We start from the raw sequence: 42,675 nt of genomic DNA on the forward strand, positions 1-42,675 counted from the left end.
CCCCCCCCCCCCCCCCCCCCCCCCCCCCCCCCCCCCCCCCCCCCCCCCCGCTCCCACAGGGATTGGGGCCGGCTCCTGGATTGCGAAGCATGCACGATCCCGGTGCACAACGGCAGTTCTGATTACTTCAGGCTGCCCGAGAGAAATTGCTGCAGGCGCTCGGACTGTGGATTGACCAGCACCTCGCGCGGGTTGCCGCTTTCTTCGACCACGCCTTTGTGCAGGAACACCAACTGATTCGACACTTCACGGGCAAAGCCCATTTCGTGGGTCACCACCACCATCGTCCGGCCTTCCAGGGCCAGGGCCTGCATCACCTTCAGCACGTCGCCGACCAGTTCCGGGTCGAGGGCCGAGGTCGGCTCGTCGAACAGCATCACCTCGGGTTCCATCGCCAACGCACGGGCGATCGCCACGCGTTGCTGCTCGCCGCCGGACATGTGGCCCGGGTAAGCGTCTTTACGATGGGCCACGCCGACCTTGTTCAGGTAGTGCTCGGCTTTCTCGCGGGCTTCAGCCTTGGACATGCCGAGCACATGGACCGGCGCTTCCATGATGTTTTCCAGCGCGGTCATGTGCGACCACAGGTTGAAATGCTGGAACACCATCGACAGGCGCGAACGCATGCGCTGCAGTTGTTTCGGGTCGGCGGCTTTCATCGCGCCGTCCTTGTTCGCCACCAGCTTCAACTCTTCGTTGTTCAGCAGGATGCGGCCGGCGTGCGGCTGTTCCAGCAGGTTGATGCAGCGCAGGAAGGTACTTTTGCCGGAGCCACTGGAGCCGATGATGCTGATCACATCGCCAGCCGCCGCTTTCAGGGACACGCCCTTGAGCACTTCGTGACTGCCATAGCGTTTATGCAGGTCTTGGACTTCAAGTTTGTACATGCGGTCGGTTCTCACAAAAACAGTCAGTCAGTCGTTGAGCAAGCGCCCGTGACGCAGCGCTTCGCGCCCCGCCACCTTGGCCAGCCAGAAACCGGGTTGGGCATAACGCAGCCGTTCAACGGCAAACAGCACCCCGGACGTACCCGCACACACCGTGCTCACACGATCCGATAATGGATCGATCACTTCAAAAATCTCGTCGCCGGCTTCGATCCACTCGCCGGGCTTGCGCAAAAAGCTGATCACGCCAGGGTGCGGCGCGAACAGCAATTCGGTGCCTTCGAACGGCATGCCTTCGCAGGCGTCCTGCGCAGGTGCAGGCCATTCGCCGCTGATCAAACCCTGCTCGGCGAGGAACGCGAGGATGCCTTCGGCGTGCGCCTGGGCATCGGCGCGCGTGGTGTCGGCCTGCCCGCCGAGTTCGATCGTGGTCGCCAGGCACGCCAGTGGAATCTGCGCGTCCGGGAACAGACGCGACAAACGCAACCACGGCAGCGAACACGCTTCGTCGAAGGAACTGCCACCGGAATCTTCCGCCAGCAGCCCCACCTTCACATCCAGGTGCGCGGCGAGGGAACGCCACTGCGGCCAGTGTTGCGGCAAGGCGTACATGTGCAGCGCGGCTTCGGCATCGCAATGCAAATCCAGCACGACGTCGGCGGTGCAGGCGTGGCTGAGCAGGATGCGCTGCATGCCTTGCAACTGGCTGCTCGCGCCTGGCAACGCTGCCAGGTGATCGCTCATGGCCTGACGGATCAAGCGGATGTTGGCGTGCGGATCATCGCCCAGTTTTCCATCGAGTTCGGCGGCCACTGGCGCGCTCAGCTCGACGAAATCGCGGTTGAAGTTCTTGCCGCTGCCCGCCTCGAAACGGCCTTGGTGATTGCCTTGCAGCAGCTGACCGAGACCCAGTGGATTGGCCACCGGCACCAGTTCGATGACACCGTTGAGCAAGCCTTGGGCTTCGAGTTCGGTCAGGCGCTTTTTCAGTTCCCAGGCCGTGCGCATGCCCGGCAGTTCATCGGCGTGCAGGCTGGCCTGGATGTAGGCCTTGCGCCCGCCGGTGCGCTCTCTATTCCCAAAGCTGAACACCGACAGCTGGCGCTCGCTGCCCAGGTGGCTCCACGGCAAAACGTGATCGATGCGTTCCATATCAGTGCTTCCGCGGGGCCAGGTAGCCCAGCCAGCGGCGCTCGGCCAGTTTGAACAGTTTCACCAGGATGAAGGTCAGGCACAGGTAGAACACGCCGGCCGTGATGTAGGCCTCGAACGGCAGGTAGAACTGGGCGTTGACCGTGCGCGCGGCGCCAGTGATGTCGATCAGAGTGACGATGGACGCCAGACTGGTGGTCTGCAGCATCATGATCACTTCGTTGCTGTACTGCGGCAGCGCCCGGCGCAGGGCCGACGGCAGCAGGATGCGCTTGTACATCTTGAAGCGCGACATGCCCATGGCCTTGGCCGCTTCGATCTCACCGTTCGGCGTGGCCCGCAGGCTGCCGGCAATGATTTCCGCGGTGTAGGCGCTGGTATTGATGGCGAAGGCCAGGCAGGCACAGAAGGTCGCGCTCGACAGCCATGGCCAGAAAATGCTTTCACGCACCGCTTCGAATTGCGCCAGGCCGTAGTAGATCAGAAACAGCTGCACCAGCATCGGCGTGCCGCGGATCACGTAGGTGTAGAGCCAGGCGCTCATGTTGACGACCGAGTTCTTCGACACGCGCATCAGGCCCAGGGGCAACGCGCACAGCAGGCCGAAGAACAGCGAGATGGCGAGCAATTTCAGGGTGGTCACCAAGCCGCCGAAGTACAGCGGCAAGGCCTCCCAAATGACGTTGTAGTCGAAGATCATAGCTCAGCCGCCCTTACGCCTACCGAGTAGCGCTTCTCGAGGTGACGCAATGCCAGCAACGAGACACTGGTGATCACCAGGTACATCGCCGCCACTGCGAGGAAGAAGGTGAAAGGCTCGCGGGTGGCGTCGGCCGCCTGCTTGGCCTTGAACATCATGTCTTGCAGGCCCACCACCGAAATCAGCGCGGTGGCCTTGGTCAACACCAGCCAGTTGTTGGTGAAACCCGGAATCGCCAGGCGAATCATCTGCGGCACCAGCACCCGGAAGAACACCTGGAAACTGCTCATGCCATAAGCCATGCCGGCTTCGGCCTGGCCTTTCGGGATCGCCATGAACGCGCCGCGGAAGGTTTCCGACAGGTACGCACCGAAGATGAAGCCCAGGGTGCCAATACCGGCGGCCAACGGGTTCAGGTCGATGTAGTCGTCATAGCCGAGCATCGGCGCCACGCGGTTGAGCAAGTCCTGGCCGCCGTAGAAGATCAGCAGGATCAGCACCAGGTCGGGAATCCCGCGGATGACCGTGGAATACAGGTCGCCCAGCCAGGCCAGCCAGCGCACCGGCGACAGACGCAGCGCCACGCCGATCAGCCCCAGGAGAATGGCCAGGGCCATGGACGACAAGGCGAGCTGAAGCGTCAGCCATGCGCCATCGAGGATGACAGCCCCGTAGCCTTTCAACATGATTCAGGTCCTCGAACGTTGGGATGAAAAAATGGCGCAAACCTCAGAGATCCTGTTGCTTGCGCCATTTCGGACTTGTCGCCTGGACGTATTACTTGCCGTAGATATCGAAGGCGAAGTATTTGTCCTGGATTTGCTTGTACTTGCCGTTCTCGCGAATGGCGGTGATCGCGCTATTGATCTTGTCTTTCAGCGCGTCGCCCTTGCGCACCGCGATACCCACGCCGTCGCCGAAGTATTTGACGTCGGTGAAGGCCGGGCCCACGAAGGCGAAACCTTTGCCGGCGTCGGTTTTCAGGAAACCGTCATCCAGCAGCGTAGCGTCTGCCACGGTGCCGTCGAGGCGACCGGCAGCGACGTCGAGGTAGATTTCGTTCTGCGAACCGTACGGCTTGATCTCGGCACCCAGCGGGGCCAGGACTTCGCGGGCGAAACGCTCGTGGATCGAACCACGTTGCACGCCGATGTTCTTGCCCTTCAGCTCGGTCAGGCCTTCGCTGACCTGGGTGCCGGCCTTCATGACCAGACGCGCCGGAGTGTTGTAGTACTTGTTGGTGAAGTCCACGGACTTCTTGCGGTCTTCAGTGATCGACATGGACGACAGGATCGCGTCGATCTTGCGCACTTTCAGTGCCGGGATCAGACCGTCGAACTCTTGCTCGACCCACACGCACTTGACCTTCATCTCTTCGCACAGGGCGTTGCCGATGTCGTAGTCGAAACCCACGATGCTGCCGTCCGGCGCTTTCGAAGCGAACGGAGGGTAGGCCGCTTCGATACCGATTTTCACAGGCTTGTCATCGGCAAAGGTTGGCAGGGACAGCACGGACAGTGCCAGGGCGCCAAGCAGCACGAGTTTCTTCATCTTGGGACTCCATCGGTAAAGGGCTGAAACGGCAGAGTGAGCGATAGCCCAATATGCGAATGAGTACTACGCAAAGCGATTGCTGCGTCCTACGAATCGCGCGCTGATTTCAACGCGGACGACGACGAGCGAGTGATCGGCATTCTAACGACAGGCCCGAAGTCGATATTTCTTCAATGCGACAACAAATTACAGAAGCACCGAGAAAGCCGAATGGGCACGTTGACAGCCCTGCAAATTCATGCAAGAGCAAAAGACAGTGAACCGATCTATGCTGCAAATTGCGGGCCTATTATTGGCAAAGCCTTCTAATCCGGCAAGCACGGCGTGGCTTCTTATTTTTTTCCGGGATTGGACAGGCACAGTGATGGGGATGGGCGTTTCCCATCGCCCCGCATCGGTGCGGGCGGTTACACATTCAGTTACTTGAAGGGGCGCGGGTAACAGCGGGAAATGGACGACGGATGAAGCCGATAATTATTGGTTGATGTCAGAGAGTGTCTGGGCGGGCGCGTTCGCGAGCAAGCCCGCTCCCACAGGTTTTTGGGTTGTTCGCCAATATTGTGTCCACTGAAGATTCCTGTGGGAGCGGGCTTGCCCGCGAAGAGGCCCGCCCTGCCCACACAAAATCCCCAGACACAAAAAAGCCCCATCCGGCAAACACCGGACAGGGCTTTCACTGACTCAGAACAGACGCTTAAGCCACATTCATCGTCTTATGCGTATCAATCAAATGCTGCACCACACCCGGATCGGCCAAGGTCGAAATATCCCCCAACCCTTCATACTCGGCGGTAGCAATCTTGCGCAGGATCCGGCGCATGATCTTGCCCGAACGGGTCTTCGGCAGCCCCGGCGCCCACTGGATCACATCCGGTGAAGCAATCGGGCCGATCTCTTTGCGCACCCAGTTCTTCAGTTCCAGGCGCAACTGCTCGCTCGGCTCTTCACCATTTTTAAGGGTGACATACACATAAATGCCCTGACCCTTGATGTCGTGCGGCACACCCACCACGGCAGCCTCTGCGACTTTCGGGTGCGCAACCATCGCGCTCTCGATCTCGGCGGTGCCCATGCGGTGGCCGGACACGTTGAGCACGTCGTCCACACGCCCGGTGATCCAGTAGTAACCGTCCTCGTCACGACGCGCACCGTCACCGGTGAAATACATGCCGCGGAAGGTCTTGAAGTAGGTGTCGACGAAACGGTCGTGGTCGCCATACAGCGTGCGCGCCTGGCCTGGCCAGGAATCGAGAATCACCAGGTTGCCCTCGGCCACGCCTTCAATGATGTTGCCCAGGTTGTCGACCAACGCCGGCACCACACCGAAGAACGGACGCGCCGCAGAACCCGGCTTGAGGGCGTGAGCGCCCGGCAGCGGGCTCATCATGTTGCCGCCGGTTTCGGTCTGCCACCAGGTGTCGACGATCGGGCAACGGGACTTGCCGACGTTCTTGTAGTACCAGTCCCACGCTTCCGGGTTGATCGGCTCGCCGACCGAACCGAGCAGGCGCAGGCTGCTGCCATCGGCGCCTTCAACGGCTGCCGTGCCCGCCGCCATCATCGCGCGGATTGCGGTCGGTGCGGTGTAGAGGATGTTGACCTTGTGCTTGTCGACGATCTTCGCCACCCGGGTGATGTCCGGGTAGTTCGGCACGCCTTCGAACAGCAAAGTGGTCGCGCCGTTAGCCAGCGGGCCGTAGACGATGTAACTGTGGCCGGTCACCCAGCCGACGTCGGCGGTGCACCAGTAGATTTCGCCCGGACGGTAATCGAACACGCGCTCGTGGGTCATCGCTGCGTAAAGCAGGTAACCGCCGGTGGTGTGCTGCACGCCCTTCGGCTTGCCGGTGGAACCGGAGGTGTAAAGGATGAACAGCGCTTCTTCAGCGCCCATTTCTTTCGGCGCGCAGACGGTGCCCGCTACTTTCATCAGGTCTTCGTACCAGATGTCGCGGTGCTGGTTCCACTTGATGTTGCCACCGGTACGCTTGCACACGATGACCTTCTGGATGCTGCTGGTTTCCGGGTTGGTCAGCGCGTCGTCGACATTGGCCTTGAGCGAGATCTTCTTGCCGGCACGGACGCCTTCGTCGGCAGTGATCACCACTTTCGAGCGGCAGTCGATGATGCGACCGGCCAGGGCTTCCGGCGAGAAACCACCGAACACCACCGAGTGAATCGCGCCGATCCGGGTGCAGGCCAGCATGGCGACCACGGCTTCGGGGATCATCGGCATGTAGATCGTCACTACGTCGCCGCGGTGCACATCCTGGCCGCGCAAGGCGTTGGCGAACTTGCAGACTTGTTCGTGGAGTTCGCGGTAGGTGATGTTGCGGCTTTCGGCCGGGTCATCGCCTTCCCAAATGATCGCGACTTGATCGCCGCGCTCGGCCAGATGACGGTCGAGGCAGTTGTAGGAAACGTTGAGGGTGCCGTCGGCGAACCATTTGATGTCGACATGGTGATCGTCGAAGGAAGTCTGTTTCACCGTGGTGAAAGGCTTGATCCAGTCGAGGCGCTTGGCTTGCTCGCGCCAGAAGCCGTCAGGGTTGACGACCGACTGCTGGTACATGGCTTTGTAGGTTGCCTCGTCGGTGAGCGTGTTGGCCGCTACCTCGGGACGAACGGGATACAGAGAAGCCGCACTCATCTTTCTTACCTCGGTGGAATAGTTGTTTTTGTATGGCGCCAGTTGTAGCCGGGCGGGGCTTATAGAACCATTCGACGATGGTAGTAACAAGTCCCTACAAATTGTCCGAATACACCGCAACCCCTGTAGGAGCGAGCACGCTCGCGATGGTCGTGAACGATGACGCGCAAATCCTGACACCCCGTGTCGCTCGCAGGTTTATCGCCAGCAAGCTGGCTCCTACAGGGTGATGATCGTTCCGCCTGCAGGTTATTTGGTGATTGTTACGAAATCTGTCAAAGGTGTTTATCAAAACCCCATCTATATGAATGCCACCCCCACGCCTAAAATCAATCCCGCCAACAAGGCAAACCCTGATTAACCCAGTTGCAGCCCCCACGAAGGCAGTTAATCAAACCCCCGGTAATCAAGTTCCACACGCAACCCCAAAAAGGTTGCGTGACCCCACTCGACCGCTAAAAGGTAGAACCGAAATGAAAGCTTTATTAGTTCTGGCCCTCTCCAGCCTCTGCGCAACCGCCATGGCAGACGAGAGCCCGACTGATGTCGCACAGCAAAAACCGGCCATCGAGGAATACACTTACTCAACCCACCTCGACATCGCCAAAGTTATCTCCATGAGCGAAATCCCCAACGTGTGTGAAGTGGTCCCGGCCAAAATGGAGTACGACGACTCCAACGGTCAACGCCACATCCTGCGCTACAGCGTCATGGGTAACGGCTGCACCAACGGCTGATCACCCACCTCCCCTCTTCACGATTCGACCCACCCGCCCGCCGTTCAAGGCTGATGAAGCGCCGGACCGTATATATCTATTTATACGATTGCTTTAAGCGTTTATTTGCGCTTTTTAATCAAATTAGTCGGCGTAGTATGAATTCCACACCAAGGCACAACGCCAACAACACTGGAGCCACTCTTATGAAAACCAAACTGATTCTCGCCCTTACCCTGTCCGTACTGGCCGCCAACACCTTTGCTGCCGACGGTTACGACCGTACTGGTTCGGCTGCTTTCACCACCGAAGCCTCTTACGCTGCTGACGGCGCTGATCATGTCGGCGCAAGCAAACTGGCCGCCGATGGCGCTGACCACGTAGGCGCAAACAAACTCGCTGCTGATGGTGCTGACCACGTCGGTGCAAACAAACTTGCTGCCGATGGTGCTGACCACGTTGGAGCAAACAAACTTGCTGCCGATGGTGCTGACCACGTCGGTGCAGCTCGCCTCAGCTGATCGCCGAGCGAGACTTTATAGCCCGACTTCGGTCGGGCCTAGTTGTGTCTGGGGTCGTCGAAAATCGACTCAAAACACAAGATGTAGTGAAAAACCCGTTTTTCTGGCTATTTTTTGAACAAAAAAGTAGCACGTCAAAATTTCAGAAAAAAAATCTTCGCCCGCGATATCCAGCCAAAGCCCTGTAAACCCTCGCTCCGACCGAAAAACCTCCCTTCCCGACCGCTCCATGCGCGGATTCGCCCCACCACGGCCGCGAAAATTTCCCTATAATGCCGGCTTAAACGGGCCTGCAATATTCCCTTACAGGGATGACAGCCAGTCTGAAGCCCACGCCGAAGTCCTCATCGATTTCTGCGCCCTCAGAGGCTCTCGGAACCCCGTACAAAATTATGTTTATTTGCCTGCGTGTACCGCTGCAAAAAACGCTATCCAACGCGGCCAGTACGGTCGTGTGAAAAACCAACCGATCAGTTTTCACACGGGCATCTGGCCCTCACGCAGGAGACGACACGTCATGCTGAGCTGGGACGAATTCGACAAAGAAGACAGCGGCGACACCGTGGTCAAAGGCGCCAACGCCGGCCACGCGACTGAAGCCAACATGGACCGCCTCGACACCGCCGGTGGCGTGGCCGCTCAAGAAGCTCGCGCCGTGACCGCGTCCGACTCCGCCGCCATCGCTCGCGCCAAGGCCGCCCTCGACAACCTCGACATCGCCGAAGGCCTCGCCGAACTCGAAGGCGCCTCCGCCCGCGTCGCCGTCGACGAAAAGCGCATGATCAACTGCCGCGCGGACCTCAACCAGCTCGTACCCTTCAAGTACGACTGGGCCTGGCAGAAATACCTGGACGGTTGTGCAAACCACTGGATGCCGCAAGAAGTCAACATGACCGCCGACATCGCCCTCTGGAAAGACCCGGAAGGCCTGACCGACGACGAGCGCCGCATCGTCATGCGCAACCTCGGCTTCTTCTCCACCGCCGACTCCCTGGTGGCCAACAACCTGGTCCTGGCCGTGTACCGCCTGATCACCAACCCGGAATGCCGCCAGTACATCCTGCGCCAAGCGTTCGAAGAAGCGATCCACACCCACGCCTACCAGTACTGCATCGAATCGTTGGCCATGGATGAAGGCGAGATCTTCAACATGTACCACGAGATCCCATCGGTCGCGAAAAAAGCCACCTGGGGCCTCAAATACACCCGTTCGATCTCCGATCCGAAGTTCGAAACCGGCACCGTCGAAACCGACAAAGAACTGCTGCGCAACCTGATCGCCTACTACTGCGTGCTGGAAGGCATCTTCTTCTACTGCGGCTTCACCCAGATCCTCTCCATGGGCCGCCGCAACAAAATGACCGGCGTCGCCGAGCAGTTCCAATACATCCTGCGCGACGAATCCATGCACCTGAACTTCGGCATCGACGTGATCAACCAGATCAAAATCGAAAACCCACACTTGTGGGATGCCGAGATGAAGGAAGAGGCTTCGCAGATGATTCTGCAGGGCACTCAGCTGGAGATCGAATATGCGCGGGATACCATGCCTCGCGGTGTACTCGGCATGAACGCGGCGATGATGGAGGACTACCTCAAGTTCATCGCTAACCGTCGTTTGTCGCAGATTGGGTTAAAGGAAGAGTATCCAGGGACGACTAACCCGTTCCCTTGGATGAGCGAGATTATGGACTTGAAGAAAGAGAAGAATTTCTTTGAGACGCGGGTTATTGAGTATCAGACTGGTGGGGCGTTGAGCTGGGATTAATCCCGGCTTCGCCGCGATTTAACGACTACTGTCCGAATCGATAAATCGAAAAAAGCAAAAGCCCCGATCTAATCGGGGCTTTTTATTGCGCGGCGTTTACCGGTTTCGGGCCGCTTCATTCTTCAGCGTAAATATGTTGTGTTAGCTGTGATTCCCGTTACCTGCTTAAAACTTTATTCATCCCTACGTTACGACGCTAGATCGGTCATGCTTGATCCATTCATCCCAACAGTATTCACCCGCCACAACCTTGCCCTGCACGCTCTCCTCCTGGATAACCAGTCATGGTTCTGCGCCCGCGGTCTAGGCCGGTTAATGGGCTTTCATCTGAGTGATCGCGTGGTCGGCAAACAGGACGAGAATCAGCGGCATATGCTGCTGATTGACTACCACGGCCAACCTGAAAAAAGACTGATGCTCAGCGAGTCAGGTGCGTATGCGTTGCTGGTGTATCACTACGCGCCGGGGAACCGGTTGTTACGTGAGTGGTTGACTCACCAGGTCGTCCCGGCGCTACGTGATGCGCGTCCATCGCAGTCAGTAGAACGGCCAACGTTGAGCGTGCTGGACTGGCCAAAGATGTCGCTCTGCATGCTGCACTGGCAGGATGAACCGTGGATTAGGTTGCGCGATATGCCTTGTGTACTGGCGGATGATCCTTTCAATCAGCGGGGGTCATGGTGGCGTAAGGCGTCACGAGTGTTGCGGGGCTTCTGATTGTTCATTGCTGTATAAAAAATCCGCTGCTTGAATCTCAGGCAGCGGATTTTTTTTGTGGCGTACTCACTGAAGCCTTCGCGAGCAAGCCCGCTCCCACAAGGGAATTGCTGCAAAGTCTGTTTCCGGAGCGATCACGTTGCGTGCCCCACCATTCAAGCGACCGCGAGGAGTTCACCGCTTCACTGTTTCAGAACGTGGAGCGGTTAAAGTTTGAGTGATTAGGGCATGGAAAACTTAATCGACACCTATGAATGAAGACTGCGCAGCCCTTCTGATAAAAAGAGAAAGCCCTTAGCGCCATTCAGGACTCGTCCTACAGCCACGATCAACCACGTTCGTTAACGTCGCGCAGCTCTGTTCTGGAGCTGCCGATGGATGGACGAAAGGGTGATCAGTGGCTGGCAATAAGGACATTCCGCAGGTTCAGAATCCCCCCTCAGGTGATGGGCATCACGTCACCTACCGCTACATGACGGCCACCGAATTGGCTGAACGGGACGCCAGGCAAAAGTCCTACGAGGCCATGCTGGCCAGGCAAGACGCCTTCGAACGCAGTCGTCAGGTGATAACGGAAAAGCAGACACCCGCTCGAGCCGGCTGTGTCTTCGCCAAGTCCTGCAAGCTGCCGGACGCCATCATTGATTATTCGAATCCCTCAGGGATGGTGCCGACCGATAGCCTCAAAGACTATGGCGACCTGATTCTGCTGGGTGCTCGCGAAGCGGATGAATCCGGTGCGGTGCCACTGAGGAAAATCAGTGGCACCGCGATTCCCATTGGTCTGGGCTCCCTCGCCTTGGCCGGCTCGGCATTCGCCGCTGTCCCCGTCGCAGCCGCAGGTACGGTCGCGGCGGCGTTGGTGGTCCTCGTCGCGTTGATCACACCCGCGAATCTGGGCGATAGCTCGCTTTACACCGAAGACCAACTCCGTGCGCTCAAACAGGCCCGCACCCGCGTTCGCCTGCGAGTCGAGCAACAGACTGACGGCAGCCTCAAGGGCTACGGTTTTTACACCGGCAAAAATCGCGATTGGGAAATGATTGATGTTGTGCAGTTCACATTGCGCGGCAGTCAGCAGGTGGCTGATCTGGGTGATGGCGTTGAACTGATCTGGACGCCGGCCGTTGATGGTTCCGACATTCTAGGCATTCCGGCGTTGGAGGCTGCGCCACAAGCGCCGCATATTTGGGTTTACCCACCGACGAAAGCGGCTGACAGCATCATCGTGAACCCGGTGTATCCGCCGGAGTACAAGGATTTCATTCTTGTGTTTCCGGCGGGATCGGGGGTAAGGCCGGTTTATATTGTGATGAGTGCCAGAGGCAAAGGCACAGCCGAAGCTAACCACACTTATCACCCAGCCCCCAACACAGAAGACATCACCGCATTTCCTGGATTGAGAAGAGCAAAAAAGAAAACCCCATACGCGGGAGGTTTTCGGGATCGCTGGATTGATACGAAAGGTAGAACAATCTACGAATGGGATTCTTCACATGGTGAACTTGAAGCCTATCGTTCAAGTGATGGCAGCCACCTAGGTTCTTTCGACTATGAGACTGGCGCACAACTGGACCCACCGAAGAAAAATCGAAGCATCAAAAAATATTTGTGAGGACGTTATGGGACTGAAAATCAGGCTGGAGTGGTATGACAAAAAAACCGAGATGGGCGAAGGGGAAGAATTGTCTAAAGACTTTGGCAATGATGGCTCCGTCATTGAAGCTCTGGGCATACCCATTGAGAAACATGTAAACAATGGCGGCTTAAATGTACCTCCCGACTGGCTTAGCACTCTTCAGCCCCATTTTCACCATATCATTCGGTTGCACTCTTATGACTATCAGGTGGCGTTCGTCTATCGGGACAAATGGCAATCTAAGTGACTCGCCATTTCGGAGACTATGGCCCTAATACTGACGAGCAAACCAAACCATAATTTACGTCATCGAAGCTTTTTAGAAACATAATGAACTGCTGGCATTCGAAGTGAAGTTACCGGCTGGGCAAGACCAGGAAATCAAAAACCTCATGGGTTGGACTGCTGAGCAGCAGGGATGGGAGGGATACAACCTTACGGACGAGCAACTGAGAGCCTTGGAGGCTTTGCTGGGAAAAAAAGTGTATGACGCCGCTTACCTCTTTCAACTTAGCTGCAATGTTTGAATCTATAAATCGGATTAAAAGAGTAATGCTGCGGAAGCATACGATAAATTCTGAATCCACTTAGGCTAATTCATCCACCTCACAGGCAAACAAAACCTGCGGAACCAGGCAGAAAAATCTCGATGGAGAAGTACAACGGGGGAGACACCTGGGCGAGTTCGACCACATTTCAGGAAGTCAGACAAAAACTGCAGCTGTGGATGCCTGCTTTAGCGCCCCGCTTCACGAACGAGCCGATACAACCCTTATCCCATATCGCGGAATAATCCCGTCAGCGGTAACCAATTCCAATCCTTCTGCCTGAGCTTGAGCGATTAGCATCCGATCAAACGGGTCGCGATGAATTTCTGGGAGCTTGCCCGCTTGTTGGCCGTGGAACAGCGAAATGGGTAGCTTCGTAAACCCTTCGTCCTCTACCAGCGCTTCAAGATCCTCCGGAACCTCCAGCATCCCTTTTGCCTGCTTGATCGATATTTCCCAAATCGAAGCGGCACTCACCAAAACCTGATTTCGTGGTTCACCTATGAGTAGTCGAGCCTCCGCACCCAGTGAGGGATTGTCGGATAACCACCAGAGAAAAGCGTGGGTATCCAATAGCAAGCGCCTCATAGCGGGCCCTCGAACGCATCGATGATGTCATCAGGGGTAGTGTCAAAATCTGGAGACATCCAAATTTTACCCTTCAGTCGACCCGGCTTGCGTGTACGCGGTGCGTCGACGTGGGGTAGCAGATCCAGATAAGGTTTACCGGCTTTGGCAATCACGACCTTATCGCCATCCCATACCCGCTCAGCGAGCTGCGATAATTGGGACTTGGCTTCGTGCATGTTCACCTGCACCCATTCGCTCATGTGACACCTCCATCAAGTTAGCTAACCTAGACTAAGTCTATCGTTCATGATCGGCAAGTTGGCAGGGTTACCGATCGTCACCGCTGTCTCGAGTGATGACCTTTCGCGATCCGTAGCCCGTACGCTCCAGACCACTCTCTCTCCAAAGTTGTACAAATACCCGCCAGCTGTCATATCACCTTAACATCACCCTGCCATCATCCCCCATTTACCCGGTGCGATGATTCAGTTATGAACGCAGAACACTTCACTTTCATGCATCCCAAGCTGCCCAAGGACCACAAGTGCGCCGGTGATTTATGTAATGAAGCGCCTGCGATCAGTCTGGATAGCACCAATAACCTGGTCATGGAAATGTTCACCGCGCAGCGCGATATCGTGTGTCTGGCGGTGGTTGAAGAGTCGCGCCCGGTGGGTCTGATCAACCGCAATATTTTCCTGTCGCAGATGAGCAAACCGTTCCACCGTGAACTGTACGACAAGAAAAGCTGCATGGCGTTTATGGACAAGGAACCGTTGATTGTCGATGCCGAGATGAGCATCGAGGCGTTGACGTTCAAGACGGTGGAGTATGGGGAGAAGGCGCTCGCCGACGGTTTTATCGTGACGAGAAACGGCCGGTTCGCCGGTTTGGGCAATGGTCTGGAGTTGATGGCGGTGGTTGCGGCCATGCAGGCCGAGAAGAACCGTCAGATGATGCAGAGCATCGAGTACGCGAGTGTGATTCAGCGGGCGATGCTTCGGGCCTCGCGTGATGCATTGGCGCTGACGCTGGATGACGCGACGTTGCTGTGGGAGCCGCGGGATGTGGTGGGTGGCGACTTTTATCATTTCTGCGCCTACCCGACCGGGTGGTTCGGGGCGATTGCCGACTGCACCGGTCACGGCGTGCCGGGCGCGTTCATGACGTTGATCGCCTCCTCTTCGTTAACCCAGGCGCTGACCCAGATAGGGCCGAGCGACCCTGGGCAGCTTTTGTCTGCGGTTAACCGGGGCGTTAAAGGTCTGCTCGGGCAGGTCAACGGACTGGATGGCACGCCGGAATCGGATGACGGCCTGGACGCGGCGTTTTTCTGGTTCGATTCGGCCACGCAGGTGTTGAGTTTTGCCGGGGCGCGGATGTCGCTGAATGTGTTGACCCCGCAGGCCGATCAGGTGGAAACCATTGCCGGTCAGCGCATCGGCGTCGGTTACGTGGACAGCGGGCTGGACTACGCGTGGACCGTGAGCACGGTGCACCTGCCGCCGGGCAGTCTGATTTTCATTGCCACGGATGGCCTTACGGACCAGATCGGTGGTCCGAAAAAAATCGCCTTCGGTAAACGCAAGGCGTTCGAAACGATAGTGGAACACCGTGATAAATCGTCATCGCAAATCTGCGAAGCGTTGCAGCGCACGTTTGCAGCCTGGCAGGGAGAACAAACCCGTCGTGACGATGTGACCCTTTTTTGTGCCCGCATTAGGAATTGATGATGCTTAATCCCGCGTCTGTGCATCACGACTGCACGTTTTTCGATTTGGCCCAACAACGGAATGTCATTTTTTATCACATGGGTTACTTCTCGCATCACATCATTTCGGCGATGGCGGAAGTGGTGAAACTGCAACTTGAAATCTCCGGGGTGAGTGGTCCGACACGCCGCAAGTTGTTCTCGTCGTTTGTCGAGCTGTCGCAGAACATCCTGCATTACTCCTCGGATTTGCTGCAAACCACGGTGACCGACGAGTCGGCATTGCGCCAGGGCGCGGTGTGTATCAGCAAAGACGGCGAACACCACTTGATGCTCTGCGCCAACCCTATCGCTTCCACGGATGTTGATCGTCTGCGTGAGAAGCTCGAACCGTTGCGCAACATGTCACTTGATGAGATCAAGCAGGCTTACAAGGTGAGCTTGCGCGCGGAAACGCCCGTGGACAGCAAGGGTGCCGGCCTGGGTTTTCTGACGATGGCGCGCGACGCATCCGCGCCCCTGGAGTTTGACTTTCATCCCCGAGCGGATGACCCGGACACTACCCTGTTTTGTCTTAAAGCCATCATTTGAGTCGAGAGCGTTATGGATAATTTCTACATTCACGCCACCGCAACATCGCCGGAAGTGGACTTTCGTTTCGATCAAAACCTGCTGTCGATAAAAGGCGAGTCTTACCCCGAAAACGCCGCAGCTTTTTATGCGCCGATACTCCAGCAACTGCGGAGCTTTCTGGAGAGCCGCAACGACGCGACGATCACGACCAATATCGCGTTGGCGTATTTCAATAGCTCCAGTACCAAAATGTTGTTCAGCTTTTTCGATGCGCTGGATCAATCGGCTCAGGCGGGCAACCGGATCGAAGTGAACTGGTACCACGATGAAGAAGACGAAACGATTTTTGAGTTTGGCGAGGAGCTGAAGGCGGACTTCGAAGCCATTATTTTCAATGACCACGCGATCACGACCTGAGGTAATGACCCACATGAACGCTCCAGTCGCATCCGTCGGGGATTTGGGTGACGCGGCGCCCGACCTGTTCAAAAGCGAGAACGATGCGCTCGAGCGCGCTCGCTCGACGTTGGCGCTAAGCGAGGCTGATGCCGAAACGTATCGGCGCTCGCTGGCCGACATGACGTCGCACTTCGGGCGTTTGATGCGCGAAACCCGCCGGTTGATTGGTCGCAGCGACCGGGCCGAGCGCGAGATGAATACCCTGAATGCGCAACTGCAGATATTGGCCCGCCAGCTCGAATACCGCGCGACGCACGATGGCCTGACGGGCGTGCTCAATCGCAGTGCCGTGATTGATCTGTCCGTGCAGACCCTGCAAAAAGTCGGGGCGGTGATGATCGTTTTGGACATCGATCACTTCAAGCAAGTGAACGACGAGTTCGGCCACCCTGCCGGGGATGCGGTCATTCAGGGCATCGTCGGCTGCCTGCGCCGGATCGTGGGCGACAGCGGGAAAATCGGCCGGGTAGGCGGTGAGGAATTTACCGTGCTGATCCCCGCTGGCGAGATCAGCGAAGGCTTGAGCCTGGCGGAAGCCATGCGCGAGGCGATTGCCGCGCATGTGTTTGGCAGCCCCGTGAATCGGCAGATCACCGCGAGTTTCGGTGTGAGCGCCAACGCAGTGGGAACGGATTTCGATACCGCCTACAGCCTGGCGGACAGCGCGCTGTACCAGGCAAAACGCTCAGGCAGGAATCGTGTAGCGGTGGCGGGCGAAGACGCGCTTTGAAGGTTGGCTGGCGAGCTGGCTGACCTGCGCAGCCTGCTGGTTCCAATGGACGTAAGCCCGCTAGGCAACAACCTCCACATAACTCGACTCACCACCCCCGGTCGCCCCGGACAGCCAGCCCCACACAAACGCCAGCGTGGTCCGCCCTGCCTGATCCACGCCTACCGTACCGCGTGACCAGCCGGCCAGAATCTCTCCCTCGGTAGTGATGCAATGATAAAGAAGCTCGATGGTATCGGCGCCGGTGACGCGGCCCGGTGGTGCTCTTGGTTTTCGCGAGCAAGCTCGCTCCTACAGGGGGGCAGGGTGTGCCTTGGGTTTTGCGGGGTTGAAAACAGTCAGTGCAACCTGGCGCGGCTCTCGCTATTAATACGCGTTCTACTCAAGAATCCGAGCCTTTCATGAAATTCGACCTCGCCTACTGCCTCAGTCTCGACGACAAGCTGTCGATCTATGACGTGCGCGATCTCAATTTCGACGAGACCATGGCCTTCGATTCCACCAAGGAACACTTCCAGTGCCCCAACGATGCCTGTCGATCGGCGTTCGATGCGGCAAATGTGTTGACGACGTTCAACGCAAAAAACGTCAATTACGTGCGCACCCCGCATTTCAAGAACACCCCTGGCACGCGGCATGTGGCGGATTGCCCTTACGTCAGTATCAAGACGCCGGCATTGGGTATGGACGGTGCGGAAACGGATGACAGCCGCGAAGAGCATTTTCCGTCGGAATTGTTGCTGACCCGGCGTCAGTATGTGCGTAAGCCATCAAATCCTGCGGCGACGGCGGACACCCTCCGAGACGCCCCGGGATCACCTTCGGCAGTGAGTACCCCAGAGCATCCGCCCCGCGAATCGGCACCGGACAAGACCAGTGTCTTCGCCCATCCGGTGGAGTGTTTCGTGTCGAACTTCGAGGACAAGGAGCTGCTCAAGCGTATGCCGCTGAAAATCGGCGAGCACACCGCACCTTATGGCTCGTTCTTCAAGAAGATCGAATACCTGACGGACAATAAGGGGCTGATTTACTGGGGCAAGATCAAGGAGATCAAGGATTACACCCAGAGCTTTCGCATCGATTTCGAGCAGAAGGTCTGGTTCAAGCAGGCGGATGAGGCGAAGAAGAAGCCATATTCGGTCAACGTTTACCTGAGCAAAAAACTGATCGAGAACTACCGCAAGCGCACGGCGTTTCTGCAAGAGATCAAGCACGCCGTCGACAGCGACGCTGAGTTGTTTTGTTTCTTTTATGGCGTGACGCCGGAGTTGAAACAGGTGCCAAGCAAGAAAAACCCCGAGCAGACGTTCGGGGTGTTCAGTGCGAATATCGAGAATCTGGATCACTTTGTTATTCGCGAGGCGCGGTTGCCCGGCTCAGGGTGACGTCCGAGACGCTGAATGTCGTGTAGCTACTGTTACTTCTGCAGTTTGTACGGCTCATTACATAACATTTGGCACGATCATGCTCGCCATCACCAGGCCCAATAAGCCGATGTAGACTTGTGCGTGCAGTCGGTCCGGGATCTTGCCGATCCACGGCGTGGCCAGTCTGACGCCGAGTAACGAACCCAGCGTCAACAGTGCAAAGGCCAGCAGATCCACGTAGCCGACAAACCATGCCCCCAGATCGAACTCGGTGACCCCCGCCATCGCCATGTAGGTCAGCGTGCCGGCTAGTGCAACGGGCAAGCTGAGCGGGTTGCCCATGGAGGTTGCCTGGGACATGCTCAAGCCGCAGCGGCGCAACAACGGCACGGTCATGACGCTGCCGCCCACGCCGAGAAATGTGGCGATGGCGCCGATGCCGACACCGCCCGCTGACACTTCCGCCGTGCCCAATGGCCGTGGGATTTCGTTACTGGTGTGCGTAAGAAATCCGCGCCTGAACAGGCAATCCGCGATGGTCGCGCCGAGGTAGGCGATGAAGGCATAGCGAATCACCTCGCCGCTCACCCACATGGCGGCCCCGGCGCCGACCACTGCGCCTGCTCCGATGTACCCGCCCAACGGCCACAGGTAATGACGAATCAGATTACCCGCGCGGTAGTGTTTTTCGCTGGCGATCAGGGCGTTGACGATCATTACGCAGGTCGAGGTGGCGACGGCAATGTGCATCGCCGATTGGCCGATCGGGTCGTCTGCACCGTGGCTGGCCAGGAGCATGCGGTACAGCAATGGCACGACGACGAAGCCGCCGCCAAAGCCAAACAGCACGGCGGTGACTCCAGTCATGCAGCCGAAGAATGTCAGCAAGAGATAGAACATTGCACGGGTTCCGTTGTGGGGAGCGGTCGACATTAGTGCGATGTGTCTTGGCCTGCCTCAGCAAGTCAGCCAATAATGTTTGTGTTTACGCCAACTGTTGGAAACCGCCTTATGCGCAATGTCTCGATTGACCTGCTGGATGACAGCCCACGGCCGGTGGTGGCGATCGGTACGGATTATTCCTACGGCCACGTGTTGCCCCGTCATACGCACAGGCGGGCGCAGTTGTTGTACGGCGCGACCGGCGTGATGCAAGTCAGCACGCAGGACGGCAATTGGGTGGTGCCGCCGCAGCGTGCGGTGTGGATTCCGCCGGGGGTCGCGCATGAGGTGTTGATGCTGGGGGTGAGCACGCGGAGCGTGTACATCGAGCCGGGGGCGGTGGACGTGGGCAGCCGTTGTCAGGTGATCAGCGTTTCGCCATTGATGCGACACCTCCTGATGGAAGCGGTGGAGATTCCGCTGGCGTATGACGAAAACGGGCGCGATGGGGCATTGATCGACCTGCTGCTGCACGAACTGGCGCTCAGTGCTCACTTGCCATTGCACATTCCGTTGCCGGTCGATCCGCGGCTGCTCGGGTTGTGTCAGGGCTTTCTGCAGCGGCCGGATGCGCACCAGTCGCCGCAGCAATGGGCGCAACAGTTACATGTCAGCTTGCGCACGTTCAACCGCCTGTTCCGCCAGCAGACCGACCTGAGCTTCAGCCAATGGCGCCAGCGCGCCTGCGTGGTGCTGGCCCTGGCGCGGTTGGCGGTGGGTGAACCTGTGACGCGGATTGCGCTGGATTTCGGTTATGACAGTCCGGGCGCCTTTTCGACGATGTTTCGCCGAGTGTTAGGCCAGGCGCCGTCCGTCTGGTTGGAGGGGGCGAAATAGCAAAAACTAAAAATTGAGTTTGATCCGGGCGCAAAACAACTGTACAAAAACACAGTATATTTTGGATCAGCACTCTTGAGCCCGGAGAACACCATGGCCTCTTATGCGATGAAAATCACCTTGGAACGTATCGCCCTCTTCCAATTCACCCCCGCCCATTGCGCCCAGGCCAGGGCGATGCTGGGTTGGAGCGTCGATGAGTTGTGTCGTGAGTCTGGTGTTTCGGTCGACGCGATTGAGCGGTTCGAAGCCAGGCGCGAGGTGCCGGATACGGATCGGCTGGCGTTGGCGTACCGGTTTGAATCCGAGGGGTTGGTGTTCTTTCCGGGGTTCGCACCGGGGCGTGGGATGAGTGTGAGAGGGTCGGCGGGGGATCCGGTGGGGCGGGCAGATTTTGCGATGGGTGAATGAACATAATCACTGATTGACGAATATTCCCATATAGGTATATTTCACATGAGTACAAGGAAGTCACTCTGGTGGATTTGTAGCAGTAAGAAAGACTTGAAACAGATGCCCACCGATGTACAGGACGTTTTTGGTTATGCACTGCTTTCAGAAGAAGTCGGCTTCGGGTATCAGAAAGAACCGCGCAAGCCGATATCGATTTGATCAGAAAGAGACTTTCAAGCGGCGCAGGATCACGCAAAAGGATCAGATCATGATTGAAATCGAAGAAAGCAGCGGAAACGTCTACGAAGACCTCTCGACACCCAACGCTAATGAAATGCGCGTCAAATCCCAGTTGGCGGCAAAAATTGGCGAGATCATCAAGGCTCGCCATTTAACTCAGGTTCAAGCATCCGAAATCCTCGGCCTGTCCCAACCCAAACTCTCTGAAATGTTGCGCGGAAAGTTTCGCGGTATCAGCGAAGCCAAGATGATGGAATGCCTTTCCCTACTTGGGCGAGACATACAAATCGTCGTCAAGTCAGCCCCTCGTTCGAGAAAAGAGGGGCTAATCGAGGTGGTGTTCACCTGAAAACGTCGGTCCGGGCGAAATCGCCGTGCGGGCCCCTACCAATCAACAACTAAGGCTTGAACGCAGGCGTTCGCCGCGCATGGGAAATCTGTTCATACCCGTAGGCCAAGGCCAGGAGATTGGCCTCACTCCAGCGCGGGCCGTAGAAGAAGATCGACGTTGGCAGGCCTTCTTCGTCAATGCCGCTCGGCACCATGATGCCGGGGTAGCCCGCCAGCGGCACGACGTTCATGGCCGGTGACGCGACGTCCGATACGAGCGCATCCAGTTGATGGGTGGTCAGCCAGTGGTCGATGGCGGCGGCGTTTTCGTCTTGGATTTTGCGCCATAGCGTGTTGTAGGTTTTCTCGTCGAATTCCACTTTGCTTGCCGCAATCAGGATGTCCTGGTTATGACCATCGGCGTTCGGCGCGTTGAGCAGCAGAAGATCTTCCAAGGTTCGAGCGGGAATGCCGGTGCGAGTGGCCAGGTAGCGAGGCAACTCACGTTTAAGCCCCATGTAAAACGCTTCGTCTACCCGCTTCGATAAGGGATCCTTGAGGTCCACTGGGATCAGCGTTGCGCCGGCTGCCTGCATGAGTTCCAGCGCTTGGGAGAACTGGGGATCGATGAGCAGTGGCAAGCCGCTGCGATCGAATTTGGCGGGGTAACCAATGCGCCGTCCGACCAGTGTGTTCGGCTGTAGCAACGCGGTGTAGTCGACCTTCTCCAGGCCGCGGGGCTTTTTGACCGGATCCGCGGGATCGGTGTCGGCCATGGCATTCAACAACTGCGCTGCGTCGCGAACCGTACGCGCCATTGGGCCTGGGGTATCGAGTTTGTGGGTCACGGGAATGAGGCCGCTGCGACTGAGCAAACCGACGGTAGGCTTGATGCCCACCACGCCATTAAGGGACGCCGGGCAAATGATCGAGCCAGAGGTTTCGGTGCCCACGGACAGCGGGGCAAAACCTGCGGCAACGGCCACTGCGGAGCCCGAACTGGACCCGCAGGCATCGCCACTCAGCACGTGCGGATTTTTGGTTTGCCCGCCGCGCTCGCTCCAGCCGCTGGGAAGGGCCGGGTCACGAAACGCCGCCCATTCACTGAGGTTGGTTTTGCCGAGAATGACCGCGCCCTCTTCCCTGAGGCGCTGCACGATGAAGGCATCCTTCGCGGCAGGCCGTCCCACCATGGCCAGTGAGCCGGCGCTGGTCTGCATCTGATCGGACGTGTCGATGTTGTCCTTGAGGAGCACCGGAATGCCGTGCAACGGCCCCCGGACATACCCCGCCCTGCGCTCCTGATCCAGCGACTCGGCCATGGCCAGCGCCTCGGGGTTGAGTTCGATAATCGCGTTGATCATCGGCCCTTGCTTGTCGAGCGCGGCGATCCTTTGCTGCAAGTGCTGGACAAGGCCTGCGGCACTCAACTGGTTTTGCTCCATCCGCTGACTGAGTTCATCAACGCTTAAATATTCCAGCCTCGACTCGCGTGGCGGAGTTTGCGCACAAGCGGTGCCGGCGAACGACAATAGAACAATTCGGGCCAGCCACACCACGCGGCGGCTTAACATGACTTCCATGTGAGAGATCCTTTTTGATGACTGATGGATGAGTGAAAAGTCTCACTCCCTTTCCAGCCTACAGAGGCGGCTGGAGAAGTCCGTCATCCCTTATCGCTAGATCTCGTATGAATATTCGCGCCTGCCCGTAGCCAGATTATCCAACGCTCTGCTGATACACCTGCTGCTCCACGGCATACCACCAGGCACTCCCCCGCTGCGGATGCATCACGTTAAACGCCTCGCCCATTTGCGGCGTGGTGATGGACACACTGCGCTCCCAGGCCAATGCCAGAATCCGGTCGAACGGTTCGTACCAGGCGTGCATCGACAGGTCGAAGGTGCCGTTGTGAATCGGCAGCAACCAGCGGCCTTTCAGGTCGATGTGCGCTTGCAGGGTTTGCTCGGGTTGCATGTGCACATGCGGCCATTCGACGTTGTAGGCACCGGTTTCCATCAGCGTCAAATCGAACGGACCGTATTGTTCGCCGATGCGTTTAAAACCGTTGAAATAGCCGCTGTCGCCACTGAAGAAGATCCGCGTGTCGCCGTCGATCATTACCCACGAGGCCCACAACGTGCTGTTGCCATCGAACAGGCCGCGGCCGGAAAAATGTTGCGACGGGGTCGCGATGAACTGAATGCCGGCGACGTCGGTGTCCTGCCACCAGTCCAGCTGGCGCACTTTGCTGGCATCGATGCCCCACTTGATCAGGGTGTCGCCAACGCCCAGCGGCGTGAGGAAATACCGGGTCTTCTCCGCCAGTTTCAACACAGCCTGATGATCGAGGTGGTCGTAATGATCGTGGGACAGGATCACCGCTTCAATCGGCGGCAATTCTTCAATGCTGATGGGCGGCTGGTGAAAACGTTTCGGCCCGGCCCATTGCACCGGCGACGCGCGCTCGGCAAAAACGGGATCGGTGATCCAGAATTTGTCTCGCAGTTTCAGCAGCACGGTGGAGTGACCGAGGCGATAAACGCTGTGATTCGGCGCGGCAATCAACGCATCGTGGGTCAGGCGTTGTACCGGCACCGCAGCGCTTGGCCGGGTGCTGCGCGGTTTGTGAAAAATCATGTTCCACATGATGCGCAGCATTTTGCGCAAGCCTTCTCGTTGCACGGGCGCATCGTTTCGAAAAAGCCCATCGGCCTGACGGGAAGCTTCAGGCGCAGAGGCGTGAGTGGAAGTGGCCATGTCTGAATGACTCCAGGACACCGCACGTTTCGCGGTGTCTGCGGTGGGACGATAAATGGCCAAGGCATGCACGCTTAGGCCGAACTCTCTATTTTTGACTGGGCAGGATTAACGAAACATTACACTGCACAGTGTAGTTTCTAGGTTGCATCAAAGCCGATGACAAGTAAACTGCCGAGTGTAATTCCTGACTTCTTCTGCCGAAGCGTACTTATGACAGCTCCACAGCGCCTGACCGACCGAAAACGCGATGCGATCATCCAAGCGGCGATTGTCGAATTCCGTGCCAATGGTTTCGACATCACCAGCATGGACAAGATCGCCGCCACCGCAGGCGTGTCGAAGCGCACGGTGTACAACCACTTCCCGAGCAAGGAAGAGTTGTTCGCCGAAATCCTCAATCAATTGTGGACACGGGTGACGGCAGAACTGGATACGTCCTACCGCCCTGAGCTGTCCCTGCGCGAGCAAATGCGCCGGATGCTGATGGCGAAAGTGCAGATGATCGGCGATGAAAATTTTCTCGACCTGGCGCGCGTGGCCATCGCGGCGACGATCCACTCCCAGGAGCGTGCGCAGGACATGATCGCCAGAATGGGTAAACGCGAAGAAGGCCTGACCGTGTGGATTCGCGCCGCTCAGGCCGATGGACGCTTGAAGCCGGTCGATCCGGAATTCGCCGCCCAACAGGTCCAGGGAATGCTCAAGTCGTTTGCCTTCTGGCCACAGATCTCGATGGGGCAACCCAGCCTTTCGCCCGAGATGCAGACCACCGTGGTGGAGTCCGCGCTGGACATGTTCCTGGCTTGCTATCAGCTCTAGGCCCAGCGTTCATTAAGCCTTGATAGCGTTAAATGGCTTCGAAGGACACTGATTATTCCCGCTGGAATAAATGACAATGTCCGCCGAATTACCGATGAACGGTAGCTCTGAAATAAACACGGCAGTGTGTTTCAGAATGAATCTGGCGCAGGACATTATGGAAAACCAACGCGGCAAGGGCTTGTCATTCGCCAGACGTATCTATTTGCCCAGAACTATTGGCATGAGCATCGGCAGCATCAGCGTGGCCGCCGGACTGTACCCGCTGAGCCTGCCGAGTTGGGTCTGGGTTCTGCTGCTATTCAATGGCCTGGTCTGGCCACATGTTGCTTATCAACTGTCGACTCGCTCGAGCTTTCCCTACAAGGCAGAACGCCGAAATCTGCTCTACGATTCGCTGTCAGGCGGTTTCTGGGTGGCGACCTTTCAGTTCAACCCACTCATCACTGTGACCATCCTTTCGATGATGGCGATGAACAATGTCGCGGCCGGTGGTCAGCGCCTGTTCATCCAAGGCAGCCTCGCCCAGGTGGCGGGAGGGGCCGTTTCGTTGCTGCTGCTCGGCGCAGCCTTTACTCCCTCTGCCACGCAGATGCAGGTATGGGCGTGCCTACCGATGCTCACGTTCTATCCGCTGGCATTGGGCATGGTTTGCTATCGCCTGGCGATCAAGCTGTCGGAACACAAGCGCGCCTTGAGTGCCCTGAGCCGTACGGACAGCCTGACCGGCCTGCTCAACCACGGCGCGTGGAAAGACTCGCTGCAAATGCAATTCCAGCAGTGTCGCGAACATCAACAGCCGGCTGCGATTGCTTTGATCGACATCGATCACTTCAAACCCATCAACGACACCTACGGGCACATCGTCGGTGACTCGGTGCTGCGCCAGTTGAGTGCCGAGCTCAAGCGCAACCTGCGCGAATGCGATCTGGCCGGGCGTTATGGCGGTGACGAGTTTTGCGTGATCCTGCCCGATATGCCGCTGCATAAGGCCCGGGATGTCATGGAACGCCTACGGGAAGTGCTGCATGACTACCGACATCACCAGGTGCCGGAATTGCGGGTCAGCCTGAGCATTGGCCTGGCCGCGTTCCATCCGTCGTTCACCGATGCGATTGCCTGGCTCGATGTCGCGGACAAGGCGCTCTACACCGCAAAAAATACCGGTCGCAACAAAATCAGCATTGCCACTGGCGAAACCCATCGCAACGCCGAGGTCACGTTGGCGATTTGAGCAAAGCTGCGCGGGGTGGCGGTGGGCAGCGCTATAGTGAGCGTCAGCCCCAAGCCCTAGCAGAGAGCATCATGACCACTGACAGCAAAGCCAAAGCGCCCGTCGATCACCTGCGCTTCCATCGGTCCCACGCCCACCTGGCACCGACCTTCGGCAACGACAAGTTTGCCCTGCGCGCCGAAGCCTTCGCGCGGTTCTTCGGCACGCCGACCTTTCTCGGGGCGCAGACGCTGATCGTGGTGTTATGGGTGTGCCTCAACCTGTTCGGCGTGGCGCACTTCGACCTGTACCCGTTCATCCTCCTGAACCTGGCGTTCAGCCTGCAATCGGCGTATGCCGCGCCGCTGATTTTGCTGGCCCAGACCCGCCAGGCAGCGCGGGACAAAGCCCAGTCCGACGCCGATGCGCAACACCGCGAAGCACTGGCCGTGGCCAACAGTGAGCGCCAGGCCCAGGCGGCGCAGAACACCGCGCAATTGCTCGAACTGCTCGAACAAAACACCCGGCTCACCGAAATGACCAAGACACTCACCGAACGCATCGAAAGCCTGACGTCGGAGATGCATCAGCACTTCGTGCGCAAGGATTCGCCGAACCACTGATCAACGGATTATCAATTTGTCGTCGGGCACTTGAAGCAGTGCGACTGCACGCTCCCGCCAGCGTTTTTTATAGCCGGGTGTCGAGGTTTCGTTGTTGCCGTCCAGCACAATCTGGATCACGCCCTTCTGGCAAATCGTGAACACCCGCTGAACACCGACCGCCCGTCCACCGTCCTCGATGATTGCCTGCGCCAACTGCGCTTGCGTGTCGCTGCCGAGAAACTTCCCGCCACAGGTGAACGGTTGCGCTACGGCCGGCCACACCCCCGCGCACAAACACAACACCCATAGCTTTCCTGCTGTTTTCTTCATGGTGATCCCTCTCCATTGCTTAAAGGTTCAGTCGAATGACTGACATGAAACTAGAGGTCAGCCGGGGTCTTCACAATCAGAAAAGTCGACACCTGCCCCAGGTTAAAAGCGCTCGACGTTGAAGGCTTTTTCCGGGGAAGCGGTCCCTCTATAGTGGGTTCAAGGAATCAACGAGCGTCGAGAGCACTTATGGAAAACCGTACCCTTCACATCGCCCTGATCGGCGATTACGACCCGCAAGTCACCGCGCACCAGGCCATCCCCGTTGCCCTCGGCATGGCGGCCGAACACGCAAAGCTGGATGTGCAATTCCAGTGGTTGGCCACTGATCACATCAGCGGCGATACAGCGTTGGAAGAATTCGACGGTTTCTGGTGCGTACCGGCCAGTCCCTACCGCGACATGGACGGCGCCCTGCGCGCGATCCGCTTTGCCCGCGTTCAGCAGCGACCGTTCCTCGGGACATGTGGCGGTTTTCAACATGCCGTCCTTGAATACGCTCGCAATGTGCTGGGCTGGGAAGATGCCGAGCACGGCGAGACATCACCGGAGGCGACGCGAGCGTTGCTGACGCCGCTGACCTGTTCGTTGGTGGAAGCCGTCGACAGCATTCATCTGGTTGAAGGCTCGTTGCTTGCCAAAGCGTACGAAAAGGCTGAGATTCGCGAAGGTTACCGCTGCCGTTACGGTGTGAATCCTGAGTTTGAACGGGCGTTATTGAGCCAACAGCTGTGCGCCGTCGGGCATGATTCTTCAGGGGATTTGCGGGCGGTGGAGTTGCGGGGGCATCCGTTTTTTGTCGCGACGCTGTTTCAACCGGAACGTGCTGCGTTAAACGGGGTGTTGCCACCGTTGGTGAGTGCGTTGGTCGAAGTGTGTGCAAGACTGAATGGGCCTGAGCGCTCCAACAGTGGGTGAATGCTGCGCTCTTCAGGCCGTCTTCGCGAGCAAGCCCGCTCCCACAGTGGAGTGGTATCGGGCCTGAATCCTAAGTCCACCCGAGTTCCCTGTGGGAGCTGGCCTGCCAGCGATGAGGCCATCACTTCAACATTGATGTTGACTGACCCACCGCCATCGCCGGCAAGCCGGCTCCCACAAGGATTTGCGGATGACCTCAGGGTATGAAAAGGCCCGCACAAACACTACACATCCATCACCCCGGCACCAGCCTGCGCACCGCCGAAATCTCCGGCACGTCCCTTCGATCCATGTAAACCCGCAACGGCTCGGTAATGTTGATCCGGTCATCGATGTTCTGATCCAGCAACAACTGAATCAACTCGCGCTTGAGGGTCATGATTTGTGCCGGTCCCGGTGCCCAGACGAATTCGCTGGTGGGGATGATGCCGTCATCCGCCACGTCCATGCCGAAGGAATCTTCGCTGAAACGCACGATGTACTGGCCGGTCTTGCGGTTGAGGCCGACGAAGCCTTTGAGTTGGTCGGCGGCCTGGCAGATGAGTTTGGACGTGATGCGCATATAAACCTCACAGAGTGATCGGTGGTTTACACGCAGGGCAAATGGGTGGGCTGTCCCTCTGCCGGGGACGCTGCCGTGGCCAAGAGTACTGCAAAGAGCCGCACCAAGGCGCTGGAAAAAGCTGCTTTAAACACGTTTATGTCGGTCTCGCGATAGCGCCAGAGGCGTTCAGTTGTTAAAAGGGGACGTCTTTGAAACTCTCTGCGAAAGGATCTCGACCATGCCTGTTACGTTCACCAAGAGTGCCCTGCTGCTTAGCCTGATGCTCGGTCTCGGCCAAGCGCAGGCCGCCAGCGAGCCCGGCCCCACTGCGCTGGCGGCCCGTTCCGGCATCCCGCATCCGGCGGTGATCGCCCACCGCGGCGCGTCCTTTGATGCGCCGGAATCCACCGCCGCGGCCTACACCGTGGCACGCGACCTGGGCGCCGATTACCTGGAACTTGACCTGCAACGCAGCAAGGACGGCGTGCTCTTCGCCCTGCACGACAACAACCTGCAACGCACCACCGACGTCGCCAGCAAATTCCCCGAGCGCAAGGACAGCCCGGCCAACGCGTTCACCATGGCCGAGCTGAAAACCCTCGATGCCGGCAGCTGGTTCAACACCGCTTACCCGGATCGCGCCCGTCCGTCCTTCGCCGGCCTGAAAATCCTGACCCTCGATGAAATCATCGACATCGCCCAAGGCAACCCGCTGCACAAGCCCGGCCTGTACATCGAAACCAAGGAGCCAAAGCAGTTTCCCGGCATCGAACGCGACCTCAAGGAAAAACTCCAGGATCGCGGCTGGTTGAGCCCTGTGGGTTCGAAACTGGCGAAAAGCGACCTGGCCGTCGGTCAGGGCAAAGGCAAAGTGGTGCTGCAGACGTTCGAGAAGAGCAGCCTCGAATTGCTGGAAAAAGAAATGCCGCAGGTGCCGAAGGTCCTGCTGCTGTGGGTGGGTGAAGGCAGTATCGAACCGAAGTCCAAGGTGACGTTCGCCGAGTCGGGCGACAAGGACAAAGCGACCTATTACGCCAAACAGGAACCGAAGGACAAAGCCGAATTCCAGCACTGGATCGACTACGCCAAGGCCGAGGGCGCGATCGGCACCGGTCCTTCCGCCGCGCTGACCAAGGGTGGCGATCAGAGTTACTCGGACCTGGTGAAACCATGGATGAATCAGTACACCCACGATCAGGGTCTGTTGGTGCACGTGTACACCGTCGATGATGCGGTGGATTACCAGAAGGTCATGGATGCGGGGGTTGACGGGATCTTCACCAATCGCGCGAGTGAGCTGTTGAAGTTCTACAAGCGGCCGGCGGCGGCGAGCGTTGCGCAGTTGTTGAGCAATAACGGGTATTGAGTCGGCACCGGGTCGAGCCCTTCGCGGGCAAGCCACGCTCCCACGGGTTCCACAACGACTCGGACCTGCAGGAGCCGGCTTGCTGGCGATGCCTTAGGGAATTAAGCCTGAATTAAGTTGCCACAGATAATCTGGACTCACTTAAACAGCACACCCAAGGAACGAACCTCATGAAGACTTTGACTGCCCTGTTCACCGCCGCTGCCCTGACCCTCTCCGCTGGCCTGGCCCAGGCAGACGATGTTCCCGTCGACCAGATCCCGCAGCTGGTCAAAGACAAAAAGATCAAGCCGCTGGAAGAGCTGAACCAGATCGTATTGAAGCTGCACCCAGGCGCCACGATCACCGACAGCGACCTGGACAACCATTTCAACGGCTACGAATACGAAGTCGAACTGAAAGACGCCAAAGGCGTTGAGTGGGACGTGGACCTGAACGCCGCCACCGGCGAAGTCCTGAAGAACAAGCAAGACGACTGATCCCCTGACAGCCAAGCCGCACGATTTTGCGATCGTGCGGCTTTTTTGCGTCGACGCTTCAAGCAATCAAATCGCGCCCTCCAGTCCTTAGAACGCTAGAATCCCACCACGGTATTTACGCAGAGATTGATTGACATGGCGCACACAGCGGCTGCAGACATCGCCACGATCGGTCGAATCAGCGCCGTGCCGGCCATTCTTCAAGTGATCCGCGAAATGACCGGCCTGCGTTTTACCGCCGTCGCGCGAGTGACCGAGGATTCGTGGACCGCTTGCGCCGTGCTGGATCAACTGGATTTCGGCCTCAAGGTCGGCGGCGAGCTGGATGTGGTCACCACGCTGTGCCACGAAATCCGCTCGGCCCACGTTTCGGTGGTGATCGACAAGGCCAGCGAAGATCCCCTGTACAGCAATCACCACACCCCGCGCCTGTACAAGTTCGAAAGCTATATCTCGGTGCCGGTGTTCCGCACGGACGGCAGTTTTTTCGGCACGATCTGCGCCCTCGACCCGAACCCCGCCCACCTCAAGGCCAGCGCGATCCAGTCGACCATGGAATCGTTCGCCAGGCTGCTGTCGCTGCAGATCGAGGCCGAAGAAAGCCTGCAACAGACCGAAGCCGCATTGCAGCAGGAACGGCAAACCGCCGAGCTGCGCGAGCAGTTCATCGCCGTGCTCGGTCATGACCTGCGCAACCCGCTGTTCGCCATCGGCGCCGCCGCGGAAATGCTCCAGCGCAAATTTCCCAACCCGGCCAGCGACAAACTGGTGCGGCACATCCTGACCAGCGCCGCACGCGCCACGCAATTGGTCGACGACGTACTGGACTTTGCCCGTGGGCGCCTGGGTAATGGCATCCCGGTCAACATCGCCGCGTGCCCGGACCTCAATGAAGCGCTGCTGCACGTGGTTTCGGAGATACAAAGCGTGCATCCCGACCGGATCATTCGAACGTCCATCGGTGATCTGCTCGGCCTCCAGTGTGATCGCGAGCGCGTCGCGCAATTGCTCTCCAACTTGCTGGCCAACGCAATTGCCCACGGCGATCCGCAAGGTGAAGTCGAGGTAATCGCGCAGGTCGAACGCGGCGCGTTGATGCTGGCCGTGAAGAACCAGGGGCAGATTCCCGACGCAGTGCTGCCACATCTGTTCCAGCCGTACTCGCGACCGACCAGCGACATGCCGCAGGCCGGGCTGGGACTGGGCCTCTACATCGCCAGCCAGATCGCCCAGTCCCACGGCGGCCGCCTGCACGTGGCGTCGACCGCGCAGAACGGCACGCTGTTTACCTTCAGCCTGCCGTCAGCGGTTTAGCGTTACGCACTCAGGCGCGCCGTTACCTCATTCAACTGCCCCGACAACCCGTGCAGGTTGTTGCTGGCCGCTTCGGTGCGCTGCACGTTGTCCAGGTTGGTGCTGGCGATGCTGGTGATCTCGGTGAGGTTGCGCGAGATGTCCTCGGCCACCGAAGTCGGTTTCCGGAAATCGGCGTGGAAGGCGCGTTCTTCAGCGGTTCCGACCGCCGGTAGAAGGCACTTGGCCACGCCTCGAAGCCGTCACAAAACTGTAAAGACACCTTGCGATGATGCGGCTCAAGTGAACCTGTGAAACCCGAGGCAGGCGCCTTCTCACAGCGCGATCCCATGACAGCGAGACCCCATGAACCACAGCATCGACCAAAGCCATCGCGATCCGGACCTGTTCGGTCTGCTGTACGGTTTCAGTTTTCGTCCCGGCGAACGTGGCCGGGAGATCGATTCGGGCATGGCCTTGCGCTGCCTGCAACAACCGGATGACAGCGACGAGTTCCTCTGGCTGCACCTGAACCTCGCCCACGCCGCGTGCGAGCGCTGGATGAAAAGTCATCTGGCGTTGCCCGACGAGTTTTTCGAGGCGTTGCACGAAGGCTCGCGCTCGACGCGCATCGAGCATGTCGATTCGGCGTTGCTGGCGGTGGTCAACGACGTGGTGTTCAACCTCAGCAGCATGGTTTCTTCCGACGTGTCGACGTTATGGGTGTGCGCCCGCAGCCGGCTGATCATCAGCGCGCGCCTGCAACCGCTGCACTCGGTGGATAAGTTGCGTTCATCGGTGAAGGCCGGTGAATGCTTTCGCTCGCCGCTGGAATTGCTCGTGCATCTGTTGCGCGACCAGGGGGAAGTGCTGACCCAGATCGTGCGCAAGACCAGCCTCAGCGTTGATCAGATCGAAGATGAATTGCTGTCCTCGCGGCTGTCGACCAACCGCGCGGAGCTGGGCGCCAATCGCCGGGTGCTGGTGCGCCTGCAACGGCTGCTGGCGCTGGAGCCGGGCTCATTGCTGCGCCTGCTCAACCGCCCGCCGCAGTGGTTGCAGAAAGAGGACGTGAAGGAGCTGCGCAAGTCCACCGAGGAGTTTGCGCTGATCATCAACGACCTCACCGCGCTGGGTGAGCGGATCAAGCTGTTGCAGGAAGAGATTGCCGCCAACCTCAACGAACAGAGCAACCGCACGCTGTTCACCCTAACGGTTGTGACGGTGCTGGCGCTGCCGATCAACATCATTGCCGGTTTTTTCGGCATGAACGTGGGCGGTGTGCCGCTGGCGGGTGACCCGGAGGGGTTCTGGATTCTGGTGGCGCTGGTGGCGACGTTTACGGTGATTGCGGGGCGTTGGGCGTTTAGAAAGCGCCAGGATTATTGAGCGCTGCTGAACTCCATTCGCGGGCAAGCCCGCTCCCACAGTGAACGCCCGTGTATTCACTGTGGGAGCGGGCTAGCCCGCGAAGGCGGCGCACTATTCACCGCATGGTTCACATGAGATCGGATCAACGGATCAGCAAAATCCCCCAAACACTGACCTGACGCAGTCTCTCTGTAACATTTGGCAACGATCATGACAGACACTCCATCCCTCCTCAGGATTGTCCGTCATGGCTACGCCTTCCTACACCGCCGCCCAGGCTCCCGCCAGCAGCGCCAGCCCGAAGTTCGACAAGAAACCCGGCCTGCTGACCCTGGTGATTTTCTTCGGCGTGCTGGCCAGTGGGCTGTTGTTTACCGCCTACAGCCTGATGCACGACATGCACGAACTCGGCACGGTGGTCACCACCTGGACGCCGTTCCTGTTGCTCGGCGTCGCGCTGCTGATCGCGCTGGGCTTCGAGTTCGTCAACGGTTTCCATGACACCGCCAACGCGGTCGCCACGGTCATCTACACCAATTCGATGCCGCCGAATTTCGCGGTGGCCTGGTCCGGGTTCTTCAACTTTCTTGGGGTGCTGCTGTCCAGCGGCGCGGTGGCGTTCGGCATCATAGCCCTGCTGCCGGTGGAGCTGATCCTGCAAGTTGGCTCGTCCGCCGGTTTCGCGATGATTTTCGCCCTGCTGATCGCGGCGATCCTGTGGAACCTCGGCACCTGGTGGCTGGGCTTGCCAGCGTCGTCTTCGCACACGCTGATCGGCTCGATCATCGGAGTCGGCGTGGCCAATGCCCTGATGCACGGCCGCGATGGCACCAGCGGTGTGGACTGGGCGCAGGCAACCAAGATCGGTTACGCGCTGTTGCTCTCGCCGCTGGTCGGTTTTGGTTTTGCCGCATTGTTGCTGCTGGCCCTGCGCGCCTTCGTCAAGAATCGCGCGTTGTACAAGGCCCCTGAAGGCAACACGCCACCACCGTGGTGGATTCGCGGCATGCTGATCCTGACCTGCACCGGCGTGTCCTTCGCCCACGGTTCCAATGATGGGCAGAAAGGCATGGGCCTGATCATGCTGATCCTGGTGGGCACCCTGCCGATGGCCTACGCGCTGAACCGCACCATGCCCGCCGACCAGGCCTTGCAGTTCGCCGCCGTCGCCGAAGTCACCCAGCAAGCGTTGGTGAAAAGTGCGCCGCTGCCGGCGCCAGCCGACCCGCGTCCGGTGCTGTCCGATTACGTGCGCAGCAAGGAAGCCACGCCGCAACTGGTCCCGGCCCTCGCCGCGCTCACGGGCAGCATCGGTGCCCAGGTCAAGGGTTACGGCTCGTTGTCGAAAGTCCCGGCCGAGGCCATGGGCAACGTGCGTAACGACATGTACCTGACCAGCGAAACCATTCGCCTGATGGACAAGAACAAGGTCGGCAATTTCGACGCCGACACCACTGGCAAGCTGCAACTGTTCAAGCAGCAGATCGACAACTCGACGCGCTTCATTCCGCTGTGGGTGAAGATCGCCGTGGCGATCGCCCTGGGTCTGGGCACCATGGTTGGCTGGAAACGCATCGTGGTGACGGTCGGCGAAAAAATCGGCAAGACGCACCTGACGTACGCCCAGGGTGCCTCGGCGGAAACCGTGGCCATGCTGACCATCGGCGCGGCGGACATGTTCGGTCTCCCAGTGTCGACCACTCACGTGTTGTCCTCGGGGGTGGCCGGGACCATGGTCGCCAACGGTGGCGGTTTGCAGATGAAGACCATCCGCAACCTGTTGATGGCGTGGGTGCTGACCCTGCCGGCGGCGATTCTGCTGTCGGGCAGCCTGTACTGGTTGTTCACCCAGATCTTCTGATACACCACCCCCCCTGTAGGAGCGAGCTTGCTCCGCGGGCGGCGTTCCGACGATGGACGTACGGGCAACACGGGCTGTCTGGTGCCCCGCGTTATCGTTGACGTCCATCGCCAGCATGCTGGCTCCTACAGGGGATGGTGGGTTTGTCAGTGAGCTCTGCACGGCCTGGCGCGGTGCATGATCACCCGCTCGCGCACCACGTCATACACCCAGTGGTAGACGTAGGTGTACGGCAGGAAAAACAGCAACACCCCCACATCCAGCAGGAACGCCTGCCACAAGCTGACGTTCAGCCACCAGGCAATCAGCGGTACGCCGACCGCGACCAGTCCGCCTTCAAACAGCAACGCATGGACGACCCGCGTCCAGGCGTTGTGGGCGATCTCGAAGCGTTGTAACAAGCGGTCAAAAATGCCGTTGAACAGCACGTTCCAGGCCAGCGCCAACGCGGCGATCACCACCGTGACGACGCCCATGTCGAGCATCGGTTTGTCCATGATCCAGGCGAGCAACGGGGTGCAGATCAGTATCGCCAGCAGTTCGAAGCCGATGGCTTGGCAGATGCGTTCGGCGATGGATTTCTGAGTGTTCATGGCAGAACCTCCTGAATGACTGTGGTTGCCATCATCCAGCCTCGCGCCGATACTTCATAACCAATAACCATCGATCAAGGCGATAGTTCATGGCTTCGCAGGAAGTGTTGCAGGCATTTGTGCAGGCGGCGACGCAAGGCTCGTTTTCTGCGGCGGCGCGCAAGTTGGGGCGCAGTCAGTCGACCATCAGCGCGGCGGTGGCGAGCCTGGAAATCGACCTGGATCTGATCCTGTTTGACCGCAGCAGCCGCAAGCCGACGCTGACGCCCGCCGGGCACGTGATGCTGCAGCGGGCCGAAGAGATCCTGGCGGCGACCAGTCGCCTGGAAATGACCGCCAGCCAGTTGGCCCAGGGAGTCGAGCCGAAGCTGACCGTGGCGATTTCCGACACCTATCAGTCCGACCGTTTTGAGGCAGCGCTCAGTGCGTTCGAGCAGCGTTACCCGGACCTGGAGCTCGAATGCCTGATCGCTGAATGCGATGACCTGGTGGCGCTGGTGCAAAGCGGTCGAGCCCATGTGGCGTTCGCCGAGCAACAGGACAGTTACCCGCCTGATCTGGTCAGTTCGACGGTGCAGGAACGCACGGAAATCGCCTTGTTCGTGTCCCGCGAGCATCCGTTGGCGAAGCTGTCGGGCATCGATCAGGAGGTACTGCAGCAGCACCGGGAATTGCGTCTGGCGACGATCGTCAATCCGTATGAAAGCCGCGCCAAGGGCCGTGTCTGGTCAGCGCCGAGTTATCTGATGCTGCTGGAGATGGCCCAGGGCGGATTTGGCTGGGCGCCGCTGCCGCGCTGGCTGGTGGGCCGATTTGATACCGGGACGTTGCAAGAGCTGCAGGTGCGTGGGTGGCCGAAGCCGCTGTTCGTCGATGCGCTGTGGTCGCGGCTGCATCCGCCGGGGCCGGCGGGGAGCTGGTTGTTAAGCAAGATGCTGGAATAGCGGCGCGCTTCATTTCAATGCCTTGATCCGCGCCTCGATAAACCGCCGCTCCGGCACCTGCTGCGTCAGTTCCAGCGCCCGCTGATACGCCTCCCGCGCCTCCTCCACCCGCCCCAACTGCCGACAAAACTCCGCCCGCGCCGAATGCGCCAGGTGGTAATCCTGCAATTCACCCCGCGCCAGAATCCCTTCGATCAACGCCAACCCCGCCAGCGGCCCATCCCGCCGGGAGATCGCCGCCGCGCGATTCAACTCGATCACTGGCGAAGGCACGGCCGCCAACAGCACGTCATAAAGCCCGACGATCTGCGGCCAGTCGGTCTGCGCCGCGCTCGTCGCTTCGGCGTGCACCGCGGCAATGGCGGCTTGCAGGCAATAAGGACCGAACTGCCCCATGCCCAGCGCCCGCTCGATCAGCGCACACCCTTCGGCGATCATTTCGGCATCCCACAGCGAACGGTCCTGATCATCCAGCAAAATCAATTCACCGCTGGCCGAGGTCCGCGCCGGGCGTCGTGATTCATGCAGCAGCATCAGCGCCAGCAGCCCCATGACGTCGGGTTCGGGCAGCAATTCCAGGAGCAAACGCCCGAGCCGGATCGCTTCGCGGGTCAGGTCTTCGCGGGTCAGCTCGGTGCCGATGGACGCCGAGTAACCTTCGTTGAACACCAGGTAAATCACCCGCAGCACGCTGTCGAGGCGCTCGGGCAACTCCGCCAGGGTCGGCACTTGATAAGGGATTTTCGCGTCGCGGATTTTTGCTTTGGCCCGCACGATGCGCTGGGCGATGGTCGCCGGTGCGGAGAGAAACGCCCGGGCGATTTCCTCGGTGGTCAGGTCGCAGACTTCGCGCAAGGTCAGCGGCACCTGGGCATCCGCGGCGAGCGCCGGGTGGCAGCAGGTGAAGATCAGGCGCAGGCGATCGTCTTCCACGTCTTCGTCACTCCAGTCGGCCTGCTCCAGCGCCTCCAGTTGCGCGATCAGCATGGGCCGAGACGCGGCAAACCGCGCAGACCGACGCAACTTGTCGATGGCCTTGAAGCGCCCGGTGGACACCAGCCAGGCCCGCGGATTGTCCGGCACACCGTCACACTGCCAGCGCTCTACCGCGACAAAAAAAGCATCGTGCAGGGCCTCTTCGGCGAGGTCGAAATCGCCGAGCAAACGGATCAGCGTCGCCAGGATCCGCCGCGACTCTTCGCGGTAAACCTGTTCGACCCGCGCCTTGACCGCCGCCCCGGGCATCAGTCCTGCGTGCCTTCGGTCACCAGCTGTCGGACGGGGCGCACCTCGACACAGCCGACCCGGGCCGCCGGAATGTTGCCGGCGACCTGCAGGGCTTCATTGAGGTCCTTGGCATCGATCAGGTAGAAGCCGGCCAACTGCTCCTTGGTTTCGGCGAACGGGCCATCGGTGATCGACATTTTGCCGTTGCGCATGCGCACGGTGGTGGCGGTCTGCACCGACTCCAGCGCCTCGGCGGCGAGCATGCGGCCGCTGCCCTGGATCGATTCGGCGTAAGCCATGCACTCGGCGTCCTTGGGGCTTTCGGGCAGCGAGTGCAGTTCCCGTTCATTGCTGTAGACCAGGCATAGATACTTCATGGGGCTCTCCGGATCGAACTGATCAACTATGGCTGCTGTTTGCCGGTTTGGCGCTGCTTCCCGATAAACGATCAGGGCTGCAGGCCGAACAGCACGGTGCCGCTCATCATGTCGAACGGCGCCGACCAGTGTTCGTGGACGATGCGCCATTGGCTGGCTTCACGGCGGTAACACGCGGTCACGCGCATCCAGCAGGCCTGGGTTTCACCCTGTTCATTGGTGCCGCCGCAGTGGGCCAGCCAGTGGGCGAAGGCGATGTGTTCGTCGGCCACAACGTTCATGTGGTCGAAGTCGAACTTGTGCGCGCCCTGGCACATCTCCATGCATTCCAGCCAATGTGCGCGGTAGGCGGCCTTGCCGCGGAATTGCAGGGCCTTGACCGCATCGTAGGAAACGATGTCGTCGCCATACAGGCCCATGAGTTTATCGACATCCTTGGCGATGACCGCCTGACGATAGGTGTCGATCAGGGTTTCGATTTCGCGGGTAGCGCTCATGATGGTTCTCCGTGGTTTTTATTGTGAAGACACCTTTAGTCGTTCGGCGAGAGGCCAGATCGACACTCAAATAAAAATAATCCATGGGCGCAAACTCGCTAGAATCCGAGGCTCATTTCTATTTGGAAAAGGACACTCCAGTGACCACCCGACTCGTGCCTTACGACCAGCTGAACGCGCGACAGCGCCAGCAGATCGAGGCCATCGAAGTGCACAAGGAACAGATCAGGTTCTCCGGCGACATCCACGGCGCGCTGCACACCTTGCTGTCCAAACCCGGCCCCGGGGTCAAGGGATTTGCCCTGCTGGTCGACGAGGTTCCGGTCGCCTTCCTGTTGCTGAAGCGCCCGCCCGCGCTGCCGGCCTGGGCCGACGAGCACAGCGCTACACTGCATGCGCTGCAGGTCGACCAGCGTCATCAAGGCAAAGGTTATGGCAAGGCCTGCCTGCAAGCCCTGCCCGAGGTTGCGCGTCAGGCCTTTCCGGAGATAAAGGCACTGGAATTGTCGGTGGATGCGGACAACGAAGCCGCCATCGCGTTGTATGCCAGGTTTGGCTGGGTCGACAGCGGTGAGGCGTACAGGGGCCGGATCGGTTACGAACGGCGCATGGGTCTGATTTTCTGAGGTGGTTATGCTCAAGAGTATCGAAGCACTGCAAGCGATCTACGGCCATCCCCACGAGCGCGCCGTGCGCAAGCAAATTCCTTTCCTGAACGAGGACTATCAGGCGATGGTGCGCGCCTCGCCGCTGGTGATCATCAGCTCGGTGGGGCCTGACGGGCTGGACGGCTCACCGCGCGGTGACACCCCGGGTTTCGTGCGGATCATCGACCAGCGCACCCTGGCGATTCCCGATCGCCCCGGCAACAACCGCATTGATACGTTGCGCAATGTGGTGCTCGATCCGCGGGTATCGCTGCTGTTCATCATCCCGGGGATCGGCGAGACATTGCGGGTCAATGGCACGGCGCAGATCAGCGATGAACCGGCGCTGCTCGACAGTTTCGCGGTCAACGGCAAACCGGCGCGCACGGTGATGCTGGTGACGGTGGAGGCGGCGTTTTTTCACTGTTCGAAAGCGATCGTGCGTTCGGATTTGTGGAACCCGCAGAAGCACCTGGATCGCGCGGCGCTGCCGACGGCGGGGGCGTTTCACAAGCGCTTGAATGATGGCGAGTTTGATGCGGAGACGTATGACCGGGAGGCGCCGGCTCGGGTGCGCGAGAGTCTCTACTGACACAACGCCTGCCCCATGTGGGAGCGGGCTTGCTCGCGAATGCGGTGGCTCAGCCAACATTATTGGTGACTCATCCGCCGCGTTCGCGAGCAGGCCCGATTGAATCTTGCTGCTGGATGGATTTTGGTTAGAGCACCAACACCATCTCATGCCACGCCATCCCGCCATGATCCGACGCGGACGGCTTCACGTAGACAAACCCGAACCCTGCATACAGCGGAATGTGTCGCTCTTTGCACATCAGGTTGATACTGCGCTTACCCAACCCACGCATCCGCTCGATGAACTCGCCCATCAAGCGCTTCGCCAGACCCTGGCCCTGATAATCCGGATGCACCACCACCGACATGATCACCACGTGCGGGCCGGCCGGGTCGTGGCCGATCAGTTCCTTGAAGGCTTCGTCCGACATCTCGACCTGAAACGCCGCACCGGAGTTGATGAAACCCGCTACAACGCCGTCCACCTCGGCGACGATAAAACCTTCAGGCCAAGTGGCGATGCGAGTGGCGATTTTTTCCCGGGTGGCGGCTTCGTCGCCTTCGTAGGCTACGGTTTCGATGGCGTAGCAGCGGTCCAGGTCGGTGGGCAGTACGTGACGGATAACGAGGGTCATGGCGGCTCGGATTCAGCAGTGAACGAGCCGCCGATGATAAGTCATCAAGCTTTCAACGGCAGCCAGATTTCCAGCACGCCGGTGTTGAGCTTCGGGTTGAAGTCTTCGCTGTAGCGCTCGAATTCCGGCGCATCCGCCGCCTCTTTGCCGGACTGCGGCAGCCAGGTGTGCCAGATGTACTGAAAGGTCGCGGGTAGCTGGTCAAGCGAACCTGTGTGTTCGAAGACCGCGTAGTGCTGGGGCTGAATTTCTAGCCAACGGTATTTCTCCGGAAGATCGTCGAGCTTGTCGATCTCGACACCGGCGATGTACTCGAAACCACCTTTGCCATCCGGATTGCAGCAGATGCCGTAGGTCACTTCGTTTTTCTGCCCCGGAATCTTGCCCAGATGCGGGATGAATTTTTCCCAGAGCTCCGGAATCCCTTGGGTGGTTTCCTGGGTAAAACGTCCACCCAGCCCGGCAATGAGCAGAAAGTGCCCGTGTTCGAAGCGTGGCTCGGCCAGCGTTGCCCCTGATGGCTCATCCATGACGCGACTCCTGATCAAAAAAGTGGGTTCGGCTGGGAGTATAGAAGCCAAACCCGATTAGCCCAGTCAGAGGCTGTGCAACGCCTCGACAGCGCCCGCACCAACAAACTCGTTGTAGCCCGATAGGATCACGTACACCGCGAAATAGCAGAAGATCGCCGCCGATGCCATGTAGGAATAACGCAGCAATTTGTCACCCAACAACTTGCCTCCATGGCTCGCGGCAAAGCACAAACCGGCGCTCCACAGCAGACCGGCAAAGAAGAAACCACTCAGGAACAACGCCGAACTGACGGGACCTGCAGCGCCCGATCGCGCGATCAAAGTACCGCCCACCGCGGCGAACCAGAGAATCGCGCTGGGCGACGACATCGCGAGAAAAATCCCGCGGAAAAACTCTTTACGGTGCGAGTTGTGCCCGACCTCAGCGGTCTGCGCCAACATTGCCTCATGATGAATCGCCGAATAGATCATCTTCGCCGCGAAATAAATCAGCAGCGCCGAACCGCCGATCCACAGCACCCAGCGCACGGTCTCGTATTGCAACAGGACGGTCATGCCGGCCAAGGCCAGTACCGCGTAGATCAGGTCGCCGACGCAGGTCCCCAACCCCAGCGCAAAGCCTTGGAAATAGCCGCGTTGCATGGCCAGGGTGATCATCGCGATATTGGCCACGCCGATATCCAGGCACAGAGAAAGGCTCAGCAAGAAGCCGCTGCTAAATTCCATCTACCGATTTCCTTCGGAAAAATTTGTTTACATAGACGCTGGACAGTCTGCCACAGCTGCCCTTACATTCCGCCACAGGCCACCGCAGTGGCCAGCGTCGCTCGGACGGTTCCGGGCGCTTACGTTACCGAGGCAACAATGGCCGAACAAGGTTCGCCGCGCCGCTTTGCGCGCATAGATCGACTCCCCCCCTACGTTTTCAACATCACCGCCGAGCTGAAGATGGCTGCCCGTCGTCGTGGCGAGGACATCATCGACTTGAGCATGGGCAACCCCGACGGCCCGACGCCGCCGCACATTGTCGAAAAACTCGTCACCGTCGCCCAGCGCGAAGACACCCACGGTTATTCCACGTCCAAGGGCATTCCGCGCCTGCGCCGGGCGATTTCCAATTGGTACAAGGATCGCTACGAGGTCGACATCGACCCCGAAACCGAGGCCATTGTCACCATCGGCTCCAAGGAAGGCCTGGCGCATTTGATGCTCGCCACCCTGGACCAGGGTGACACCGTGCTGGTGCCGAACCCGAGCTACCCGATTCACATCTACGGTGCCGTGATTGCCGGCGCCCAGGTGCGCTCGGTGCCGCTGATTCCCGGCGTGGACTTCTTCGCCGAACTGGAACGGGCGATTCGCGGTTCGATCCCGAAACCGAAAATGATGATCCTCGGCTTCCCGTCCAACCCGACCGCGCAGTGCGTGGAGCTGGATTTCTTCGAACGCGTCATCGCCCTCGCCAAGCAGTACGACGTGCTGGTGGTGCATGACCTGGCCTATGCCGACATCGTTTATGACGGCTGGAAAGCCCCGTCGATCATGCAGGTGCCCGGCGCCAAGGACATTGCGGTGGAGTTTTTCACCCTGTCCAAGAGCTACAACATGGCAGGCTGGCGCATCGGCTTCATGGTCGGCAACCCGGAACTGGTCAACGCTCTGGCGCGGATCAAGAGTTACCACGACTACGGCACGTTCACCCCGCTGCAGGTCGCCGCCATCGCGGCACTGGAAGGCGATCAGCAGTGCGTCAAGGACATCGCCGAGCAGTATCGGCAGCGGCGCAACGTGCTGGTCAAGGGCCTGCATGAACTGGGCTGGATGGTCGAGAACCCGAAGGCGTCGATGTACGTCTGGGCGAAGATTCCCGAGGCGTATGCGCACCTGGGCTCGCTGGAGTTCGCCAAGAAACTGCTGGCCGAAGCCAAGGTCTGCGTCTCGCCGGGTGTCGGCTTTGGTGAGTATGGCGATGATCATGTGCGCTTTGCGCTGATCGAAAACCAGGACCGGATTCGTCAGGCCGTGCGCGGGATTCGCGGGATGTTTCGGGCGGATGGGCTGGTCAGCAAGTCCTGAAGACTGA

At 59.1% G+C, this 42,675-nt stretch carries 47 protein-coding genes and 2 pseudogenes; 27 read left to right on the forward strand and 22 right to left on the reverse strand.

The features are described 5' to 3' along the window. Window positions 1-122: 122 nt before the first annotated feature. From NTD84_RS09175 to acs, 6 genes are all read right to left on the reverse strand, one after another. Complete coding sequence (locus tag NTD84_RS09175) at window positions 123-887, reverse strand: ABC transporter ATP-binding protein (protein WP_109634103.1); 765 nt, start codon at window positions 885-887, stop codon at window positions 123-125. A 27-nt stretch (window positions 888-914) separates the two neighbouring features. Further along, a complete protein-coding gene (locus tag NTD84_RS09180) occupies window positions 915-2,039 on the reverse strand; it encodes a M14 family metallopeptidase (RefSeq protein WP_262164823.1) in 1,125 nt (374 codons plus the stop codon). Window position 2,040: 1 nt separating this feature from the next. Further along, complete coding sequence (locus NTD84_RS09185) at window positions 2,041-2,739, reverse strand: ABC transporter permease (RefSeq protein WP_262164824.1); 699 nt, start codon at window positions 2,737-2,739, stop codon at window positions 2,041-2,043. Beyond that, entirely contained in the window at window positions 2,736-3,425 is a 690-nt protein-coding gene (locus tag NTD84_RS09190) for an ABC transporter permease (protein WP_262164825.1), read from the reverse strand. Before NTD84_RS09190 ends, NTD84_RS09185 begins: the two co-directional genes overlap by 4 nt. Window positions 3,426-3,516: 91 nt before the next feature. After that, on the reverse strand, window positions 3,517-4,290 hold the full coding sequence (locus NTD84_RS09195) for an ABC transporter substrate-binding protein (RefSeq protein ID WP_262164826.1): 774 nt from the start codon (window positions 4,288-4,290) through the stop codon (window positions 3,517-3,519). Between the two features lie 697 nt (window positions 4,291-4,987). After that, complete coding sequence (acs, locus tag NTD84_RS09200; protein WP_262164827.1) at window positions 4,988-6,943, reverse strand: acetate--CoA ligase; 1,956 nt, start codon at window positions 6,941-6,943, stop codon at window positions 4,988-4,990. A gap of 473 nt (window positions 6,944-7,416) precedes the next feature. Here acs and NTD84_RS09205 point away from each other — a divergent pair, with 473 nt between their 5' ends. The 6 genes from NTD84_RS09205 to NTD84_RS09230 all read left to right on the forward strand — a co-directional run bounded on the left by NTD84_RS09205 (window position 7,417) and on the right by NTD84_RS09230 (window position 12,551). After that, complete coding sequence (locus tag NTD84_RS09205; protein ID WP_262164828.1) at window positions 7,417-7,680, forward strand: DUF2790 domain-containing protein; 264 nt, start codon at window positions 7,417-7,419, stop codon at window positions 7,678-7,680. A 185-nt stretch (window positions 7,681-7,865) separates the two neighbouring features. Then, window positions 7,866-8,180, forward strand: a complete 315-nt coding sequence (locus tag NTD84_RS09210; protein ID WP_262164829.1) for a hypothetical protein — start codon at window positions 7,866-7,868, stop codon at window positions 8,178-8,180. A 517-nt stretch (window positions 8,181-8,697) separates the two neighbouring features. Further along, a complete protein-coding gene (locus NTD84_RS09215; protein ID WP_262164830.1) occupies window positions 8,698-9,948 on the forward strand; it encodes a ribonucleotide-diphosphate reductase subunit beta in 1,251 nt (416 codons plus the stop codon). Between the two features lie 207 nt (window positions 9,949-10,155). Next, the gene (locus tag NTD84_RS09220; protein ID WP_262164831.1) at window positions 10,156-10,665 is read left to right on the forward strand and encodes a Bro-N domain-containing protein; all 510 of its coding nucleotides are present in this window, start codon (window positions 10,156-10,158) and stop codon (window positions 10,663-10,665) included. 397 nt (window positions 10,666-11,062) lie between these two features. Continuing rightward, complete coding sequence (locus NTD84_RS09225) at window positions 11,063-12,280, forward strand: S-type pyocin domain-containing protein (protein ID WP_262164832.1); 1,218 nt, start codon at window positions 11,063-11,065, stop codon at window positions 12,278-12,280. Window positions 12,281-12,287: 7 nt separating this feature from the next. Then, a complete protein-coding gene (locus tag NTD84_RS09230) occupies window positions 12,288-12,551 on the forward strand; it encodes a cloacin immunity family protein (protein ID WP_262164833.1) in 264 nt (87 codons plus the stop codon). 502 nt (window positions 12,552-13,053) lie between these two features. Here the strand turns inward: NTD84_RS09230 and NTD84_RS09240 are convergent. After that, window positions 13,054-13,425, reverse strand: coding sequence for a type II toxin-antitoxin system VapC family toxin (locus tag NTD84_RS09240; RefSeq protein ID WP_262164834.1), 372 nt, complete (start codon window positions 13,423-13,425; stop codon window positions 13,054-13,056). An 11-nt stretch (window positions 13,426-13,436) separates the two neighbouring features. Further along, on the reverse strand, window positions 13,437-13,682 hold the full coding sequence (locus NTD84_RS09245; RefSeq protein WP_262164835.1) for a type II toxin-antitoxin system Phd/YefM family antitoxin: 246 nt from the start codon (window positions 13,680-13,682) through the stop codon (window positions 13,437-13,439). 255 nt (window positions 13,683-13,937) lie between these two features. Here NTD84_RS09245 and NTD84_RS09250 point away from each other — a divergent pair, with 255 nt between their 5' ends. From NTD84_RS09250 to NTD84_RS09265, 4 genes are read left to right on the forward strand one after another with little or no spacing between them, the layout of a single operon-like run. Continuing rightward, entirely contained in the window at window positions 13,938-15,152 is a 1,215-nt protein-coding gene (locus NTD84_RS09250; RefSeq protein ID WP_262164871.1) for a SpoIIE family protein phosphatase, read from the forward strand. A gap of 2 nt (window positions 15,153-15,154) precedes the next feature. Then, window positions 15,155-15,724 carry a SiaB family protein kinase gene (locus NTD84_RS09255; protein WP_262164836.1) on the forward strand — a complete coding sequence of 190 codons (570 nt, stop codon included), beginning with the start codon at window positions 15,155-15,157 and terminating at the stop codon, window positions 15,722-15,724. Between the two features lie 12 nt (window positions 15,725-15,736). Further along, window positions 15,737-16,123: a DUF1987 domain-containing protein gene (locus NTD84_RS09260; RefSeq protein ID WP_262164837.1), complete on the forward strand. Its 387-nt coding sequence runs from the start codon at window positions 15,737-15,739 to the stop codon at window positions 16,121-16,123. A 13-nt stretch (window positions 16,124-16,136) separates the two neighbouring features. Continuing rightward, window positions 16,137-16,895 carry a GGDEF domain-containing protein gene (locus tag NTD84_RS09265; protein WP_262164838.1) on the forward strand — a complete coding sequence of 253 codons (759 nt, stop codon included), beginning with the start codon at window positions 16,137-16,139 and terminating at the stop codon, window positions 16,893-16,895. Between the two features lie 60 nt (window positions 16,896-16,955). On the opposite strand, the pseudogene NTD84_RS09270 reads toward NTD84_RS09265, so the two are convergent. Beyond that, window positions 16,956-17,150: pseudogene (locus tag NTD84_RS09270) on the reverse strand (hypothetical protein); the annotation flags it as partial. 146 nt (window positions 17,151-17,296) lie between these two features. Here NTD84_RS09270 and NTD84_RS09275 point away from each other — a divergent pair. Continuing rightward, complete coding sequence (locus NTD84_RS09275; RefSeq protein WP_262164839.1) at window positions 17,297-18,280, forward strand: hypothetical protein; 984 nt, start codon at window positions 17,297-17,299, stop codon at window positions 18,278-18,280. A gap of 57 nt (window positions 18,281-18,337) precedes the next feature. Here the strand turns inward: NTD84_RS09275 and NTD84_RS09280 are convergent, their stop codons facing one another. Beyond that, a complete protein-coding gene (locus tag NTD84_RS09280) occupies window positions 18,338-19,162 on the reverse strand; it encodes a sulfite exporter TauE/SafE family protein (RefSeq protein WP_262164840.1) in 825 nt (274 codons plus the stop codon). 111 nt (window positions 19,163-19,273) lie between these two features. Here NTD84_RS09280 and NTD84_RS09285 point away from each other — a divergent pair, with 111 nt between their 5' ends. The 3 genes from NTD84_RS09285 to NTD84_RS09295 all read left to right on the forward strand — a co-directional run bounded on the left by NTD84_RS09285 (window position 19,274) and on the right by NTD84_RS09295 (window position 21,023). Continuing rightward, entirely contained in the window at window positions 19,274-20,041 is a 768-nt protein-coding gene (locus tag NTD84_RS09285) for an AraC family transcriptional regulator (protein ID WP_262164841.1), read from the forward strand. A 93-nt stretch (window positions 20,042-20,134) separates the two neighbouring features. After that, window positions 20,135-20,452, forward strand: coding sequence for an XRE family transcriptional regulator (locus NTD84_RS09290; protein WP_262164842.1), 318 nt, complete (start codon window positions 20,135-20,137; stop codon window positions 20,450-20,452). 250 nt (window positions 20,453-20,702) lie between these two features. After that, entirely contained in the window at window positions 20,703-21,023 is a 321-nt protein-coding gene (locus NTD84_RS09295) for a helix-turn-helix domain-containing protein (protein WP_262164843.1), read from the forward strand. A gap of 49 nt (window positions 21,024-21,072) precedes the next feature. Here NTD84_RS09295 and NTD84_RS09300 read toward each other — a convergent pair whose 3' ends face one another. Both NTD84_RS09300 and NTD84_RS09305 read right to left on the reverse strand, forming a co-directional pair. Beyond that, window positions 21,073-22,587 carry an amidase family protein gene (locus NTD84_RS09300; RefSeq protein ID WP_262164844.1) on the reverse strand — a complete coding sequence of 505 codons (1,515 nt, stop codon included), beginning with the start codon at window positions 22,585-22,587 and terminating at the stop codon, window positions 21,073-21,075. Between the two features lie 136 nt (window positions 22,588-22,723). Further along, a complete protein-coding gene (locus tag NTD84_RS09305) occupies window positions 22,724-23,764 on the reverse strand; it encodes an MBL fold metallo-hydrolase (RefSeq protein ID WP_262164845.1) in 1,041 nt (346 codons plus the stop codon). 213 nt (window positions 23,765-23,977) lie between these two features. On the opposite strand from NTD84_RS09305, the gene NTD84_RS09310 reads away from it, so the two are divergent. The 3 genes from NTD84_RS09310 (at window position 23,978) to NTD84_RS09320 (ending at window position 26,422) form a co-directional block, all read left to right on the forward strand. Then, complete coding sequence (locus NTD84_RS09310; RefSeq protein WP_262164847.1) at window positions 23,978-24,586, forward strand: TetR/AcrR family transcriptional regulator; 609 nt, start codon at window positions 23,978-23,980, stop codon at window positions 24,584-24,586. Window positions 24,587-24,743: 157 nt separating this feature from the next. Continuing rightward, a complete protein-coding gene (locus NTD84_RS09315) occupies window positions 24,744-25,820 on the forward strand; it encodes a diguanylate cyclase (RefSeq protein ID WP_262164848.1) in 1,077 nt (358 codons plus the stop codon). Window positions 25,821-25,891: 71 nt separating this feature from the next. Beyond that, window positions 25,892-26,422, forward strand: a complete 531-nt coding sequence (locus NTD84_RS09320; RefSeq protein ID WP_262164849.1) for a DUF1003 domain-containing protein — start codon at window positions 25,892-25,894, stop codon at window positions 26,420-26,422. On the opposite strand, the gene NTD84_RS09325 is transcribed toward NTD84_RS09320, so the two are convergent. Then, on the reverse strand, window positions 26,423-26,734 hold the full coding sequence (locus NTD84_RS09325; RefSeq protein WP_262164850.1) for a hypothetical protein: 312 nt from the start codon (window positions 26,732-26,734) through the stop codon (window positions 26,423-26,425). Between the two features lie 189 nt (window positions 26,735-26,923). Here NTD84_RS09325 and NTD84_RS09330 point away from each other — a divergent pair, with 189 nt between their 5' ends. Next, a complete protein-coding gene (locus NTD84_RS09330) occupies window positions 26,924-27,652 on the forward strand; it encodes a CTP synthase (RefSeq protein ID WP_262164851.1) in 729 nt (242 codons plus the stop codon). Between the two features lie 235 nt (window positions 27,653-27,887). On the opposite strand, the gene NTD84_RS09335 is transcribed toward NTD84_RS09330, so the two are convergent. After that, window positions 27,888-28,214 (reverse strand): DUF2025 family protein, encoded by a 327-nt coding sequence (locus NTD84_RS09335; RefSeq protein ID WP_262164852.1) that lies wholly within the window; start codon window positions 28,212-28,214, stop codon window positions 27,888-27,890. A 220-nt stretch (window positions 28,215-28,434) separates the two neighbouring features. Here NTD84_RS09335 and NTD84_RS09340 point away from each other — a divergent pair, with 220 nt between their 5' ends. From NTD84_RS09340 to NTD84_RS09350, 3 genes are all read left to right on the forward strand, one after another. After that, window positions 28,435-29,562 carry a glycerophosphodiester phosphodiesterase gene (locus NTD84_RS09340; protein ID WP_262164853.1) on the forward strand — a complete coding sequence of 376 codons (1,128 nt, stop codon included), beginning with the start codon at window positions 28,435-28,437 and terminating at the stop codon, window positions 29,560-29,562. Between the two features lie 170 nt (window positions 29,563-29,732). After that, a complete protein-coding gene (locus NTD84_RS09345) occupies window positions 29,733-30,041 on the forward strand; it encodes a PepSY domain-containing protein (RefSeq protein WP_262164854.1) in 309 nt (102 codons plus the stop codon). Window positions 30,042-30,176: 135 nt separating this feature from the next. Next, the gene (locus NTD84_RS09350; RefSeq protein WP_262164855.1) at window positions 30,177-31,355 is read left to right on the forward strand and encodes a GAF domain-containing sensor histidine kinase; all 1,179 of its coding nucleotides are present in this window, start codon (window positions 30,177-30,179) and stop codon (window positions 31,353-31,355) included. A gap of 2 nt (window positions 31,356-31,357) precedes the next feature. On the opposite strand, the pseudogene NTD84_RS09355 reads toward NTD84_RS09350, so the two are convergent. Next, window positions 31,358-31,513 (reverse strand): annotated as a pseudogene (locus NTD84_RS09355) (hypothetical protein); the annotation flags it as partial. A gap of 187 nt (window positions 31,514-31,700) precedes the next feature. Between NTD84_RS09355 and NTD84_RS09360 the strand changes: the two are divergent. Then, the gene (locus NTD84_RS09360) at window positions 31,701-32,723 is read left to right on the forward strand and encodes a transporter (RefSeq protein WP_262164856.1); all 1,023 of its coding nucleotides are present in this window, start codon (window positions 31,701-31,703) and stop codon (window positions 32,721-32,723) included. Window positions 32,724-32,952: 229 nt separating this feature from the next. Further along, entirely contained in the window at window positions 32,953-34,566 is a 1,614-nt protein-coding gene (locus tag NTD84_RS09365; protein WP_262164857.1) for an inorganic phosphate transporter, read from the forward strand. A gap of 146 nt (window positions 34,567-34,712) precedes the next feature. Here NTD84_RS09365 and NTD84_RS09370 read toward each other — a convergent pair whose 3' ends face one another. After that, window positions 34,713-35,159 (reverse strand): multidrug/biocide efflux PACE transporter, encoded by a 447-nt coding sequence (locus NTD84_RS09370; protein WP_262164858.1) that lies wholly within the window; start codon window positions 35,157-35,159, stop codon window positions 34,713-34,715. An 89-nt stretch (window positions 35,160-35,248) separates the two neighbouring features. Here NTD84_RS09370 and NTD84_RS09375 point away from each other — a divergent pair, with 89 nt between their 5' ends. Further along, window positions 35,249-36,103, forward strand: coding sequence for a LysR family transcriptional regulator (locus tag NTD84_RS09375; protein ID WP_262164859.1), 855 nt, complete (start codon window positions 35,249-35,251; stop codon window positions 36,101-36,103). A 9-nt stretch (window positions 36,104-36,112) separates the two neighbouring features. On the opposite strand, the gene NTD84_RS09380 is transcribed toward NTD84_RS09375, so the two are convergent. From NTD84_RS09380 to NTD84_RS09390, 3 genes are all read right to left on the reverse strand, one after another. Next, the gene (locus NTD84_RS09380) at window positions 36,113-37,348 is read right to left on the reverse strand and encodes an RNA polymerase sigma factor (RefSeq protein ID WP_262164860.1); all 1,236 of its coding nucleotides are present in this window, start codon (window positions 37,346-37,348) and stop codon (window positions 36,113-36,115) included. After that, window positions 37,348-37,707 (reverse strand): YciI family protein, encoded by a 360-nt coding sequence (locus NTD84_RS09385; protein WP_262164862.1) that lies wholly within the window; start codon window positions 37,705-37,707, stop codon window positions 37,348-37,350. The genes NTD84_RS09380 and NTD84_RS09385 overlap by 1 nt, the downstream gene beginning before the upstream one ends. A gap of 71 nt (window positions 37,708-37,778) precedes the next feature. After that, window positions 37,779-38,204, reverse strand: a complete 426-nt coding sequence (locus NTD84_RS09390; RefSeq protein ID WP_262164863.1) for a YybH family protein — start codon at window positions 38,202-38,204, stop codon at window positions 37,779-37,781. 140 nt (window positions 38,205-38,344) lie between these two features. On the opposite strand from NTD84_RS09390, the gene NTD84_RS09395 reads away from it, so the two are divergent. Together NTD84_RS09395 and NTD84_RS09400 are read left to right on the forward strand one after the other, a co-directional pair. After that, complete coding sequence (locus NTD84_RS09395; RefSeq protein WP_262164864.1) at window positions 38,345-38,830, forward strand: GNAT family N-acetyltransferase; 486 nt, start codon at window positions 38,345-38,347, stop codon at window positions 38,828-38,830. 7 nt (window positions 38,831-38,837) lie between these two features. Beyond that, window positions 38,838-39,443: a pyridoxamine 5'-phosphate oxidase family protein gene (locus tag NTD84_RS09400; RefSeq protein ID WP_262164865.1), complete on the forward strand. Its 606-nt coding sequence runs from the start codon at window positions 38,838-38,840 to the stop codon at window positions 39,441-39,443. 127 nt (window positions 39,444-39,570) lie between these two features. Here the strand turns inward: NTD84_RS09400 and NTD84_RS09405 are convergent, their stop codons facing one another. From NTD84_RS09405 to NTD84_RS09415, 3 genes are all read right to left on the reverse strand, one after another. After that, on the reverse strand, window positions 39,571-40,059 hold the full coding sequence (locus tag NTD84_RS09405) for a GNAT family N-acetyltransferase (RefSeq protein WP_262164866.1): 489 nt from the start codon (window positions 40,057-40,059) through the stop codon (window positions 39,571-39,573). A 44-nt stretch (window positions 40,060-40,103) separates the two neighbouring features. Then, window positions 40,104-40,589 carry a GyrI-like domain-containing protein gene (locus NTD84_RS09410; protein ID WP_262164867.1) on the reverse strand — a complete coding sequence of 162 codons (486 nt, stop codon included), beginning with the start codon at window positions 40,587-40,589 and terminating at the stop codon, window positions 40,104-40,106. 66 nt (window positions 40,590-40,655) lie between these two features. Further along, window positions 40,656-41,318 (reverse strand): LysE family translocator, encoded by a 663-nt coding sequence (locus NTD84_RS09415; protein ID WP_262164868.1) that lies wholly within the window; start codon window positions 41,316-41,318, stop codon window positions 40,656-40,658. Window positions 41,319-41,456: 138 nt separating this feature from the next. Here NTD84_RS09415 and alaC point away from each other — a divergent pair, with 138 nt between their 5' ends. After that, window positions 41,457-42,668: an alanine transaminase gene (alaC, locus tag NTD84_RS09420; protein ID WP_262164869.1), complete on the forward strand. Its 1,212-nt coding sequence runs from the start codon at window positions 41,457-41,459 to the stop codon at window positions 42,666-42,668. Window positions 42,669-42,675 lie beyond the last annotated feature (7 nt).

This window comes from Pseudomonas sp. 14P_8.1_Bac3 (genome assembly GCF_025466085.1).
GTDB lineage: Bacteria > Pseudomonadota > Gammaproteobacteria > Pseudomonadales > Pseudomonadaceae > Aquipseudomonas.

What these genes read in the sequence shown, in the direction of transcription:
- NTD84_RS09345 (WP_262164854.1), top strand. Translation starts at nt 29,733, where the DNA reads ATGAAGACTTTGACTGCCCTGTTCACCGCCGCTGCCCTGACCCTCTCC.
- NTD84_RS09320 (WP_262164849.1), top strand. Translation starts at nt 25,892, where the DNA reads ATGACCACTGACAGCAAAGCCAAAGCGCCCGTCGATCACCTGCGCTTC.
- NTD84_RS09330 (WP_262164851.1), top strand. Translation starts at nt 26,924, where the DNA reads ATGGAAAACCGTACCCTTCACATCGCCCTGATCGGCGATTACGACCCG.
- NTD84_RS09390 (WP_262164863.1), bottom strand. Translation starts at nt 38,204, where the DNA reads ATGAGCGCTACCCGCGAAATCGAAACCCTGATCGACACCTATCGTCAG.
- NTD84_RS09280 (WP_262164840.1), bottom strand. Translation starts at nt 19,162, where the DNA reads ATGTTCTATCTCTTGCTGACATTCTTCGGCTGCATGACTGGAGTCACC.
- NTD84_RS09295 (WP_262164843.1), top strand. Translation starts at nt 20,703, where the DNA reads ATGATTGAAATCGAAGAAAGCAGCGGAAACGTCTACGAAGACCTCTCG.
- NTD84_RS09275 (WP_262164839.1), top strand. Translation starts at nt 17,297, where the DNA reads ATGAAATTCGACCTCGCCTACTGCCTCAGTCTCGACGACAAGCTGTCG.
- NTD84_RS09400 (WP_262164865.1), top strand. Translation starts at nt 38,838, where the DNA reads ATGCTCAAGAGTATCGAAGCACTGCAAGCGATCTACGGCCATCCCCAC.
- NTD84_RS09310 (WP_262164847.1), top strand. Translation starts at nt 23,978, where the DNA reads ATGACAGCTCCACAGCGCCTGACCGACCGAAAACGCGATGCGATCATC.
- NTD84_RS09220 (WP_262164831.1), top strand. Translation starts at nt 10,156, where the DNA reads ATGCTTGATCCATTCATCCCAACAGTATTCACCCGCCACAACCTTGCC.
- NTD84_RS09315 (WP_262164848.1), top strand. Translation starts at nt 24,744, where the DNA reads ATGGAAAACCAACGCGGCAAGGGCTTGTCATTCGCCAGACGTATCTAT.
- NTD84_RS09350 (WP_262164855.1), top strand. Translation starts at nt 30,177, where the DNA reads ATGGCGCACACAGCGGCTGCAGACATCGCCACGATCGGTCGAATCAGC.
- NTD84_RS09410 (WP_262164867.1), bottom strand. Translation starts at nt 40,589, where the DNA reads ATGGATGAGCCATCAGGGGCAACGCTGGCCGAGCCACGCTTCGAACAC.
- NTD84_RS09360 (WP_262164856.1), top strand. Translation starts at nt 31,701, where the DNA reads ATGAACCACAGCATCGACCAAAGCCATCGCGATCCGGACCTGTTCGGT.
- NTD84_RS09385 (WP_262164862.1), bottom strand. Translation starts at nt 37,707, where the DNA reads ATGAAGTATCTATGCCTGGTCTACAGCAATGAACGGGAACTGCACTCG.
- NTD84_RS09335 (WP_262164852.1), bottom strand. Translation starts at nt 28,214, where the DNA reads ATGCGCATCACGTCCAAACTCATCTGCCAGGCCGCCGACCAACTCAAA.
- NTD84_RS09215 (WP_262164830.1), top strand. Translation starts at nt 8,698, where the DNA reads ATGCTGAGCTGGGACGAATTCGACAAAGAAGACAGCGGCGACACCGTG.
- alaC (WP_262164869.1), top strand. Translation starts at nt 41,457, where the DNA reads ATGGCCGAACAAGGTTCGCCGCGCCGCTTTGCGCGCATAGATCGACTC.
- NTD84_RS09290 (WP_262164842.1), top strand. Translation starts at nt 20,135, where the DNA reads ATGGCCTCTTATGCGATGAAAATCACCTTGGAACGTATCGCCCTCTTC.
- NTD84_RS09265 (WP_262164838.1), top strand. Translation starts at nt 16,137, where the DNA reads ATGAACGCTCCAGTCGCATCCGTCGGGGATTTGGGTGACGCGGCGCCC.
- NTD84_RS09305 (WP_262164845.1), bottom strand. Translation starts at nt 23,764, where the DNA reads ATGGCCACTTCCACTCACGCCTCTGCGCCTGAAGCTTCCCGTCAGGCC.
- NTD84_RS09190 (WP_262164825.1), bottom strand. Translation starts at nt 3,425, where the DNA reads ATGTTGAAAGGCTACGGGGCTGTCATCCTCGATGGCGCATGGCTGACG.
- NTD84_RS09325 (WP_262164850.1), bottom strand. Translation starts at nt 26,734, where the DNA reads ATGAAGAAAACAGCAGGAAAGCTATGGGTGTTGTGTTTGTGCGCGGGG.
- NTD84_RS09230 (WP_262164833.1), top strand. Translation starts at nt 12,288, where the DNA reads ATGGGACTGAAAATCAGGCTGGAGTGGTATGACAAAAAAACCGAGATG.
- NTD84_RS09380 (WP_262164860.1), bottom strand. Translation starts at nt 37,348, where the DNA reads ATGCCCGGGGCGGCGGTCAAGGCGCGGGTCGAACAGGTTTACCGCGAA.
- NTD84_RS09415 (WP_262164868.1), bottom strand. Translation starts at nt 41,318, where the DNA reads ATGGAATTTAGCAGCGGCTTCTTGCTGAGCCTTTCTCTGTGCCTGGAT.
- NTD84_RS09250 (WP_262164871.1), top strand. Translation starts at nt 13,938, where the DNA reads ATGCATCCCAAGCTGCCCAAGGACCACAAGTGCGCCGGTGATTTATGT.
- NTD84_RS09195 (WP_262164826.1), bottom strand. Translation starts at nt 4,290, where the DNA reads ATGAAGAAACTCGTGCTGCTTGGCGCCCTGGCACTGTCCGTGCTGTCC.
- NTD84_RS09375 (WP_262164859.1), top strand. Translation starts at nt 35,249, where the DNA reads ATGGCTTCGCAGGAAGTGTTGCAGGCATTTGTGCAGGCGGCGACGCAA.
- NTD84_RS09285 (WP_262164841.1), top strand. Translation starts at nt 19,274, where the DNA reads ATGCGCAATGTCTCGATTGACCTGCTGGATGACAGCCCACGGCCGGTG.
- NTD84_RS09340 (WP_262164853.1), top strand. Translation starts at nt 28,435, where the DNA reads ATGCCTGTTACGTTCACCAAGAGTGCCCTGCTGCTTAGCCTGATGCTC.
- NTD84_RS09205 (WP_262164828.1), top strand. Translation starts at nt 7,417, where the DNA reads ATGAAAGCTTTATTAGTTCTGGCCCTCTCCAGCCTCTGCGCAACCGCC.
- NTD84_RS09210 (WP_262164829.1), top strand. Translation starts at nt 7,866, where the DNA reads ATGAAAACCAAACTGATTCTCGCCCTTACCCTGTCCGTACTGGCCGCC.
- NTD84_RS09175 (WP_109634103.1), bottom strand. Translation starts at nt 887, where the DNA reads ATGTACAAACTTGAAGTCCAAGACCTGCATAAACGCTATGGCAGTCAC.
- NTD84_RS09370 (WP_262164858.1), bottom strand. Translation starts at nt 35,159, where the DNA reads ATGAACACTCAGAAATCCATCGCCGAACGCATCTGCCAAGCCATCGGC.
- NTD84_RS09180 (WP_262164823.1), bottom strand. Translation starts at nt 2,039, where the DNA reads ATGGAACGCATCGATCACGTTTTGCCGTGGAGCCACCTGGGCAGCGAG.
- NTD84_RS09255 (WP_262164836.1), top strand. Translation starts at nt 15,155, where the DNA reads ATGCTTAATCCCGCGTCTGTGCATCACGACTGCACGTTTTTCGATTTG.
- NTD84_RS09260 (WP_262164837.1), top strand. Translation starts at nt 15,737, where the DNA reads ATGGATAATTTCTACATTCACGCCACCGCAACATCGCCGGAAGTGGAC.
- acs (WP_262164827.1), bottom strand. Translation starts at nt 6,943, where the DNA reads ATGAGTGCGGCTTCTCTGTATCCCGTTCGTCCCGAGGTAGCGGCCAAC.
- NTD84_RS09185 (WP_262164824.1), bottom strand. Translation starts at nt 2,739, where the DNA reads ATGATCTTCGACTACAACGTCATTTGGGAGGCCTTGCCGCTGTACTTC.
- NTD84_RS09405 (WP_262164866.1), bottom strand. Translation starts at nt 40,059, where the DNA reads ATGACCCTCGTTATCCGTCACGTACTGCCCACCGACCTGGACCGCTGC.
- NTD84_RS09365 (WP_262164857.1), top strand. Translation starts at nt 32,953, where the DNA reads ATGGCTACGCCTTCCTACACCGCCGCCCAGGCTCCCGCCAGCAGCGCC.
- NTD84_RS09300 (WP_262164844.1), bottom strand. Translation starts at nt 22,587, where the DNA reads ATGGAAGTCATGTTAAGCCGCCGCGTGGTGTGGCTGGCCCGAATTGTT.
- NTD84_RS09245 (WP_262164835.1), bottom strand. Translation starts at nt 13,682, where the DNA reads ATGAGCGAATGGGTGCAGGTGAACATGCACGAAGCCAAGTCCCAATTA.